We start from the raw sequence: 54,826 nt of genomic DNA on the forward strand, positions 1-54,826 counted from the left end.
TCGCGTTGTGCCTGGCGATGCTGGCCCGCGGTCACGGCTGGTCGTTGCGGTACGGGTACCGGCCGGAACGACGCCGGCCGGGCTGGGCGCTGGCCGGATGGCTCGTCGCCGCCTGGCAGGTCAGCCTGGGCTTCGGTATCGGGCTGCCCCTGGTGTACGTCCTGCTCGCGGCGGCGCTGGTGGCCGCCGGCGGCTACGGCTGGTCCTGGTGGCGGCGGGAGCGACCCCCGTTCGGCCGGCGGTTGCTGATCGCGGACCTGGCCGGCGGTCTGGTCTTCGGCGCGGCGACGCTGCTGCTGGGGCTGGTCTACCTGCGGGTCGTCGAGCTCAACCCGCAGGCCGAGCGGACCCTGGACTGGACGGTGATGTTCTCGCCGCCGTTGCTGGGCTTCGTCACCGCGCCGGCGGACTCGTGGCTGTGGGGCGAGCCGCACGCGGCGGCCCGGGAGCACCTGTCCTGGCCGCCGGAGATGGCGTTGCTGCCCGGGATGACCCTGATGGGGTTGGCCGGGGCGGGGCTGTTCGTCTCGGTCTTCCCGGCCCGGCACCGGGTCGCGCTGGGGCTCGGCGTCCTCGGCACCGTGCTGCTGGGCCTGGGCGCCACCCTCGGCGGCGACGGTGACCCCGGCTACCTGACGCTGTCCAAGCATCTGCCCGGGTGGGACGCGTTGCGCACGCCCGGCCGGATGATGCACTGGACCAGCCTGCTGCTGGCGGTGCTGGCGGCCGGGCTGGTGACCGCGGTCGCCGAGGCGCCGCGCCGAGCGCCGGCCCGGCGTTGGACGCGGATGCTCACGCCGTTGGTCCTGCTGGTGCCGCTGGCCCTGGTCACCCTGGAAGGGGTCAACCGGACGCCGCACCCGGTGGTGCCACGGCCGCCGGCCGCGCTGCGTACGGCCGACGAGCCGATCGTGGTGCTGCCCGCCGGCGGCGTGGGCGACCTGGTCTACATGTTGTGGACCGCCGACGGATTCCCCCGGGTGACGAACGGGTTGGCCGGTTTCGAGCCCGTCACCCAGGCGCGGGCCCGTACCGCGCTGGCGTCCTTCCCCGACCCGAGCAGCGTGGCGTACCTGCGGGGCATCGGGGTGCGCTCGGTGGTGGCCCTGCCCGGCCAGGCCGCCGGTACGCCGTGGGAGGGCATCGCGGCCCGGCCGATCGACGGGCTGGGCATCACCCGGGAGGAACTCGATGGCGTGCTGGTCTACCACCTCTGACCGGGTGGCCGCGGCACGTCGCGGCGCCGGCGGCGGGCCGACGGGCACCGACCGGAGGGGGTGACGACGTGCGGCTGTCGGTGGTGGTGCCCTGCTTCAACGAGGAAGCATCGGTGGAGCGGTTGCACAGGGCGGTGACCGAGGCGCTCGCCGACCTGCCCGACGTCGACGTCGAGGTGGTGTACGTCGACGACGGCAGCGACGACGGCACCCTCGGGGCGCTGCGCCGGCTCGCCACCGGCGACCCGTCCGTGCGGTACACCTCGCTGAGCCGGAACTTCGGCAAGGAGGCGGCGATGCTGGCCGGCCTGGAGCGCGCCACCGGGGACGCGGTCGTCATCATGGACGCCGACCTGCAGCACCCGCCCCGGTTGTTGCCCGACATGGTGGCGCTCTACCGGCAGGGATTCGACCAGGTGATCGCCCGCCGGGACCGGCGCGGTGACCGGTTCCTGCGGATGCTGGCCTCGCGGTCCTTCTACCGTCTGGTCAACTGGTGGATCGACGTACGGCTGCAGGACGGGGCGGGTGACTTCCGGCTGCTGTCCCGGCTCGCGGTGGACGCGGTGCTGGCGATGCCGGAGTACAACCGGTTCTCCAAGGGGCTGTTCTCCTGGATCGGGTTCCGGACCGTCGTGGTCGCGCACCGCAACGAGACCCGCCAGTCGGGACGGAGCAGGTGGACCTTCGGCAAGCTGTTCAACTACGCCTTCGACGGTCTCCTGTCGTTCAACAACCGGCCGCTGCGACTGGCCATCTACGGCGGCCTGTTCCTCACCCTGATCGCGGTGGGCTACATGGCCTGGGTGGTCGCCGACGCCGTCGAGAAGGGCATCGACGTCCCCGGCTACACCACCATCATCGTCAGCGTGATCGGTCTCGGCGGGATCCAGATGATGATCCTCGGCGTGATCGGGGAGTACATCGGCCGGATCTACTACGAGGCCAAACGCCGGCCGCACTACCTGGTCCAGGAGACGGAGCACCTGGTCACGGAGACGGTCAGGAGTTCTCGCACCGGAGCACCTGGACGGGAATGCGCAGGTGACGGATCGCCCGCCGGTGGTAGGTGAACGCGACGTGCAGGTCACCCACGGCGTCCACCGCCACCGACGGATAACTGAGCTCGCGGTTGATCCCGTCGCGGGAGTTGTTCGACAGGGCGTATCCGTCGCCGTCGGCCAGCAGCCGGCGCAGCGGCCAGGTCGATCCGCCGTCCGCCGAGACGGCGAGGACCAGGGGCGCCCGGGGAGCGCCCCAGAAGGCGGTCCGGTCACCGTCGTCGTCCCCGACCGCCCGCACCTGCGGGACGGCATCCGCCAGGATTCCGTGCCCGTCGATCTCGTCGTAGAGGGAGACCCGCCGGGCGACCGCGTCGCGACGGCTGCTGTCGTTGAACGCCAGGGCGATCCGGCCGTCGGGCAACGTGACCGCCTGGATCGAGGAGTTGTTGTTCGGCAGGCCGGTGGGGCGCGGCGGCTCCCAGGTGGTCCCGTCCGGCGAGGCGCTGCGGTACACATGGTCGGCCCAGCGGCTACGGAAGAAAGCGGTCAGGCCCCCGCCGGGCCGGGGCACGATGCTCATGTGCACCCGACCGGTCGACTCCGGCACCGGTACCTCCCGCCAGCTGCCGCCTTCGTCGTCGGAGAACCACACGCTGCTGGTGTCCTGCTCCCCGGACCACGCCCGACCGGGCACCCGCGGGCAGGCGAAGGTCGGCAGCAGCCACCGCCCCGACGGCAGGACGACGGGGGGCTGCCGCACGAAGATGCCGCCGTTGGGGGCGGACAGCAGCTCGCGTACCGGCCCCCAGGTGCGGCCTGAGTCGCCCGACACGCGGGCGCGGACCACGGCGGTGTCCTGCTCCCCCGCGTGCTGTGCGGTGTGCAGCAGCCACAGCTCGCCGTTGGGCGCGGCGAACAGCACCGGATTCTGCTCCGAGCGGGCGGCGTCGTCGCTGAGCCGCACCGGATCGCGCCACCGGTCGCCGCCGGCCGGCAGGCGGGAGAACCAGACGCTGATGTCGGCCACCCCCTCCTGCGTGCCGCCGAACCACACGCAGCCCAGGTCGCCGTCGGGGAGCACCGCCAGGTTCGCGGCGTGCGACTGCACGGTGCGGGTGGGCAGGTAGGCCTCGGCAGGGCCGTCGGGCCGCGCCCGCACCAGCCCGTCGGTGGCCGGGGCGGGCGTGCTCACCCGGCGCCGCCCGCGGCCCGCAGGTGGTCGGCCGCCGCGCGCTCCAGGTGTACGAGATCCGAGGAGACCGTGGCGAACGTGAAGCCCTCGGCCAGCCGGCGGGCGGCGTCCAGACCGGCGGGAGTATGGATGCCGGCGGCCACGCCCGCGTCGGCGGCGGCCCGGCTGATCCGCCGCAGCGCCGCCTCGAAGACCTCCGCCACGGCCGGGTCGCCCGGGTAGGTACCGCCGACCGCCAGGCAGAGGTCGGACGGGCCGACGTACACGCCGGTGAGGCCCGGCACGGCGCAGATCTTCTCGACGTTCTCCAACCCCTCCGGGGTCTCGATCATGGCGAGGCACGCGACCGACGCGTCAGCCTCCGCCGGCACCGGGCCGACCCGCAGCGCCGAGCGCATCGGCCCGTACGACCGGACGCCGTGTGGCGGGTACGCCGCCGCGGCCACCGCGCGCGCCGCGTCGTCGGCCGAGTTGACCAGCGGCACGATCACCCCGGCGGCACCGGCGTCGAGGGCCTGGCCGATGTGGAACGGGTCGTTCGTCCCGACCCGCACCATCCCCACCGAGGCGCCGCCGGCGTCGATCGCGGTCAGGCCGCGCAGGATCCCGCCGTACTCGACCAGTCCGTGCTGGGCGTCGATGCAGACGTAGTCGTAGCCCAGCCGGGCGATGCGCTCGGTGGACACCGGCGAGTCCATGATCACCCAGTAGCCCAGCGCGCGCTCGCGGCGGCGGAGCCGGTCGGTGAAGGCGCGGGCGGTGGGCCGGGCGGCGGGTGGGTGCTCGATGGTCACGATGGTCCTTCCTGGTCGGGTCACCGGTTGTAGGCGGGCATGGGGCCGGCGAGGACGCGGCCGACCTCGTCGCACGCGTCGAGCACGTCGCGCGGCAGCGGCCCACGGGCGGCGGCCTGGATGTTGTCGCGCAACTGCTGCGGCTTCGAACCGCCGAGCAGGACCGCGGTCACCACGTCCCGCGACAGCAGCCAGCGCAGCGACAGCTCGGGCAGCGGGATCCCGGCGCCGTCGGCGATGCCCGCCAGCGCGCCCACCGCGTCGAAGATCGGCCGGTTCCAGTACCGGTCGCGGTACATCGCCGACAGCGCGGAGCTGCCGAACCGGCCTTCGGCCGGTGCCGTGTCGAACGAGTGCCGGCCGGTCAGCAGGCCGCCGCCCAGCGGGTTGTAGACGACCGTGGCCAGCTGGTGGGTTTGCGCGTACTCGACGTACTCGTCCTCGATGCGGCGGGCCACCAGGTTGTACAGCTGCTGGGCCACGACCGGCCGAGGCGCACCGGCCGCCGCGCAGGCCACCGCGATGTCGCTGATCTGCCAGGCCGCGTAGTTGGACACCCCGATCGCCCTGACCAGGCCGTCGCGGACCAGGTCGGCGAGCGCCTCGGCGGTCTCCGCCAGCGACACCGACCGGTCCGGCTGGTGCAGGTAGAACAGGTCGACCCGGTCGGTGCCGAGCCGGCGCAGGCTGGCCTCGAGGGAGGCCCGGACGCCCTTGCGGGACAGCAGCGGGTGACCGCCGGCGTCCCCCGGGTAGATGCCGGCCTTGGTGGCCACGGTGACCTGGTCCCAGCGGCCCCGCAACAGCTCGCCGAGGATCTGCTCGCTGCGCCCGCCGGCGTACCCGTTGGCGGTGTCGAAGGAGGTCAGGCCATGCTCCAGCGCCACGTCCACCATCGCCCGGGCGGTGTCCAGGTCGGCGGTGTCGCCGAAGGTCATGGTGCCCAGCACGAGTTCGGGCAGCGGGCGGCGCAGCCCGGTCAGCGGGGTGTGCCTCATGACGCCACCGCGCTCTCCGCCGCCCGGGCCGCCGCGACCTGCCGGACCAGCTCGCGGGGCTTACGGCCGGTGATCAGCGCCGGCTCCAGGACGCTGCGGCGCAGCCGCCGGGTGTACTCGTCCCGGGGCCGTTGCAGGACCTCCTCCGTCGCGCCCTGCTCGACGACCCGGCCGGTACGCAGCACCAGCACCTCGTCGCTGACCGCCCGCACCACCCCCAGGTTGTGCGAGATGAACAGGAACGTCAGGCCCTGCTCCCGGCGCAGCGTGCCAAGGATGTCGAGGACCTGCGCCTGCACGGAGACGTCGAGGGCGCTGGTCGCCTCGTCGCAGACCAGCAGGTCGGGCTCGGACGCCAGGGCGCGGGCGATGCCGATGCGCTGCCGCTGGCCGCCGGAGAACTCGTGCGGCTTGCGGTGCAGCGCCGAGCGGGGCAGGCCGACCCGGTCGAGCAGCTCGGCCGCCCGGCGCTGCCGGACGCCACGGGACCGCTCGCCGCGTACGGCGATCGGCTCGGCCACGATGTCCTGCGCGTCCAGGTGCGGGTCGAGCGAACCGTACGGGTCCTGGAAGACCATCTGGATGCGGTGCCGCAGCGGGCGCAGCTGCCGTTCGGTGAGACCCGCCAGGTCGACGCCGTCGAAGGTGATCGACCCGGCAGCCGGCTTGACCAGCCGGACCAGGGCCCGGGCGATGGTCGACTTGCCGGAGCCGGACTCGCCCACCACGGCCAGTGAGCCGCCCCGAAGGATCCGGAAGGAGACATCGTCGACCGCCCGGTGCAGTCCGGGGCCGTGGCCGTACTCCACCACGAGTCCGCGGACGTCGAGCAGGGGCTGGGTCATGACGCTGCCTCCTTCATCAGCCGCGGCTGCGGCGCCGCCGGCAGTCCCGGGTCGTCCCACGGTCCCAGCTTCGGCAGTGCCTCCAGCAGCTTCCTGGTGTACGGGTGCTGGGGCCGGCCGATCACGTCCTCCACCGGGCCGCTCTCCACGAACCGGCCGGACTGCATGACGTGCACGCGGTCGCTCATCAGCCGGGCGACGCCGAGGTCGTGGGTGATGAGCAGCATCGCGGCGCCGGTGCGCTCCTGGATCTCGAGCAGCAGGTCCAGGATGCCGGCCTGCACCGTCACGTCCAGGGCCGAGGTGGGCTCGTCGGCGACGATGAGGTCGGCCTCGGCCGACAGCGCCATGGCGATCAGGACCCGCTGGAGCATCCCGCCGGAGAGCTGGTGCGGGTAGGACTTCAGCCGCCGTTCGGGCTGACTGAGGTGGACCGCCCGCAGCAGGTCGAGGGCCCGCACACGGGCCTGCGCGCGGGAGACGCCGCGGTGCGCCAGCCGGATCGCCTCGGTCATCTGCCGGCCGATGGTGGCGATCGGGTTGAGCGCCGTCATCGGGTCCTGCGGGATCAGGGCCACCGTCCGGCCGCGCAGGGCGCCGATGTGCCGGCGGGTGCCGAGCACGTCCCGCCCGGCGATCTCCGCCTGGCCGCCGAGCACGGCGAAGTCGTCCGGCAGCAGCCGGAGCAGGGCCATCGCGGTGGTCGACTTGCCGGAGCCGGACTCGCCGATGATCGTCACCGTCTCGCCCGGGTCGATGCTGAAGCTGACCCCGTCGACGGCGCGCAGGGCGCCGAGCCCGGTCATCAGGTCGACGGTCAGGTCCCGCACGGTGAGCACGGCCATCAGGAGGTCACCGCCTTCGCGCGCCGCGCCCGGTCACGCAGTCCGTCCCCGAGCAGGTTGACCCCGAGTACGAGCAGGGCGATCGCGACACCGGGAATGGTCACCAGCCACCACGCGCCGGTGACGAACAGTTCCCGGCCGTCGGAGATGATGCCGCCCCAGGTCGGGTAGGGGCGCTGCACCCCGGCGCCGAGGAAGCTCAGCGCGCTCTCCAGCAGCACCGCCTGGGCGAGCAGCAGGAGCACCACGACCAGGGTCTGGGACAGGATGTTCGGGATGATGTGCCGGGCGATGACGCGTAGCCGGCCGAGCCCGAGGACCCGGGCGGCGGCCACGTACGGTTTCTCCCGTTCGACCAGCACCAGCGCCCGGGTCAGCCGGGCCGGTTCCGGCCACTGCGCGACGGCGATCACCAGGGTGATGACGAGGATCGACGGGCCGAACAGGGCCACGACGAGCAGCAGCATCAGCAGCAGCGGCAGGGACATCTGCGCCTCGAGCAGGCGCGAGATGACGGTGTCCACCCAGCCGCCGAAGTAGCCGGCCGCGGCGCCGGCCACGATGCCGATCAGGCCGGAGAGCAGGATCGCCAGCAGCCCGATGAGCAGCGAGGTCTGCCCGCCGTGCAGGATGCGGGACAGCAGGTCCCGGCCGTTGGGGTCGGTGCCGAGCAGGTGGCCGGGGCTCAGCGGCGGCAGCGAGGTCTCCCGCAGCACGCCGTGCACCGGGTCGGGCAACGGCAGGACGCGGGCGAGGGCCACCGGGACGACGACGATCCCCGTGCAGACCGCGCCCACCCACATCTTGATCGTGGCGTACCGGGCCTTGCGCGCCGCCGCCGACCGGCGCAGCACCTTGCGTGGGACGGCGGTACGGGCGGGGGTGACGGCGAGATCGCTCATCGGCGGGCCTCCTGAAGCCGGACGCGGGGGTCCATGAGGGGGTAGAGCATGTCCACCATGAGTTGGACCAGCAGGGCGAGCACCACCGTCACCAGCACGGTGGCCTGGATCAGCGGGAAGTCCCGCCGTTCCAGGGCGTCCACGACCAGTTCGCCGACGCCGGGCCACTTGAAGACGACCTCGACGATCACCACGCCGTTGAGCATGGCCGCGAAGCGCGTGCCCAGTGCCGTGACCACCGGGATGGCCGAGTTGGCGAAGGCGTACCGCCAGGTCAGGCGGCGCTCGGAGATGCCGCGGGACCGGGCGATGGTGACGTACGGGGCGTTGAGGTTGGTCACCATCTCCCGCCGTACCAGCCGGGAGATGAGGGCCACCTGCAGGATCACGATGGTCAGGCAGGGCAGCACGATCGAACTCATCGAGGTGAAGCCGGACGGCGAGAACCACCGCAGGTTCACCGCGAAGACGATCAGCAGCACGAAGCCGATCCAGAAGTCAGGCATCGACTGCCCGGCGATGGTGGCGATGTTGGCGCCGAGTTCCCCCGCGGTGTTGCCCCGGCGGGCCATCCACACCCCGAGCGGGATGGCCAGCAGGGCGGTCACGACGATGGCCGCGACCGCGAGCGTGACGGTGTACGGCAGGCGATCCAGCACCACCTGCAACGCGGACTGGCGGAACTGGAACGACTCGCCGATGTCCCCGCGTACCAGGTGCTGCAGGTAGGTCAGGTACTGCCCGAGGACGGGCTGGTCGAGCCCGAACTCGTGCCGTACCGCCGCCAGTTGCTCGCTGGACGGGTTGGGTGGCGCGTAGTTCACCGCCGGATCGCCGGGCGCCATGCGCAGCAGGACGAAGACGACGGTGACGGTGAACCACGCGGTGAGCACCGTCTGGAGGAGGCGCTTGAGGAGGTAGCGGGGCATGGTTCTGCTCAGCCCGACACCCGGACCTTGGACAGGTCGTAGGAGTTGGCGGGAGAGAGGTCGAGGGTGGTGACCCGCTTGCGCTTGGCCAGGACGTTGTCCGGGGTCCACGCCCACATGGCCGGCCAGAGCGCCCAGATCTTCTCCTGGGCCTGCTTGAGCAGCGCGTCCCGCTTGGCCGCGTCGGGCTCCGAGCCGGCCTGGTCGATCAGGCCGCTGATCTCGGGGAAGACGAAGCCCTGGTACGTGTCGCGGGTCTTCTCCTTCGCCGCGGTGCCGCCGTACTGGCCCTGCAGGTTGGTGATGGCCAGGCCGGTCTGGTTGCCGTAGCCGTTGCCGAGGACGTCCCAGTCGCCGGCCTCGCCACGGCGCCACGCGTTGATCTCGCCGCCCTTGGGGATCTCCTTCAGCGTCACCTTCACGCCGACGTCGCCGAGCATGCTGACCAGCGCCTCCATCACCCGGGCGGCGCCGGCGAACTCGGACTCCTCCCAGATGAAGGTGAGGTTGAGGTTCGACCCGCCCGCGGCGGCCAGCATCTGCTTGGCCTTGGCCGGGTCGAACGTGTACTCGCCGGTGCGGACGAAGCCGGCGAGGGTCTTGGGCACCACCCCTTCGGCGGAGGTGACCACCCCGTTCATCAGGCTGGAGATCAGCGAGTCGTGGTCGACGGCGTAGCTGAGCGCCTCCCGGACCTTCGGGTTGGCCAGCGGGTGACCGGCCGGCTTGCGGAAGTTGTAGAAGAGGTGGATCAGGCGGGTGCCCGGCTCCTGGATGAGCTGGATGTCGCCGTTCTTCTTCAGCGCCGCCGCCGACTCGGGGGTGATGGTGTCGATGACGTCGGCCTGGCCGGAGGTGATCGCGATGACCCGCGCGCCCTCCTCCTCCTGGTAGGAGATGTTCACCTCCTCGAGGAGGGCCTTCTCGCCCCAGTAGTTCTCGTTGCGCACGAGGCGGTACGTGCCGGTGCCGGAGTCGGCGGAGGCGACCTTGAAGGGACCGGTGCCGATGCCGTCGCGCAACTCCTCCGGCTTGTTGGCCTTGGCCGGGGTGATGAGGATGTTCGACATCAGCGAGTCGAGCGTCACCAGCGGCTTGCTGGTGGTGAGCGTGAAGGTCCGGTCGTCGACCTTCGTGAGGACGGGCTGCTCGGAGAACTGGGCGGCGACAAAGCTCGCCTTGACCTGGAAGTAGTACTTCAGCGCGGTCTCGACGTCCTCGACCGTGACCGGCGACTTGTCGGAGTAGTGGATGTCGTTGCGGAGCTTGACGGTCCACGTGGTGGGTGCGGTGAGCTCGAACGACTCGGCCAGCACCAGCTCGGGCTTGAGGTCCTGACCGATCCGGGTCAGGGCCTGCCGGACGGCGCGCTGGACGGTGACCGCGGCGTCGTACTGGTTGAGCTTGTTGTCGAGGCTGACCAGGTTGCGGTTGAGCACGATGCTGAGCTTGCCGCCGGCTCCGGATCCGGCGGCGCCGCCGGCGCCCTGCGGCCCCGCGCAGGCGCTCAGCGCCGAGCCGACGACGGTACCCGCGCCCACGAGGCCGACGAACTGCAGGAGCGCCCGGCGGGAGATCCCCCGAGCGGGGCCGGCGCCGGTGGCGCCGCTCATCCCGACGATGTCGGACATGAATTCCTCCTTGTGGTGGTTGGCAAGGAATGTCCGTTGTGACGGACGCCACTGGTGGTGGGGTCACGATGGCACAGTTGCGCGTTCTGCGCAATGCCGCTAGCGTCTTTCGCGTCGTTGAATGCATCCGAGCCGGGGGTCCGCCCCCGGCCGAGCACCCTCGCGCGATTCCGCGACCACAGGTCGAAGATGCTGTTCACAGGGACATTCGAAGGAGGTGTCGGGGTGCCAGAGCTGACCGTAGTGGCGGACGACCTGAGCGGGGCGGCCGAAGCCGCCGCGACCTTCCTATTGCGCACAACGCGCATCTCGGTGCTCCTCGGCCCCGAACTTCCGCCAGTCGGCCGACCGGACGCGGCCATCCCGCCGCGGGTCGTGGCGATCGACACCGGCACTCGCGCCCTCCACCCGGCCGACGCCGCGGACCGGGTGAAATCGCTGCTGGCCGCGTACGCGGGCGGCGCGATCCTCAAGAAGGTCGATTCCCTGCTGCGCGGCAACCTCGCCGCCGAGGTGGCGGCTCTGCGGGGCGTCCTCGGCGCGGCCCCGGTCGTCGCCACCGCGCTGCCCACCGCCGGGCGGATCGTGGTCGACGGCGTGCTGCACGTCCACGGCGTTCCGCTGCACGAGACCGGTCTCTGGCACGCCGAGGAACGCCCCGCCCCGCGCAGCCTCGCCGAGGCGCTCGCGCCCCTGCCGACCCGGCCGGTGCCGTTGCGCGTGGTTCGGGGCGGCACCCAGGACCTCGCCCGGTCCCTCGCGGCGGCGGTCGCGGCCGGGCTCGTGCCGGTCTGCGACGCCGCGACCGACGCCGACCTCGACGCGGTCTGCGCCGCGGCGCGCCTGGCCACCGACCGTCCGCTGCTGGTCGGCTCCGCCGCGCTCGCCGCCGCGGCGGCGCGTGCCACGGCGCCCGATCCCGGCGAGCCTGCCACAGCCGCGCCGGCCGCCGCCGCCGTGCTGGTCGTCGCCGGGACGGCCGCCCCCACCATCCGGGATCAGCTCGCCGCGCTCGCTCCCCGGGCCGACGCGCTGCTCCGCCTCGACCCCGAGGCGCTGCTGAGCGACCCGGCCGCCGCGGCCGACCAGGTGGCCGCCCGCCTGGCCGGCGCGCGCTGCGCGGTGGTCAGCATCGACGGCAGCGCCGCGGTCCGCCCCGACCTCGCCACGCGCCTGGCGTCCGCCCTCGCCGAGGCCGTGGCCCCGTCGACCATGGACGGACGTGCGCTCGTGCTGACCGGTGGCGAGACCGCCCGCGCGGTCCTCGACCGGCTCGGCGTCGCACGCCTGCGACCCGTGGCCGAGCAGGACGGCGCGGTGCTCTCGCATACCGACACCGGGCGTGTCGTGGTGACCCGCCCCGGCAGCTTCGGCGGCCCCGCCTCCCTCACCGACCTCGTTCGCATCGTGCTGTCCGAGCCCGCGCCTTAACCAAAGGAGCCGAGATGACCAGTCCCTACCTCGCCGTCACCATGGGCGACGGTGCCGGAATCGGCCCCGAGATCATCGTGCGGGCGCTGCTCGACCCGCAGGTCTCGGCGACGGCCCGGTGCGTCGTCATCGGCGACGCGGCCCGCCTGCGGCAGGCCGCCGGCATCGTCGGGCTCGAGCCCGAGATCGTTCCCGTGGCCGGAGTCGCCGACGCCGACTTCACCCCCGGCCGGATCAACGTCATCGACCTCGGGCTGCTGCCGGCGGACCTGCCGTTCGGTCGGATGTCTCCAGTCGCCGGCGACGCGGCGTACCACTACGTGCGGGTGGCCAGCGAGCTGGCGATGGCGGGCGAGGTGCAGGCCATCTGCACGGCGCCCTTGAACAAGGAGGCGCTGCACGCGGGCGGGCACGTCTTCCCCGGCCACACCGAACTGCTCGCCCAGCTCACCGGGACCACCGAGGTGTCGATGATGCTGTCGACGCCGAAGGTCAAGGTCATCCACGTGACCACCCATATCGGTCTCATCGACGCGGTGGAGCGCATTGAGCCGGGGCTGGTGGAGCGGACCATCCGGCGCGGGCACCAGGCCATGGTGGACGCGGGCGTGCCGGCACCGCGTATCGGGGTGTGCGGCATCAACCCGCACGCCGGCGAGAACGGCCTCTTCGGCCGGGGCGAGGAGGAGTCGAAGATCGTCCCCGCGGTCACGGTGTGCCAGGCCGACGGGATCGACGTGCAGGGCCCGCTGCCGGCGGACACGCTCTTCTTCCTCGCCGGGCGCGGTGATCACGACCTGGTCGTGGCGATGTACCACGACCAGGGCCACGGCCCGGTGAAGGTGCTGGGCCTGGAGGCCGGCGTGAACATCACCGTCGGCCTGCCCGTCATCCGGACCTCGGTCGACCACGGCACCGCTTTCGACATCGCCGGCAAGGGGATCGCCGACCACCGATCGATGATCGAGGCGCTGCGGCTCGCCGTGGAGATGGCGCCGCAGCCGGTCGCGGGCTGACTTCTCCGCTAAGGTGCGCTTGACATGAGCAGGCAGAGATCGTCGCAGCGACGCGACCAGATCGTGCAGATGGCCGCCTCCAACGGACTGACCAGTGTGGAGGAACTCTCGGCCCGGCTGGGGGTGACCCCGTCCACGATCCGGCGCGACCTCGCGCTGCTCACCGCCCAGGGCAAACTCGCCCGCACCTACGGCGGCGCACTCAGCCTGGAGCCGCACCCGGAGGCCTCGCTGCGCCAGCGCCTCGGCGAGGCGTACGCCGCCAAGCGGGCGATCGCGGCCTGGGCGGCCGAGCAGATCGTGCCGGGCGAGAGTGTCCTGCTCGATGCCGGGTCGACGATGGCCGCCCTGGCCCAGATCCTCACCGGGTTCACCAACCTGTCCGTCTCCACCATCGGCCTGACCGCGCTCGAGGTGCTGGCCGAGGCGGAGGACATCGAGGTCGTCCTCCTCGGCGGCCGGCTGCGAACGCTGAGCCAGAGCTTCGTCGGGCCGGTCACCGAATCGGCGCTGGAGCGGATGTCGTTCGATCGCGCGTTCGTGGGCGCCGACGGGGTCCGCGCCGATCGGGGCATCAACGAAAAGGACCTCGAGCAGACGCGGCTCAAGGAACTCATGATGAGCCGCGCCGATCACGTCTACGTCCTGGCACACGGCGCCAAACTGGGCCAGGCGCCCTTCCACGCGTGGGCGGTCATGCCATCCCGGTGGACCCTCGTCACGGACGACTCGGCGCCCGCCGACGAGGTGGCCAAATTCCGCGAGCAGGGGATCCGGGTGGTCGTCGTCGATCCGCCCGCGTCCGAGGCCGGCTGAGCTCGTGCGACGGCCGCCGCGGCCGGCAGCGGCCCGCAGCGGGCGGGTGCTGCCTCACCCCGGCCGGAGCCGGATGAGGCAGCACCGTCACACACCTGTCGCTGGTACCGCGTCGGTCATGGGCCGGCAACCTCCTTGGCGGCGCGCTCGCCGGACTCGACCGCCCCGTTGAGGTAGCCGAAGTACTCGACCGAGGTGTGCTCACCCGCGAAGTGGACGTTGCCCTCACGGACGGGCTCGATGCCGAAGAAGCGGGTGTACTGGCCCGGCTTCTGGGCCGAGTACGCGCCCTTCGACCAGGGATTGAGCGGCCAGGCGTCCCGGTAGGCCTTGCCGTTGTAGGCGGCGGTGACGCCGGGGAAGATGGGTTCCATCTGGTTGAGGAACGACGTGACCTGGGCGGCCGGCGCCGCGCCGAACGCCGCGCCGGTCCAGGCCTTGGTCTGGCTGCCGCCCGGAAACTCGCAGAGCACTCCGGTGGTGGTCGGCTGGTTGACCGCGTCGTCCCAGGCGCACTGGAAGCCGGTGACGTTGGTGTAGGCGACGCCGCCGTAACCCTGCGCCACCCACGGCCGGCTCTTGAACTGGACGTGGATCTTGGCGTTGCTGCCCAGGTCGAACTCGTTGATGGAGCGCATCTTCACCGTGGAGAACCCGGCCCGGGACAGGTCGCAGTCACGCAGCATGGTGAAGGGCAGGGCGAGGATCACCTTGTCGGAGGTCACGTCGACGTACGCGGCGCCGGCCTGGAACGTGCACGTCACCGAGCCGTTGGCGTTGGCCTTGACCGCCACCAGCTTGCGGTCCAGCGTCACCGTGCCGGCCGGCAACTGGGCGACCATGGCGCTCAGCAACTGATCGTTGCCGCCGATGATCGTGTACTTCTCGTCGCCCCCGGTGATCGGGTTGAGCGAGTTCTGCGAGTTCCAGGCGAGCAGGTAGATGAGGTTGAGCGCGGACTGCTGGTCCGGGTCCATGCCGTACTCGGCGACGACGTTGCTCTGCATCAGCTTGGCGAAGCGACTGGAGAGACCGCCCGGGATGTTGGCGTCCAGCCACTGGTTCACGGTCTGGTTGTCCAGCGCCAGCCCCGCCGCGGTGTAGTTGTTGTAGGTCTGCGGCCACGGCGCCGCCTGCTGGGCCGCCTTGAACGCCTGGTACACCTGCCCCCAGTCGGCGTTCGCCGCGCTGTAGGGGTAGTCCGCGCCGTCGATCCAGTACTTGTCCCCGCCCGGTGGCTGGTTGCCGCCGCCCACCTCGCGCAACGAGAGCCCGAGGCTGTTGGCGAGATTGCGGATCGTGTTGTGCTCGGTGTTGATGAACGCGCCGCCGTGCTCGACGACCACGCCGTCGTCGAAGAAGCCGCGCAGGCTGTAACAGCGGCCCCCGATGCGGGAGCTGCCCTCGTACACCGCGGCCCGGATGCCCTTGACCTTGTAGAGCCAGTGGGCGGCGCGGATGCCGGCGAGCCCGGCCCCCACGATGGTGACCGACGGCGGCGCGGCGGCAGCGGCGGGACGGGACAGGCCGGTCGCCGAGGCGACCGCCGCGGCGCCGACGACGGCGGCACCACCGAGCAGCTTGCGGCGGGACAGGCCCGCGGCGGCCATCCCGATGACCTCGTCGACCGGGATGCCGGTCCGTTCGGATTCGGCGTGCGCGGCGAGCGTGGCACGCAGGCGGCTGGTGAGTGGTGTTCGACCTCTGGAACCCATGACTGACCTCCGGTCGCGAGCGCCTGAGCTGGCGTGCCCGCAATTTAAAGCCGGATTCAGTAAGACAGTCAAGAACTTCACTGGCCTGTAACATAGCGGCCAGTGGAAGCTGATCTCTGTTTCAGGAGCGGGCCCACCACCGGGCGGCCACGAGCTCGGCGACCAGCGTCTCGGTGAGCAGGCGTACGGCCCGGTCGTCGTCGCCGTGATAGCGGATCACCGCCGCCGCGCCGGCCACGTCCGCACCGACGGCCAGCACGGTGGACCTCCGCTGTCGCAGCCAGTCCAGCGCCGGCGCGTCGTACTTGGACCCGGGGAAGAGCAGCGCCCGGTAGTCGAGGGTCTTGGTGAGATAGACGTCGACGTGCGACCAGTCACCGGTCTCGCAGCCGTCGGCGGGACGGCGGGGCCCCTCACGGACCATCAACGCCGACTGCAGCGCGGAGGAGAGCCGTTCGGCCGGCGCGAGGGTGTAGAACCCGTGCGGGCCGTCCAGGAGTTCGGCGGCTCTCGGCAGCCATCCGTCGCGCCGGTTGAGCAGGTCCTCGGTGGCGTCGGCGGCGCGCGCGGCGAGGCCGGCGACGTCCCGACGTTCGGTCAGTCGGGCGACCAGGGCCAGCAGCAGCACCAGGGTGTGCTGGAAGGTCCGACACGCCACGCCGCCGGTCTCGGCCCCGGCGTGCATCGGGACGACGAGGTCGGCGACCTTCGCCAGCGGGGAGTCCGGTGCGTTGGTGAGCGCGACGAGCCGGCCCGAACCCTGGTAGCGGCGGGTGGCGTCGAGGGTCTCCTGGCTGGTCCCGGTGGCCGAGATGGCGACCACCAGTGTCCGTGGCCCCGGCGGATAGGCGGTGTCGGTCGAGGCGTACTCGGCGACGGCGTCGATGCCGGCGGCGCGCAGCCGCCGCGCGGCCATCTCGGCCGCGTAGCGCGAGCTGCCCATCCCCAGCAGGAGCACCCGCTCGACCGGATCGGGCAGCCCGTGCCAGACGTCGCCGGCGGCGAGGATCGCGGCCAGGCGGCGGAGCGACTCCGGCTTGGCTTCCAGGTCGGCCAGGAACAGGTGCGGGTCCACGGATCTCCTCGGTCTAGTCGTACCAAGAGCGCAGTACGCCCATCGGGGCGTACCGCCAGCGGGGCAGGAACCGGGCGGCGTAGCACAACTCGCGGCACTCCTGCTCGACCTCGAACGGCCGCAGCAGCCGCTCGTCGAACAGGTGCGCCATGCCGCGTTCGTCCAGGGTGCGGAGGTAGGCGGCGAGAAGATCGTCGACCACACGTCGGCACCAGTCGGCCACAGCCGAACGGTGTCGGCCCTCCGTCCGCCGGTCGGCGATCTGCCCGACGTGCAGCAGGCTGGTCCGCAGCTGCGCCACGTCCCGCGCGGCCGGCTCGGTGGGAGCGCCGCCGGGCGCCGCGACGGTCGGGTTCCCGTCGAAGTCCGTCACCGCGAGCCCGTCGCGCCACCGCAGGATCTGTCCCACGTGCAGGTCACCGTGGGGCGGGATCACGTACGCCCGGTCCACCTCGCGGGACCGCCGGATGTCGGCGGCGAGTCGGGGCACCCGGGCGGTGAACCAGCGGGCCTCCTCGTCGCCGGCGGCGCCGACGAACCGGTGCGCCTGGTCGAGGACGGCCAGGCCGTCGGTCACCCAGTCCCGGCGGCGCACCTCGACCGGCGCCGGGATGATGCCGGACGGCGTGGCCAGGGCGCAGTGCAGCTCCCCGGCCAGCACCCCGAGGTCGCCGGCCAGGTCGGCCGGTGGCCCGCCGTCGAGCTGGTCGAGCAGGGCGTCCACGCACCAGTCCCACCCGTCGGCGGCATCCGGCAGGAAGCGGGTCACGAGTGCCGCCAGCCCGGCGTCCGGCCCGTCGCGGTAGACGGCCGCGTACGGTGTCGGCGTACGGGTGAAGCCCCCGGCGACGAGATGCGCCAGCAGGTCGGGGGCCCGGTCGAGGAACACCGCGCCGGCCGCCGGTCGCATCCACTTCACCACCACGCGCTCCCCCACCACGACCGAGGTGTTCGTCTGGTCGACCGTGATCGGCCGCTCCCCGAGGGGGCCCCGGGCGAGCGGAACGAAGTGGCGCACCCGCAGGCCGGTCATGGCGCGGCTGGTGGCAAGGGCCTCGACGAGCGCGGCGGAGGCACCCGTCGGCACTCGGTCATCTGTTGAATCCAAGTTCAGTTTCCGACGTAAAAACTCAGCTACAAAAGGCAGCATGAGTCTTGCGCACGTTGACGTGCGTTGCAACACTCCGGTTCACTGTCTCGACTCTCGACAGGAGTGCCGCGTGTTGCCGTTCAGACCTGCCCGGCGTACCGCCGTCCCGGCGGCCCTCGCTGCCGGCCTCGTGCTCGCCCTGACGGCGTGCGGCGGCGCGGACGACGCCGGCGCCGCGGGTGCGGACACCCTCGATCCCAACGCCGACCTGAGCAAGCAGAAGATCACGGTCTCCAACTGGGACGGCTACATGCCGGAGGATCTTCCCGCCAAGTTCAAGGCGGCGAAGGGCCCGGCGGTCACCGTCACCAAGCACGCCACCAACGAAGAGATCATGGCGAAGCTGACCGCCGGCGCGGACAGCGGTATCGACGTCGCGTTCGTCTCCGGGCAGTTCGCCCAGGCGCTCGCCGAGCAGGGCCTGGTCGAGCCGATCCACGCCGACCTCGTGCCCAACCTCAAGAACCTCTACCCGGAGGCCGGGCAACTGGCCTACGACAAGGGCAACAAGTTCTCCGTGCCGTACACGTGGGGCACGACCGGCCTGTGCTACCGCACGGACCTGACCGGCTACACCCCCGACAGTTGGCAGGATCTGCTCTCGCCGAAGCCGCAGCTGGCCAAGAAGGTGACCATGATGGCCACCGAGCGTTGGCTCATGCTCCCGGCGCAGAAGGCGCTCGGGTTCTCGGCGAACACCACCGACGCCGACCAGTTGGCGGAGGTGAAGCAGAAGCTGCTCGAGGCGAAGAAGACGCTGCTGGCCTACGACGACACCACGTTCGGCGACCGGCTCAAGTCCGGCGAGGCCGCGCTGGTCGAGGCATGGGACGGCTGGTGCCCCACCGACGACCCGAAGATCAAGTTCGTGGTGCCCAAGGAGGGCAGCGACCTCTGGGTGGACACCATGGTCATCTTGAAGACGTCGAAGAACAAGGAGGCGGCACACGCCTTCATCAACTACATCCTCGACCCGGACAACCACTCCTGGGCCGCCGAGAACATCCTCTACAAGGTGCCGAACGCCGCCGCCATGGCCAAGGTCGACGCCAAGCTGCTGGGGACGCACCCGCAGCTGAAGACGGCCCCGGCCGAGCTGCTCAAGGGCGAGGTCCCGGTCGACCTGGGTGAGGCCGCCACGGCGTACACCCGGATCGCGACCGAGGTGTCGGCCGGCTAGATGAGCTCCACTCTCGCCCCTCGGCGCGCCGCCCGTACGGACCCCGGTCCGCACGGGCGGCGCGCCCCCCGCCGCGAGCGGCTCGTCGGACGACTGGCCACCCTCGGGCCCGGGATCGGCTACCTGACCGTGTTCATGCTCGTACCGCTCGCCCTCGTGCTCAGCTACACGCTGTTCCACCGGGGTCGCTTCGGCGGGGTCGTCCACGAAGCCTCGACGGAGAACTTCACCCGGGTCGCCGACGGGCTCTATCTCGGCGTCATCTGGACCTCGGTGAAGCTGGCCGGGCTCACCACGCTGCTGGCGTTGCTGCTCGGTTATCCGACCGCGTACCTCATCGCCCGACTCCCCCGCAGTTGGCGCACGGTCGCGCTCGTGCTCGTGGTCCTGCCGTTCTGGACCAACTTCCTCATCCGGACCTACGCGTGGATCATCCTGCTCAACAGCGAGGGCGTGCTCAACCGGGCGCTGACCGGGGTCGGGGTGATCGACCGGCCGTTGGAGCTGCTCTACACCCCTGGCGCGGTCGTCGGCGGTCTGCTCTACGCCTATCTTCCGCTGATGGTCCTGCCGCTGTACTCGGCGATCGAACGCCTCGACCCACAACTTCGCGAGGCGTCGGCGAACCTGGGCGCCCGGCCGGCCCGGACCTTCTGGTCGGTGACCCTGCCACTCACCCTGCCCGGAGTGCTGACCGGCTGCGTCTTCGTGTTCGTGCCCAGCCTCGGCAACTTCGTCATCCCCGAACTGCTCGGCGGCGGCCGGACGGTGATGGTCGGCAACCTCATCCGCGACCAGTTCCTGAAGGCACGGGACTGGCCGTTCGGATCCACCCTCGCGCTCACCGTGATCGCCCTGCTGGTGCTGCTGCTCATGGTGCAGGCGTGGGCGGCCCGACGACTGGCCGGTGGGAACCGTGCGTAGATTCAACTGGCTCTACATCCCGGCGGGCCTGACGTACCTCTTCCTCTACCTGCCGATCGTGGTCCTGGTGATCATGTCGTTCAACGCCGCCGACACGCCGTACCGGTGGGACGGGTTCGACACCGCCTGGTACGGGCGCCTGTTCGCCGACCGGGCGGTGCGCGAAGGGCTGATCAACACGCTGGTCGTCGCGACCGGCGCCACCGCGCTGTCCGCGGTGCTCGGCACCCTGCTCGCCGTCGGCCTCGCCCGGCACACCCGGTCGAAGCTGCTCGACGCGATCGCGGTGGCGCCGGCCGTGCTGCCCGACATCGTGCTCGCCATCGGGCTGCTCGCCTTCTACACCGCCGTTCAGTTCACGTTGGGCCTGCACTCGATCCTGCTGGCGCACGCGGTCTTCGGCACGGCCTTCGTCGCAGCCGTGGTACGCACCCGGCTCGCCCACGTCGACGGGTCCCTGGAGGAGGCCTCCCGCGACCTGGGCGCCACGGCGCCGCAGACCTTCGTCCGGATCACCCTCCCGTCGCTGGCCCCGGGCATCGTCGCCGGCGCGCTGCTGGCCTTCTCCCTGTCCATCGACGAGTTCGTCATCGCCTTCTTCACCGCCGGCCCGCAGGACCCGACGCTGCCCATCGTGATCTATTCGATGGTGCGTTTCGGCGTCACCCCCGAGATCAACGCCCTAGCCACGCTGCTGCTGGCGGTCAGCTTCACGTTCGTGATCGCGGCCCAGCGCCTGTCCCGTCTCACGGAGTCCTTTTGAGCGACCACCACGCCGGCGAACCCCTGGTCAGCATCCGGTCCATCAGCCGACGCTTCGGCGACGTCCGCGCGCTGGAGCAGGTCAGTCTCGAGATCCGCCAGGGCGAGTTCTTCGCCCTGCTGGGCCCGAGCGGCTGCGGCAAGACCACCCTGCTGCGGATCCTCGCCGGCTTCGAGCACCCGGACAGCGGGTCGGTGACCCTCGACGGCGCCGATCTGCTCGCCGTCGCGCCGCACCGGCGACCGGTCAACCTGATGTTCCAGTCCTACGCGCTGTTCCCGCACATGAGCGTGGCCAGGAACATCGCGTACGGGCTGGAACGCGAGCGGCTGCCGAGGAGCGAGATCCGCGAGCGGGTGGACGAGGTCCTCACCACCGTCGGCCTCACCGGCCTGGCCCGCCGCCGACCGCACCAGCTCTCCGGCGGCCAGCGGCAGCGCGTCGCGCTGGCCCGGGCCATCGTGAAGCGGCCCCGGCTGCTGCTGCTCGACGAGCCGCTGTCCGCGCTGGACAAGAAGGTGCGCGCCGAGATGCAGCTGGAACTCAAGCGGTTGCAGCACGAGGTGGGCATCACCTTCGTGGTCGTCACGCACGACCAGGAGGAGGCGATGTCGCTGGCCGACCGGATCGCGGTGATGAGCGAGGGCCGGGTGCGTCAGGTCGACGCTCCGGTGCCCCTGTACGAGCGGCCGGCCGACCTGTTCGTGGCGGACTTCATCGGGGCCAACAACCTGATCAGCGGGGTGGTCACGGCCGACGGCCTGCGGGTGCCCGACGTCGGCCTGCTGCCGTGCCCCGCCGTCCCGGACACCGTAGGCGTCGCGGCGACCCTGGCGGTGCGCCCCGAGCGGGTCCGGCTGGGCGCCGACGGCGGGCTGGCCGGGGTCGTCCGCGACGTGACCTTCTTCGGCGGGACCACGCGGGTGGCGGTGGACGTGGCCGGGCTCGACCGGCCGCTGCTGGTCACGGTCGCCGGCGCGGCCGCCGTCGGGCTCGGTGACAAGACCCGGGTGGACTGGTCGGACACCGACGCGGTGCTGCTCGACCAGACGTGACGCGCCGCCGGGCCGGACGACCCGGGGCGCCCGGCCCGGTGGCGGGTCAGGCCGTGGGCTTGCGGGCGCGCGGCGACCTCGCCGGTTCCTCGGGCGCCTCCAACGGGTTGCCGGTGACCAGCCGGGCGTACGACAGGATCAGCTCGACCGCCTCGGCGGCGTGCAGGGTCGGGTGCCGGGCGACGATCCGGTAGCCGTACGCGTCCTCGAGCGCCACCAGGTTGCGGGCGATGGTCTGCGAGTCCGCCGCGAGCGTGAACACGCCCTGGGCCGCGCCGACTTCGAGGATCATCTGGTACATGGAGACCTGCCGGTCGTAGAGCGTGGTCAGCAGGGCGGCGTAGACCCGGTTGCGACCGGCCGCCCCGCCGAGTTCGCAGAGCAGGCGCACGTCGGCGTCCTCGGCGTCGGTGGGCAGTCCGGAGCGGATGGTCAGCACCAGCTTCCGGACCGGGTCGGAGATGTCGGCGATCTTCTTCACCCGCAGCTCGTAGAAGCGCTCCATGCCGGCGTGGTGCGCTTCGAGCAGCAGGTCCCGCAGGTCCGGATAGTGGTAGAGCACCGCGCCGGAGGTGAGGCCCGCCTGTTCGGCCACCTGGTTGAGCAGCACCGTGTCGGTCCCGTGCTGGACCATGGCCCGGCGCGCGGCCTCGATCAGGTCCTGGCGGCGCTCGGCGCGGGACTTGCGGGATTTCATACGGGCACCGATCCGAAGTACGACGTCAACACTCTCCCCAACACCATAGTCCCTGCGTATTGACTGCCGAGCGGGGACCTTGTTGAATTTCGATTCAACAGCCACCCCCCTGGAGATGCGATGTCTCAGCTGACGGTCCTGTTCATGCCCGAGAGCGCGTACGGCCCCACGAACAACTGCATCGGCATCGGCGACGTGCTACGCCGACGCGGGCACCGGGTGGTGTTCGCGGCCGAAGCGTCGTGGCGGGGCAAGCTGACCGCGCTCGGCTTCGAGGAGGACCTCATCGACCTCGCCCCACCGGCGGAGGACGCCGAGGAGCAGGACGCCGGCCAGTTCTGGAAGGACTTCATCCGCGACACCGCGCCCGAGTTCCGCAAGCCGACGATCGAGCAGCTCGACACCTGGGTCAAGCCAGTGTGGATCGAGCTCATCAACGGCGCCAAGTACTGCCAGCCCCGGCTGCTGGAGATCATCGACCGGGTACGGCCGGACGTCATCGTCGAGGACAACGTGGTCGCCTTCCCCGCGCTCAACACCGCCGGGGTCCCCTTCGTACGGATCGTCTCCTGCAACCCGCTGGAAATGAAGGGGCCGGACGTCGCCCCGGTCTTCTCCGGATACCCGGCCGCCGACCGCTCCGGGTGGGCGGCGTTCCGGGCCGAGTACGACCGCGTTCATCGCCCGGTGTGGGAGGAGTTCGACGCCTGGGTACGGGAGCAGGGCGCACCGGGCCTGCCCGACCTCGAGTTCATCCACGAAGGCGACCTCAACCTCTACGTCTACCCGCACATCGCCGACTACACCGACGGCCGGCCGCTCGGGCCGACCTGGCAGCGGCTCGAGTCGTCGGTGCGCGAGACCGACGGCGAGTTCACCATGCCGCCGGAGCTCGCCGACCGGGACGGAGCCTTGATCTACTTCAGCCTCGGCTCGCTCGGCTCCGCCGACGTCGACCTGATGCGCCGGGTGATCGACTCGCTGGCCAAGACGCCGCACCGCTACGTCGTCTCCAAGGGGCCGCTGCACGCCGAGATCGAGCTCGCGGACAACATGTGGGGCGCGGAGTTCCTGCCCCAGACGAAGATCATCCCCCAGGCCGACCTGGTCATCACCCACGGCGGCAACAACACCACGACCGAGGCGTTCCACTTCGGAAAGCCGATGATCGTGCTGCCGCTGTTCTGGGACCAGTACGACAACGCGCAGCGGGTCGACGAGCTCGGCTTCGGGGTGCGCCTCGACCCGTACCGGTTCACCGACGAGCAGCTGCACGGGGCGATCGAGCGCCTGCTCGGCGACGAGGACCTGCGCAAGCGGCTCGCCGCGCACGCCACCGCCATCCAGGCCGCTGACGGCCTGCGGCAGGCCGCCGACGCGATCGAGAAGGTGGCCGCCACGGCCGGGGCCCGTCGTTGACGAACTGGTACGTACCGGCCCGCAACGGCTCGGCCACGACGGCACGGGCGCGGGCCCAGCAGGCGATCGCCGACGCGGCACCGTTGGTCTTCTGGACCGACCGTCCGGACCGGCCGCAGCCGCGGCCACGGCTGACCGGCGCACACACCGCCGACCTCGTGGTGATCGGCGGCGGGTTCACCGGACTGTGGGCGGCCATCCTGGCCAAGCAGGACGACCCGGCCGCCAACGTCGTGCTCGTGGAGGCCGAGCGGATCGCCTTCGGCGCCTCCGGACGCAACGGCGGGTTCGTCGCCGACTCGCTCACCCACGGCCTGTCCCACGGCACGTCGCGGTGGCCCGAGGAGATGGCCACGCTCGTCCGCCTCGGCCGGGAGAACCTCGCCGCCATCGCCGAGGCCGTCGAGCGGTTCGGCATCGACGCGGGCCTGCGGCTGTGCGGCAAGACGACGGTGGCGGTCGCCCCGCACCAGGTGGCCGAGCTCGCCGGCCTGGCCGAACTGCACCGGGCGTACGGCGACGACGCCGCCCTGCTCGACGCCGAGGAGGTACGCGCCGACGTGGCGTCACCCACCTACCTCGCGGGCGTGCGACTGCGCGGCGTCGGCGGCCTGGTCGACCCCGCCCGGCTGGCCTGGGGGCTGGCCGCGGTCGCCGAGTCGCTCGGGGTGACCATCCACGAGGACACCAGGGTCACCGGCTTCGACCGATCCCGCACCGGGGTCGTGGTGCGCACGGCCGACGGACGGATCAGCGGTCGCCAGGTGGTCATCGGGACCAACGCCTATCCCCCGCCGCTGCGGCGACTGCGGCACTGGATCCTGCCGGTCCACGACTACGTCCTCGTCACCGAACCGCTCGACGACGCGCAGCGGACGCGGCTGCGGTGGCCCGAGGCGCAGGGCGTCACCGACGCCGGCAACCAGTTCCACTACTACCGCCTCACGGACGACAACCGGATCCTCTTCGGTGGCTACGACGCCATCTACCGGTTCGGCAACCGGGTGGACTCGACCCTCGACCAGCGCGACGCCACCCACCTGCTGCTCGCCCAGCACTTCGCGGAGACCTTTCCCCACCTCGACGGGGTCCGGTTCACCCACCGCTGGGGCGGGGTGATCGACTCCACCACCCGGTTCACCCCGATGTTCGGCACCACGCGCGACCGGCGGATCGCGTACGCCGTCGGCTACACCGGACTCGGCGTGGCCGCGTCCCGCTTCGGCGCGCAGGTGGCACTGGACCTGCTGGCCGGCCGGGACACCGAACGGACCCGGCTGCAGATGGTACGGCGGCGGCCGGTGCCGTTCCCACCGGAGCCGCTGCGCTACCCGGTGGTGGAGATGACCCGCCGCGCACTCGCCGCGGCGGACGCGCACGACGGGCGGCGGGGGCCGTGGCTACGGCTCCTGGACCGGTTCGGTGTCGGTTTCAACAGCTGAGGAGCGACCGTGGCCATCCTGACCAACCCCGCGACCGGTGCCCTCATCGGCGAGGTCGCGGACACCGACACCGCAGACGTCGCCGCGCGGGTGGCCACGGCGCGGACCGCCTTCGAGCAGTGGCGTGACGCCACCCCGGCGGAGCGTTCACGGGTCCTGCTGCGACTGGCTGATCTCGTCGAGCGTGATGCCGAGGAACTGACCCGCCTGGAGGTCGAGGAGACCGGGAAGCCGGCATCGGTGATGCGCGACGGCGAGCTGCCGTTCGGTGTGGACAACCTGCGGTTCTTCGCGGGCGCGGCGCGGTCGCTGGACGGGACGGGCGCGGGCACGCTGTCCGCCGGCTACACGTCGCTGCTGGTGCGCCGGCCCGTCGGGGTCGTCGGCTCGATCGCGCCCTGGAACTTCCCGCTCATCATGGCGATCTGGAAGATCGGTCCGGCCGTGGCGGCCGGCAACGCGGTGGTCATCAAGCCCGCGCCGCAGACGCCCCGCACCACGCTCGCGCTGGCCCGACTGGCCCAGGAGGCGGGCGCGCCCGCGGGTCTGGTGCAGGTCGTCACCGGCGGCGCCGACGTGGGGACGGCCCTGGTCGCCGATCCCGGCGTGGACATGGTCAGCGTCACCGGGTCGACCCGGACCGGCCAGGAGGTGATGCGTGGCGCGGTGGCCGGGCTCAAGCGCGTGCACCTCGAACTCGGTGGCAAGGCCCCCGCGATCGTCTTCGACGACGCCGACCTGTCCGAGATGGCGGCGGGGGTGGCCATGGGCGCGACGTACAACACCGGCCAGGACTGCACCGCCGCCACCCGGGTCTACGTCCAGCGTTCCGTCTACCAGGACGCGGTCGGCGCGCTGGAGGCCGCGCTGGCGAAGGTACGCACCGGCGACCCGTGGTCGACCGAGACCGACATCGGCCCGCTCATCTCGGCAGGCCACCGGGGCCGGGTGGCGGACTTCGTGGCCCGCGCGGCAGCCGGCGGCGCCACCGTCGCCGTCGGCGGTTCGCCCGCGGACGGGCCCGGCTTCTTCTTCCCGCCCACCCTCGTCGTCGGTGCCGAGCAGCGCAGCGAGATCGTGCAGGGCGAGGTGTTCGGACCGGTGGTCGTGGTGCTCGCCGTCGACGACGAGGACGAGGCGGTGCGGCTGGCCAACGACAGCCGGTACGGGCTCGCCTCGTCGGTCTGGACCCGCGACGTGTCGCGGGCCCTGCGCGTCAGCCACCGGCTCGACGTCGGCGTCACCTGGATCAACGACCACCTGCCGATCGCGTCCGAGGCACCGCACGGTGGCGTCAAGGGCTCCGGCTTCGGCAAGGACATGAGCCAGGAGTCGGTCGCGGAGTACTCGGTCACCCGGCACCTGATGATCAAGCATGCCGCGGCCGACGGCCGTGACTCCTTCCGCCCGGCCTGAGGTCAGATCGGATCATCAGCACAATCGTGGCCGGCCGGATCGCCTACTGCGCGGGTACGGACGCCGGCGGGCTGAGCGGGCCCTCGTTCCCGCTGCGATCCAGCCCGGAGACGCAGTAGGACTGCGACTGTCCGTCCGGAGCGGTACGGTCGACCCACCCGGTGCCCCGGGCGGTGCCGACGAGCCGGGCGACGGTGCCGTCGACCCGGTAGACGGCGTAGCTCGTGGCCTCGTTTCCCCGCCAGGTCAGCGCGATGCCGCCGGTGTCGTCCCGGCCTACGTGGGTGAGCGCGGGGGCGGCCGGCGGCGCCGCCGTCAGCTGGGCCATCGGGGGCAGCAGTGCCGGGGCGGCGTAGTGCGCCTCGCTGTAGCGGCTGACCGCGCCGAGCTTGTCGGCGCGCACCTGCCGGGCGCTGAAGTGCACGCTCCCGCTCACCCCGTACCGTCGGTTGAGGGCGAGCTGGCGGTCCAGCTCGGCCGGGTCGCGCCAGGCGCCGCGCTCCCCCACCCGGTAGTCGGCCTGGCCGATGTAGAGCTGCACCCGGGTGCCCTTCACCGTGGCCACCCACCACGGCAGCAGCTTCGCGTAGTCGGCCTTGCCGAACCCGATGTGCCAGTAGAGCTGCGGCACGACGTAGTCCAGCCACTGCTCGCGTACCCAGAGACGGGTGTCGGCGTAGATGTCGTCGTAGCTCTGCAATCCGGCCGTCGCCGAGCCGGCCGGATCGGTGCGCTTGTTGCGCCAGATGCCGAACGGGCTGATCCCGAACTTCACCCATGGCTTGATCGCCTTGATCCGCTCGCTCATCTCCCGGACCAGCGTGTTCACGTTGTCCCGCCGCCAGGCGTGCTTGTCCGCGAACCCCCGGCCGTAGCGGGCGAACGCCGCGCCGTCCGGGAAGTCCTGCCCGGCCTCCGGGTACGGGTAGAAGAAGTCGTCGAAGTGCACGCCGTCGACGTCGTACCGCTGGACCGCCTCCAGCATCGAGTCCTCGACGAACCGGCGCGCCTCCGGGATGCCCGGGTTGAAGTAGAGGCGGCTGCCGGGCCGGTCGGCGCTGGGATAGGTCACCACCCAGTCGGGATGGTGCCGCAGCGGGTGCGTCGGCGCGAGCTGCTCCAGCCGGGGACCCGGACCCCCCACCGTGGCCGGCTGCCCACCCCGGTACGGGTTGAACCAGGCATGGAACTCCAGGCTGCGGGCGTGGGCCTCGGCGACCATGAACTCCATCGGGTCCCAGCCCGGGTCGCGGCCGTCGCGGCGGCCGGTCAGCCACTGCGACCACGGCGCGTACCGGGACGGCCAGAGCGCGTCGCCGCTCGGTCGCACGTGGACGAAGACGGCGTTGTGGTGGCGCCGCACCGCCAGGTCCAGCCAGCTGCGGAACTCCGCCCGCACGGTCTCGGCCGGCAGCCCGGGCCGGCTCGGCCAGTCGATGTTGTTGACCGTCGTGATCCACATGCCGCGCACCTCGTGCGCCGCCCGGGCCGGTCGGCCGGCGCAGCCGGGGACACCGCCCGCCGGGCCGGCGTCGGCCGCGTCGAAAGCGGCCCGGTCGTGCAGCGACCAGGCACCGACCCCGGCCGCCATGGCGAGCGAGGCGAGCACCGCCACGAGCGTCCGGGTACGACGACGGCGGGCGGCGGGAGCAGGCGGCGCGGCGGCGGGCATTGGGCCAGTCTGCACACTGCTTGCCCGCCGGTGTACCGGTTGGGCCGTTAATTAACGGCCCGCTAAGCCCGTCGAGCCGCCCACGCGCCCACGGTGGTCAGCGCCACCAGGGCCGGCCCGCCGCCACGACCGCCCGGTCGACGGGTCCGGCCAGGTCGTCGCCCACCTGGTCGATACCGCGGAGCCACTCGGCCGCGACCGCCAGTGCCATCGCGGACCCGGCGACCGCCTCGTCGCCGCGCCACCGCCGCAGACAGGTCCACACCGGCGCCCCCAGATCCGGCACCGTGGGCCGGAAGGACGGCGTCCGGCCGTCGGTCAACCGGTCGGCCGACCGCGCCAGGCCACCGAGCAGCGCCTGCTGGGCCGATCGAACCGGCTCGACCAGGTCCCGGCACGCGTCCGCTCGGTAGCCCGACAAGCGGACCGCGTCCCGCATCAGGCTGGCCGCCATGACCAGGTAGTTCGCCCCGGTCAGCAGCGCCACGGCGCTGGTGACGTCGAGCGGCCCGGTTGGCCGCTCGGACAGGTAGTCGGCGAGCGCCAACTCGGCCCGGATACGGGGGCCCGCGGGCGGAGCCGACGGCCGGCCGCCCGCGTCGACGGCCAGCACCTGGTCGAAGGCACGCCGGAGTTGGTCGACGGCGGCCCGATGGTAGGCGGCCACGCTGCGGACGAACTGCCGGCGCGCCCCGTACGGCCAGAGCACCAGGCTGAGCACCACGCTGACCGCCACTCCGACACCGACGTCCGCCAGCCGAATGAGGCCCAGCCGCCATCCCACCGGGGCGAGCAGGTTGAAGATGATCATCAGGTCGAGCGTGAAGGCGGCCTGGCTGAGCAGGAAGCGTTGCGAATTGGCGGTGTAGGCGGACAGGAACACCGCGACGGGAAGCACCGCCCACAGCGGCCCCGGACGGCCGCCGGCCGCGATGACCAGGGCGGATCCGCCGAGGACACCCACCACGTTGCCGGCGATGGCCCGCGCTACCGACCGGGCGGTCCCCAGGGCGTTGGTCCGCAGCACCTGCAACGTGCCCAGCACCACCCAGAAGGCGTGCGGGAGGCCCAGCCGCGCGGCGAGCCACACCGACAACGCCAGGCCCACCGCGGCCCGCAGGCTGTCCCGCAGCGCCGTCGAGTTCGGCGCGGCCGACGACGCCAGCCACCGCAGGCGCCGGTGGCGCGCCGGCTGATCATCGAGGGCCGTCGGCGACCTGCCGCTGCCGATGCCGGCCCTCCGGCCGGTGGCCGCCGAGGCGTTGACCGCCACCGACGTCGACAGGTACGCCAGCACCCGCAGCGTGTGGTCGACGGCCAGGGCGGCGAGGACCTGTTCGGCCGGCGCCGACCGGTCGAGCAACTTCCGCACCCACCGCTCCAGCGCGCGCTGGTGCGCCCGCCGCCGCCGGTCGAGACCGGCCACGTCCGGCTCCCCCGCGGCGCCCTCCAGGGTGGCGGCGCCGGCACGCAGCGCGCCCGACACCGCCTCCACCATCTCTCCCTCGGTCCCGGTGCTGCGCCGGGCCAGGTGGTACGGCCGGTACAACGGGTGACGAACGACGCTCACGAGCAGGTGCAGATCGCCGAGGAGTTCCGCGTACGCGTGCAGCCGACGCCGCGAGCCGACCGCGCGGCTGGCCGTGTCGGCGTAGCGCTCGCGAGCGGTGCCGACCGCCGTGGCCGCCACGTCCCGGAACCGGCTCAGCTCCGGATCGCCCGGGTCGCGCGCCACCACGGCGACCAGGTCCGCCACCGCGCGGCACGCCTCGGCGGCGGCACGGGTCAGTGCCACCGGCCCGGCGCGCGGCAGCAGGAGCAGGCCGGCGACGGTCGCCACGACGCCGGCGAACACCCACCCCGCCACCCGGACCGGGATCTGACCGGCCGCCGGAGGCAGCGTGACGGTCAGCACGAACGACAGGAGCAGGCCCAGCCGTGCCGTGCCGACATGGCCGCCCACCACCGCGGCGAGGAAGGTGGTCACGAGCGCCACCGCGAACATCACGAGCGGGACGGCGACCGCCGACCGGGCCACCACCGTACCGACCGCCACCAGGACCGCTCCCGCCGTCGTGGCCAGCAGGTAGGAGCGCGCCCGTTCCCGGCGGGTGCCGCCGAAGTCACTCATGATGAGCAGGGCGAAGCCGCCGAAGACGGTGAACGTGGCGAACGACTGGTTCCCCACCACGTACCGCCCGAACGCGAACAGACCCGGCAGCACGAGCGCGGCGCGCACCGCGTCCCTCGGCGCGCTGCGCTGCGGATCGCCCAGCAGCGACACCACCCGGTGTACGGCTCGACCGAGGCGCGCACCCGGGCTGCCACCGGCCGTCGCCGACCTGCCAGCTTCGGGAGCCGATGTTCCGATCCGCCCGTGTGGTCCGCCCTCGGTGCCGCCTCGTCGTACCCCACCGGGCTCCGCCATGGCATCTCTGTAGCCAGCCGCGCCCGGGCTACACCTCGCACGGCAACCGATACGGGGAGATCGCGCGTGTCCAACGGTGGGAGACGGATGCTGGCCGGCCCGCTACCCTCCACACACCGGGGGGCGACCGCTGTCGCGGCCGCCGCCGGAACAGCGAACCATCTCGGCCGCACAAAACAGTGACAGGGACAGCTACCCGCCGGCGGAGCCGTCAGGCAGGCCGGCGTGCCATCGGGAAGGCATCAGAATGCTCGACTCCGCGACGACCCAGGTGATCCCGCGGGTCCCGCCACCACCGTCGGGCCGACGTCGCGCGGGCGGTCCCCGGCTGCTGATCACCGGCCTGCTGGCCCTGCTCCTGATCGGTACCGCGCTGGTGGCGGTCGAGCCGCTACGCCGGCCGCTGCCCGCGCCGACGGTCACCCGGACGCTGCCCACGTCGGCGATCATTGCGGGCAAGGCCCCGGCGATGCCGTGGCCCAGGATCGGACAGGCCGCCCTCACGGTCGAAGGGTTCGGATCACTCGGTACGTCGGGCAAGCGCAAGCCGGTGCCCATCGCGAGCGTGACGAAGGTGATGACCGCGTACGTCATCCTCACCGAACACCCCCTCGACCCGGGCGAGCAGGGACCGGAACTCACCGTCAGCGCGGCGCAGGCCGCCGCGTACCCGCGGGAGCAGGCGCGGGGTGAGTCCCTCGTGCCGGTCGTGGCGGGCGCGGTCTTCACCGAGCGGCAGGCGCTCCAGGCCGTGCTGCTCCCGTCGGCGAACAACATGGCGCGGATCCTGGCCGCCTGGGACGCGGGCAGCGTCGAGGCATTCGTCGCCAAGATGAACGACACCGCTGCCGCGCTCGGGATGGCCGACACCCACTACACCGACCCGTCCGGGTACGACCCCGGCACGGTGAGCACCGCCGTCGACCAGGTGATCCTGGCCCGTAAGGCGATGGAACTACCGACGTTCGCGGAGATCGTCGCGCAGAAAAAGGCCACCCTGCCGATCGCCGGCACCGTGAAGAACTACAACACCCTGGTCGGCCGGGACGGCGTCGTCGGGATCAAGACCGGGTCCACCGACGAGGCCGGCGGCTGCCTCGTCTTCGCCGCCGTCGCCACGGTGGGCGGCCGCCGGATGACCATCGTGGGCGCCGTCCTGGGGCAGCCCGGCGCCAACACCCCCGTGCAGCTGGACCGGGTGTTCCGGGCGACCCGCCCGCTGGTCCGCGCGGCCACCGCCGCGATCGCGCTGCATCCGATCGTCCGGGCCGGCGAGCAGGTCGCCACCGTGCACGGGCCGCTCGGCACGGGCACGACGCTGCACGCCGCACAGGACGTGAGCGTGCTGGGCTGGCCCGGCATGCGGGTACGGCTGGACGTCGCCATCCCGGCCGTACCCGCACGGCTGCCGGCCGGCACCGAACGCGGTCGGGTCAGTGCCGCCACCGGCGGCGGCCGGCCGGTGGCGACTGTGCTGCGCACCGGCCCAGGGCTGGCGCCGCCGAGCACCTGGGACCGCATCCGGCACCACCGCTGAGCCGGCGGCGGCCTCGGCCCAGGTCCTCGACGTCGGCTGTCAACGACAGCGCCAGACCACCGGGACCGGCAGCTTGCCGCCGGCCGATCCGTCACCCGCGATGAGCCGGCCGTCCTGGCTGATCGCGACGGCGATGTTGGCCAGGCTGCTCTTGTGGTTGTCGAGATCGGGCAGGGTGAGCTCATCCTGGAGGCTGGCCAGCAACGCTCGCCCCTCCTCCTGGTTGCCGACGAGCCAGCCGTCGGCGCTCACGCTACGGCCGCCGATGCTCAGCTCCGGGAAGGCCCTGACCTCGCCGGTGCGCAGATTCCACAGCGTCGGCGTGTCGCCGCGTGGACTGTCCGCCATGCCCGCGACCCAGTCGCCGACGATCGCCATTGCCCGGGACGAGACGGCTCGTTCGCCCGCGATCACCGGCAACGGCAACTGCCGCAACGCGCCGTTGGGCAACCAGGCGTACGCCCGCGGCATGTTGGCACCCTGCTTGTCGAGCATGCCGACGATCGTGCCGTCCGCGGCGATGTCGGTGGCCTCGCCCTCCCAGACACCGCTCGGCGTCGGCAGTGCGACCGGCTGCTCGGACGGCGACCGCCACACCACCGGTCGTCGCCGGGTGTCCCAGCCGACCACGACCCCTTCGTCGTTGATCGCGTTGGCGACGGTGGGCCGCATGCCAGGCAGATTGGTCACTGTGCCGTCCCGGTACATCCAGGCCTGTTGACCGATGTCACCACTGACCCCGACCGCCACGCCGCGGGCGTTGATGTCGGTCGGCAACTGCTGGTCACCGGGCACCCGCACCACCTGGAGGTGGCCGTTGTCCCAGATCAGCATGTCGAGCCGCCCCACCTTCCCGCCGGGGTTGGTCCGGCCCACGATGTAGCGCCCGGTCGGATCCATGTTGATCACCATGTCCATGACGCTGTGCGGCGGTACCGGCAGGCGCTCGACCGGGCAGCTCGTGGGCAAGCTGCGCGGCGGCGTACGGGACGTGGACGTCGCCGGTGCCGGCTCGGCTCGGCGTCGCAGCGCGTCGGTCATGGCGGGCACGGCAACGACCGCCAGCGCCGTGAGGCCCGCGGTCGCGGCCACCGAGATCCGGATCCGCAGGGTACGACGTCGAGCCGCCGACCGCCCGGCGTGCACGATGTCCTCCGCGGAGAACCGGGGTCCCGCCGCCACCGCCCCGGCCCGGCGCTCGAGCGTCCCGCCGAGCCGCTCCTCTACCCGATCGTTCATCTCACCGACCCCACTTCTGCGTCCTGCTGCTCCAGTAGGCGGCGCAGCGCGGCAAGGCCCCGCGACGTGTGGCTCTTCACCGTGCCTCGCGAGATGTCCAACACCTCGGCGATCTCCGCCTCACCCATGCCCTCGTAGTAGCGCAGCACCAGCACGGCGCGCTGCTTCACCGGCAGCGCCAGCAGGTGCTGCCACATCGTGTCCTGCTCCAGACGCACGTCCATCTCGTCCGCCCCGCCGCCCTCCGGCAGCGTGGCGACCGGTCGCTCCCGGTACGGTCGGCCCCGCCACCACGACGTCGCGGTGTTGACCATCACGCGTCGCACGTATCCCTCGACCGCACCGGGATCCCGGATACGCTGCCACTTCACGTAGGTCTTGATGAGCGCGGTCTGCAGCAGGTCCTCGGCTCGATCCCGGTCGCCGACCAGCAGGTACGCGCTGCGCAGCAATGCCGCCGAACGCGCTGCGACAAACCCGCGAAACGCGTCTTCGGCTAACTCGTCCACTGAACCTCCACCCGAACCAGTTCGGCCGTCGGGAGTAAGGACGCCACCGGTCACCGATCGGTTGTCCGGCGGCAGGCACGGTTTTGGCGCCGTCCGGTAGCGTGCGCCAGCCCCGGCCGGCACCGGGTGTCGTGCTCGTCGGCACCGCAGCGGACGGTGACGCCGACGTACGGCCTAGGGTGGGCGGCATGGCAGCCCCCGCTCCCGCCACCGACGGCTCCCCGGCCCAGAATCCGCTCACCCAGCTCACGCTGGACGAACTGCGCCAGCGCACCAGCGTGAAGTGGCGGATGCACCCGTCCGACGTGCTCCCCCTCTGGGTCGCGGAGATGGACGTTCCGCTCGCTCCCCCGGTGGCCGACGCGCTCCGCCGCGCGATCGACCTCGGTGACACCGGTTACGCGTACGGGACGGCGTACGCCGAGGCGCTCGGCGACTTCGCCGCCCGGCGCTGGGGCTGGCACGACTTCCGGGTCGAGCACACCACGGTCGTGCCGGACGTGATGATGGGCATCGTCGAGGTGCTCCGGCTCGTGACCGAACCCGGCGACGCGGTCGTGGTCTGCTCCCCCGTGTACCCGCCCTTCTACGCCTTCGTCAGCCACGCCGGGCGGCAGGTGATCGAGGCTCCACTCGGACCCGACCTGCGGATGGACCCCGCCGCGCTCGACGAGGCCTTCCGTCGCGCCCGGGCCCACGGCCGCCGGCCGGCGTTCCTGCTGTGCAACCCGCACAACCCGACCGGCGTCGTGCACCGCCGCGACGAACTCGAGGCCGTCGCGGACCTGGCCCGTCGGCACGGCCTGCGGGTGGTCTCCGACGAGATCCACGCCCCGCTGGTGCTCCCCGGGGCGCAGTTCACCCCGTACCTCACGGTGGCCGGCGCCGAGAACGCGTTCGCCCTGACCTCCGCCTCGAAGGCGTGGAACCTCGCCGGCCTCAAGGCGGCGCTCGCGGTGGCCGGGCCGCAGGCCGTCGCCGACCTCGACCGAATGCCGGAGGAGGTCGGCCACGGGCCCAGCCACCTGGGCGTCCTCGCGCACACCGCCGCGTTCCGCGCCGGCGGGCCCTGGCTCGACCTCCTCCTCGACGGCCTCGACGCCAACCGCGCGCTGCTGGCGGCGCTGCTGGCGAAGCACCTCCCGTCCGTGCCGTACCACCGCCCCGAGGGCACCTACCTCGCCTGGCTGGACTGCACCGGCCTGAGCATCCCCACTGAGCAGCCGGACGGCGAACCCGGCGTGGCCAGCGACCTCGCCGGACCGGCGAAGATGTTCCTCGACCAGGCGCGGGTCGCGCTCAGCTCCGGGCACGTCTTCGGCACCGGCGGGGCAGGCTTCGTACGCCTCAACTTCGCCACCTCACCCGCGATCCTCACCGAAGCCGTCACCCGGATGGGGCGGACGGTCGACGCGCACCTGGCCTCAGCGGGATGAGTCCACACATAGGAGGCAGGAGCGCTGCCGCGTCCCTTCCGCGGGTCGTGCAGCCGGCGGATCTCGCTGGCTACCCAGCTGTCCAACTGATGGACGTGGCGAAGCTCTTCATGGCGATCCTGGCCGTGCCGCAGTCGGCCGCCGAACACGTCGACGCTCTCGCCGTACCGACCGGCCAGGGTGAGGAGTGGCGTCTCGCCCATGCCATCCGACGCTGGGAGGCCACCCCGACCATCAACCATCTGCTGGTGGCGAACGGGAATCCGGCTGAAGAGACGTACCAGCAGCTCAGCCTCCCCTATCTCCGTAGGCTCGGCCTGCGCCGAGTCGACGGGGTCCAGCTGCAGGCCGAGCCGGCACCCAACACCGGCTTACAGGGCGCGTGGATCGCCCGCCAGGTCGAGGCCCTGGGCATCACGAGCGTCGCGCTCAGCGTCTCCGCATACCACCTGCCCCGCGTCTATCTCACGGTCCTCAAGGCACTCAGTAACCGCGGCATCCGCGTACCCCTCATCCCGGATCCGGTGCCGGTCGCTCCCGGCACCGTCGCCCCGGAGACGCAGGCGACCGCCTACGACCTGCTCCCCGGGGAGGCGGAACGCATCCTCACGTACCTGGACAAGGGATGGGTCGCCACCGTCACGGAACTACAGCGGTACCTCGACTGGCTGTGGAGCGACCACGAGGCCCTCCTCACCAGGGCTCCGAGCTGAAACCGGTCCTTACGCCCTTCCACGACCTACGCCACCGTCGCCCGCCGCGCCCAACGCCCGAGGTCGTATGGATCAGCCAACCAGGCCCCGACCTGGCGCTACCGATGCTTGGGTGCCGCAGCCTCGAGGTCGTCGATGCTGCCGGACATGATCGTGCGGAGCTGCTCGGTGATGTGCTGAGTCGGCCAGTCCCACCAGGCAAGTGCCAGCAGGCGGGCGACGTCTTCCTCGCTGTAGCGGCGGCGGATGAGCCTGGCTGGGTTGCCGCCGACGATGCCGTAGTCGGGGACGTCATCGACGACGACGGACCCGGAAGCGATGATCGCTCCGCTGCCGATGCGGACGCCAGGCATCACCATGGCTCGGTATCCGAACCAGACGTCGTTGCCAACCACGGTGTCACCCCGTCCCGGCAGGTTGGTGATGAGATCGAAGTGTTCGACCCAGGAACCACCCATGATCGGGAACGGGAAGGTCGACGGGCCGTCCATGCGATGGTTGGCGCCGTTCATGATGAACCGCACGCCCTCGCCCAGTGCGCAGAACTTCCCGATGATCAGCTTCTCCGGCCCGTAGTGATACAGCACGTTTGCGGGTCTCGAACGCGGTCGGATCATCCGGGTCGTCGTAGTAGGTGAACTCCCCGACCTCGATCAGCGGCGAGGTGACCAGCGGCTTCAACAGCACCACGCGCGGCTGTTCGGGCATCGGATGCAGCACGCCCGGATCGGCCGGAACACCTGCCATCGTGCATCTCCTCATCGGGCCGCCGAATGACGAAACCAAGATCGCAAAGCCCCGCCGCAGGCTACCACCGCACCCGCCTGCACAGACTGCGGTGCCTCGATGCCCGGACAGTGTCGGATTACCTGAGAGCCATTCAAGCTCTGAGCTCCGATCACCGCCCACAGCGCGGCGGGCAACAGGAACCACCCGCCGAGGTGGGACCGACTTCCCACGCTGCGGCGTGTCGCGGATGGTAGCCGTCCGAGGCATTTCCGGCCGCCCCTCGGCGGTGGACCGCCGCTCAGCCCAGCAGCTCGCCGAGCGCCTCGGCGAAGACCTCGTGGTGCCGGGCGACGTCCGCGGTGGTGGTCTGCGGGCACATCAGCGCCATGTTGTGGAACGGGGTCATGAGGATGCCCCGGTTGATCAGGTAGACGTGCAGGTAGTCCTCCAACTCCGAGTCGGCGCAGGCGGCTGATTCGGTGCCGGTGCGGGGCGCCGGAGCGGCGAAGCGGTACTCCACCCGCGCGCCCAGTTGGCTCACCGACCACGGCAGGGCGTACCCCTCGATGAGGGTGCGGATGCCGTCGGCGAACACGGTCGCCACGTCGATCATGCCGGCGAACGCGTCGTTGGTGAGCACCTCCTGCAGGGTGGCTCGGGTGGCCGCGATCGACACCGGGTTGCCGGCGAGCGTGCCGCCCACGCCGCCCATGTCGACCAGGTCGAGGTCCGCCCGGCCGGTCAGCGCGGCGGCGAGTTCGGCGGACAGGCCGTACGCGCCGACCGGGACGCCGCCGCCGATGGCCTTGCCGATCGTGACCATGTCCGGCGTCAGGCCCCACGCGGCTGTCGCGCCGCCCGGCCCGGCCGAGAACGTGTGCGTCTCGTCGTTGATCAGGTAGGTGCCGTGCTGCCGGGTCAGCGCGCGGACCCCGTCGAGGTAACCGGGTTCCGGCAGCACGATGCCGATGTTGGTCAGCGCCGGCTCCATCAGCACCGCGGCCACGTCGCCGTGGGCGAGTTCGCGGGCCAGGCCGTCGAGGTCGTTGAACTCGGCGACCCGGCTGGTCGTGGTCACGTCGCAGGGCGCGCCGACGTTGCCCTCCCGGCTGCGCGGACGCCCGTCCGGCCCGACCACGATCAGGGACTCGTCCACCGAGCCGTGGTAGCAGTAGCTGTTGACCAGGATGCGCGGACGGCCGGTGACGGCGCGCAGCAGCCGGATCGCCCACCGGTTGGCGTCGGTGGCGGTGAGGGTGAAGCTCCAGGCGGGGAGACCGAAGCGGCGGCTGAGCTCGGCCCCGACGGTCGCCGCCTCCTCGGTGGGCAGCATGGTGCTCGCGCCACCGAGCTCGGCCAGTCGACGGGTGACCGCGGCGACGACCGGAGCCGGGGAATGTCCGGCCATCGCCCCGGTGTCACCGAGGCAGAAGTCGACGTAGTCGAAGCCGTCGATATCGGTGAGCCGGGCACCGCGGGCCCGGTCCACGTACACCGGAAAGCCCGCCGCGTTCTTGTTCATCCAGGTCATCGGCACCTTGCCGAACAGGTGCTCCGCGCGGCCGTACGCTGCCGCCGACCGGGGGTGCCGCTCGACGAACTCGGCCCGCTCGCGTGCCAGCAGTTTGCCGAGGCGAGCGCGGTCCACCCCGGCTTCGATATTCGTAGGCATTGCGCGAAGATACCAACGGATTCGCCATCGAACCAGAGTCCGCGCGACTGATTCCTGGCCCTCCAGGCCGGATCATTGGTCCCGGGCGCCGGGCCTCGGGCGGTCGTCGCGGTCGACCCGCAGGTCCCGCTCCAACTCGGCCACCAGCGCGCGCAGGTCGTCCAATCGCTGGCTGATGATGATCCGGTCAATGTCATCCGGTACGCCGTCGCCGTCCTCGTCCTCCGCCATCCGTTCGGTCATCTCCAGCCGGCGGGCCTCCTCCATCGAGTTGACGATCACCGCGATCAGGATGTTGACCAGCAGGTTGGCGGTGATGAGCACATAACTGACGTAGTAGACGAGGGTCCACGGCGACAGTGCCATGCCCTGCTCGATCAGGTCGGGCAGCGTCTCCAGGGACAGCAGCACGAACAGGGTCAGGACGGCGCGGCCGATGGTGCCGTACTGCTCGGGATCCGAGTCGGCGAAGATGAGCCACCCGGCCATGCCGTACACGTACAGCGTCACCAGGGCGAGCGCGAGGAACCCACCGACGCCGGGCAGGCTGCGCAGCAGGGCCGTCACGATGGTACGCAGTCCCGGTGAGAAGCGCACCAGCCGTAACACCCGGGCGATGCGGATGACCCGCAGGGCGGGCGACTCACCGTGCAGGCCGGGGATGAACGCCGCGGCGATCACGGTGAAGTCGAAGACGTTCCAGCCGTGCCGGAAGAAGTCCTGGGGTCGGCGGCCGTGGGCCAGCACCCGGATGACGATCTCGCTGACGAACATCGCCCGGAAGAACCACTCCAGCGCTCGCAGCGAAGTCCCGAGCGACCCCGGATGCGGATAGGTCTCGACGCCGAGCACCACCGCGTTCAGGCCGATGACGATGACGATCGCCACCTCGAAGCCGCGTGACTGCTCGACCCGGCTGCACCACCGGGACAGCCGCGAGGGGGCCGCGGTCGGGACGGTCCGCTGACGCGGCGCCGGCCGGCGCGGCTGCGGGTGGATCATGGGGCCAGCCTACGGGTGCGCGGCCGCCGGCTGGTGCCGGGCGAGAGCTACGCCCGGGGCACGGTCACGACGTGGAGGTGCCGGGGGCCGTGGACGCCCTCGACCCGGTTGAGTTCGATGTCGCTGGTGGCGGAGGGCCCGCTGATCCAGGTCAGCGGCCGGCGCGGATCGACCCGGGCGAGGGCGCTCGACACGCCGGCGACGACCTGGTCGGTCCGCAGCACGCAGACGTGCACGTCGGGTAGCAGGCTGATCATCCGGCGGCCCTGGTCCGGGCCGGCGTCGAGAATGATGGTGCCGGTCTCGGCGACGGCCACGGCGGCCGCCGTGACGACCCCGTCGACGGCGGCGATCTGGTCGGCGGTGAGGTTCTCGTCGGTCACCGCGGTGACGGTGTCGGGCAGCCAGTGCGGGGGCAGTCCGGGCGGGATCACGACGCGCCGGCCGCCGAGGATCCGGTGGACGACCTGCGCGACCTCGCCCTCCTCGGCGCAGCGATGGACGGTGGCCCGGTAGTCGGCGAGCCGGTGGACCAGCAGGTCGAGGTCGGCGGCGCCGGAGCCGGCGGGCCGGTACCCACGTGGTACCTCGGCCGGTACGGCCGGGGTGTCGCCGAGGGCGGCGCGGATTCGGCCGAGGACGAGATCGCGTGCGGTCACCGCTCGGCCCACCACTGGCGGAAGGTCTGCGACGGCGGCTCCGGCAGGTCGCGGCTGGCGGCCCAGCCGCTCAACGGTGGCGGCAGGCCGCGACCGCGCGGGCCCGAGAGCTTGCTGAGCTTCGCGGCGCGCTGCGCGGCCGCGTACAGCGCCGGGTGGTCCATGGTGTACGCGGCCGCGGCCATCGCCGCCGCCTCACTCTTTGGGTGCGGGGCCTGGGCGCGCAGGTGGACCAGGAGTTCCGGAATGTTGATCATTACCGGGCAGGCGTCGTAGCAGGCCCCGCAGAGGGACGAGGCGTACGGCAGGGATGCGTTGTCCGCCACCCCGGTGAGCTGCGGGGAGAGCACCGCTCCGATCGGTCCCGGATAGACAGAGCCGTAGGCGTGTCCGCCGGTGCGTTCGTAGACGGGGCAGACGTTGAGGCAGGCGGAGCAGCGGATGCAGTGCAGCGCCTGCCGGCCGACCTGGTCGGCGAGCACGGCGCTGCGGCCGTTGTCCAGCAGCACCAGGTGCACCTGCTGCGGGCCGTCGCCGGGAGTGACTCCGGTCCACATGGAGGTGTAGGGGTTCATCCGTTCCCCGGTGGAGGCGCGGGGCAGCAGTTGCAGGAACACCCCGAGGTCGTCCCAGGTGGGGATGACCTTCTCGATGCCCATCACGGTGATCAGGGTGTCGGGGAGGGTCAGGCACATGCGTCCGTTGCCCTCGGACTCGACCACGGCGAGGGTGCCGGTCTCGGCGATGGCGAAGTTCGCCCCGGAGACGGCCACCCGGGTGCTCAGGAACGTCTGGCGCAGGTGCCGGCGGGCAGCCGCGGCCAGGGCCGGTGGGTCGTCGGTGAGGTCGGGGTCCACACCGGGCATCTCGCGCAGGAAGATCTCGCGGATCTCGGCGCGGTTGCGGTGGATGGCGGGGACCAGGATGTGGCTGGGCCGGTCGTGGCCGAGCTGGACGATCAGCTCGGCGAGGTCGGTCTCGACCGGCTCGATCCCGGCCGCCTCCAGGGCCTCGTTGAGGCCGATCTCCTGGGTGGCCATCGACTTGACCTTCATCACCCGGTCCGCGCCGGTGGCCCGGACCAGTTCGGTGACGATCCGGTTCGCCTCGGCCGCGTCGGCCGCCCAGTGCACCGTGCCGCCGGCCGCGGCGACCGCCGCCTCCAGTTGTTCCAGCAGCTCCGGCAGGCGGGCCATGGCATCGGCCTTGATCGCCCGGCCGGCGGCACGCAGCTGCTGCCAGTCCGGCACCTCGCCGATGACGGCCCCGGACTTGGTCCGGATCGTCGTGGTGGCGTGCCGCAGGTTGCGGCGCAGCTGCGCGTCGCCGAGCGCCCGGCGGGCCGCGGCCGGGAACGGCTCCTCGCCCCGCAGATGCCCCACACCGGGCGGCGCGGTCGCCGGCATGCCCAGGAAGGTCCGCACTCCGCTCACCCCCTCGCTGCGATCGTCTCGGTGGACGCCAGGATCTCCGCCAGGTGCACCGTCCGCACCCCGGCCCGCAGCCGGGACAGCCCGCCACCGATGTGCATCAGGCAGGACGCGTCCCCCGCCGTGCACACGTCCGCCCGGGTGTCGAGGACGTGGCGCAGCTTGTCCGCCAGCATCGCGGTGGAGGTGTCCGCGTTCTTCACCGCGAACGTGCCGCCGAACCCGCAGCACTGCTCCGCCTGTGGCAGCTCCACCAGGTCCAGGCCCCGCACCGCCCGCAACAACCGCAACGGCCGGTCGCCCACCCGCAGCATCCGCAGCGAGTGGCACGTCGGGTGGTACGTCACCCGGTGCGGGTAGTACGCCCCGACATCGGTCACCCCCAGCACGTCGACCAGCAGCTCCGACAACTCGTAGGTACGCCGGCCGACCTCCTCCGCCCGGCTGGCCAACCGCTCGTCCCCCGCCCGGCGGGCCCCCATCGCGTGCTGATGCCGCACCGACCCCACGCACGAGCCGGACGGGGCCACCACCACGTCGTACGGGGCGAACACCCGCACGTGCCGCCGGACCAGCCGCAGCGCGTCGTCCGGGTAGCCGGTGTTCACGTGCATCTGCCCGCAGCACGTCTGGTCGGCGGGGAAGTCGACCTCGTGCCCGAGGCGCTCCAACAGCCGTACCGTCGCCTTCGCCGCCTCGGGGTACAGCGTGTCGGCGAGGCAGGTGACGAACAGCGCGATCCGCATCCTCAACCGCCCATCCGGTCCTCGGCGGCCTGCCATGCCGCCTGGTCGCCGCGCGGCTCGTACCGCACGATGTGCTGAGTTTCGCGCAGGACCGCCCGCAGGGCGGCCAGGTCGCCGCCGATGATACCGGTGGCGCGGGCCTGGACCAGCACGTTGCCCAGCGCGGTGGCCTCGACCGGCCCGGCGAGTACCGGCAGTCCGCAGGCGTCGGCGGTGAGCTGGCACAGCAGTTCGTTGCGGGCGCCGCCGCCGACGACGTGTACGGCGTCGACGTGCCGGCCGGAGAGCTGCTGCGCCTGGCGGACGGCCCGCCGGTGCGCCAGCGCGAGGCTGTCCATGATGCAGCGGACCGTGGCGGCCGGGGTGGCCGGTACCGGCTCGCCGGCCCGCCGGCAGGCGTCGGCGATGCGCGCCGGCATGTCACCCGGCGGCAGGAAGGCCGGGTCGTCCGGGTCCACGACGCAGCGGAACGCCGGTTCCCGGGCCGCCCGCCGCAGCAGGTCGGGCAGGTCGGCGGTGTTCCAGGTACGCAGGGATTCCTGCAGCAGCCACAGGCCCATCACGTTACGGAGGTAGCGGATCGTGCCGTCGACGCCGGACTCGTTGGTGAAGTTGGCCCGCCGGCTCGCCTCGGTGAGCACCGGGGCGTCGAGTTCGACCCCGACCAGGGACCAGGTGCCACAGGAGACGTAGGCGAAGTGGTCACCCGCCGCCGGCACCCCCACCACCGCCGACGCGGTGTCGTGCGAGCCCACCGCCACCACCTCCGGCGAGCCGGGCAGGCCCAGGTCGGGCCGGACCGGGCCGATCCGGCTGCCCGGCTCGCGCAGCGGCGGGAACAGCTCGCTACGGATGCCCGCGTCGGCCATCAGGCCGGTGGCCCAGGCCCGCCGCCGCAGGTCGTACAGCTGGGTCGTCGAGGCGTTGGTGAGCTCGGCGCCGAGCTGACCGGTGAGCCAGTACGCGATGAGGTCCGGGATCAGCAGCAGCCGGTGGGCGATGTCCAGCTGCGGCGTGCCGGCCGCGGCGGCGAGCTGGTAGAGCGTGTTGAACGGCAGTTGCTGCAGGCCGGTGGTGGTGTAGAGCCGCTCCTCGCCCAGCTGTTTGGCGACCCGCTCGGCGAGCCCGTCGGTACGGCCGTCGCGGTAGTGCGCCGGGTTGCCGAGCAACGCGCCGGTCGCGTCGAGCAGCCCGTAGTCGACCGCCCAGGAGTCGACGCCGATGCTGGTCACCGGCCCGGCGGCCCGCAGGCCGTCGAGGACGCCCCGCCAGAGGGCGAGGATGTCCCAGTGCAGGGTGTTCCCGGCGCGCACGGGTTCGTTGGGAAACCGGTGCACCTCGGTCAGCTCCAGGTGCCCGGGCCCGACCCGTCCGAGCATGACCCGGCCGCTGGACGCGCCCAGGTCCACGGCGGCGAGGTGGACGCTGCTCACAGCATCCCCCGCCGAGCCGCCCACACGACCGCCTGGATCGGGGCGGTCACGCCGAGCCGGTCGCAGATGGCCCGGATCCGCCGGCGTACGGTCCGCTCGGACATCTCCGACCGCCGGGCCACCGTCTCGAGCGGCAGGCCCGTGGCGAGCAGCCGCAGCAGCCGCAGGTCCTCCTCGTCGAGCACGGGATTCTCCACAGGAGTCGTCGTCCTCACCCGGCACCGCCCCGGATCACCGGAGGAACGCCGCGGCGACGCCGGCATCCACGGGAACGTGCAGGCCCGTCGTGTGGGACAGGTCTCCGCCGGTGAGCACGAAGACCGCGTTGGCGACGTGCTCGGGCAGCACCTCCCGCTTGAGCAGGGTGCGCTGGGCGTAGAACTCGCCCAGTTTCTCCTCCGGCACGCCGTAGACGGCGGCGCGCTGGGCCCCCCAACCACCGGCGAAGATGCCGGAGCCACGGACCACCCCGTCGGGGTTGACCCCGTTGACCCGGATGCCGTGACCGCCGAGTTCGGCGGCGAGCAGGCGGACCTGGTGCGCCTGGTCGGCCTTTGCCGCACCGTAGGCGACGTTGTTTGGGCCGGCGAAGAGGGAGTTCTTGCTGGAGATGTAGACGATGTCGCCGCCCATCCCCTGGTCGATGAGGACCCGGGCGGTCTCCCGCGAGACCAGGAAGGACCCCTTGGCCATCACGTCGTGCTGCACGTCCCAGTCCGCCTCGGTGGTTTCCAGCAGCGACTTGGACAGCGACAGTCCGGCGTTGTTGACCACCAGGTCCAGGCCGCCGTAGGCGAGCACCGCCGCGCGGACCGCGGCGGCCACCGCCTCGGCGTCGGTGACGTCCAACGGTACGGCCACCGCGACGTCGGGTCCGCCCAGTTCACCGGCGACGGTCTCGGCGGCGGCGGTGTCCCGGTCGGTGACGACGACGCAGGCGCCCTCGGCGGCGAGGCGGTGGGCGACGGCCCGGCCGATTCCGGAGCCGGCGCCGGTGACCAGGGCGATCCGGGTGGCCAGCGGCTTCGGCTTGGGCATCCGGACCAGCTTGGCCTCTTCGAGGGCCCAGTACTCGATGCGGAACTTCTCCGCCTCGTCGATCGGAGCGTAGCGGGACACGGCCTCGGCGCCGCGCATGACGTTGATGGCGTTGACGTAGAACTCGCCGGCGACCCGGGCGGTCTGCTTGTTGGCCCCGAAGCTAAACATGCCCACGCCCGGCACGAGCACGACGGCCGGGTCGGCGCCGCGCATCGGCGGGCTGTCCGGGGTGGCGTGCCGCTCGTAGTAGGCGCGGTAGTCGTCCCGGTAGCCGGCGTGCAGTTCCTTGAGCCGGGTGACCGTGTCGTCCAGCGGGGCGGTCGGTGGCAGGTCGAGCACCATCGGACGCACCTTGGTCCGCAGGAAGTGGTCCGGGCAGGAGGTGCCGAGCGCCGCGAGCGCGGGGTGCCGTTCCCGGGCCACGAAGTCGAGCACCACGTCGCTGTCGGTGTAGTGCCCGACCTGGGCGCGGTCGGTCGACGCCAGGCCCCGGATCACCGGCGCCAGCGCCGCCGCGCGGGCCCGCCGCTCGTCCGGCGGCAGCGGCTCGTAGCCGGGGATCACCGGGCCGAACGGCTCGGGCCGGCCCCGCTCGTCGAGGTACGCCTGCGCGGTGCGGATGATCTCCCGCGAGTTGCGCTCGCACTCGTCGCTGGTCGCGCCCCAGGCAGTGATCCCGTGCCCACCGAGGACGACCCCGATCGCCTGCGGGTTGGCCTGCGCGACGGCGGCGATGTCGAGGCCGAGCTGGAAACCGGGACGCCGCCACGGCACCCACAGCACCCGGTCGCCGAAGATCTCCTTGGTCAGCTCCGGCCCGTCGGCGGCGGTGGCGATCGCGATGCCGGCGTCCGGGTGCAGGTGGTCGACGTGTGCGGCGTCGACCAGACCGTGCATCGCGGTGTCGATCGACGGCGCCGCGCCGCCCCGCCCGTGCAGGCAGTAGTCGAACGCGGCCACCATCTCGTCCTCCCGTTCGACGCCGGGGTAGACGTCGACGAGGGCGCGCAGCCGGTCGAGCCGGAGCACGGCCAGTCCGGCCTCGGTGAGCGTGCCGAGGTCGCCGCCGGAGCCCTTGACCCACAGCAGCTCGACGGGGCCGCCGGTCACCGGGTCCGTGGCCGCGCCCTTGGCCGAGGTGTTGCCGCCGGCGTAGTTCGTCGTGGTCGGGTCGGCGCCGAGCCGGTTGCTGCGGCCGATGAGTGCCTGAACCTCGGAATGCATCGTCCTCACGTCTCCTGTGTGCGTTCTCGGTGGTGGTCAGGCGCCCCAGCCGGCCTGCTGACCGCCGGCCCGCTCGGCGCGGATCCGGTCGAAGTAGCCGGAGCGGGCGTACGCGGCCATCGGATCGGGATCCAGGCCCAGCTCGACGCGCAGCTCGGCGAGCAGCGGCCGCACGTCGGTGTGGTACGCGTCCATCAGCACCGCGTTCGCGCCGAGCACGTCACCGGCCTGCTGGGCGGCGGCGAGCGCGTCGGCGTCCACGAGCAGCGCCTTGGCGGTGGCCTCCTGCACGTTCAGCACCGAGCGGATGATCGCGGGGATCTTCGGCTCGATGTTGTGGCACTGGTCGAGCATGAACGCGATCCCGGCCTCCGGCCGCAGGGCGTCACCGCGGACAATCTCGTACATGATCCGGAACAGTTGGAACGGGTCCGCGGCACCGACCATCAGGTCGTCGTCGGCGTAGAAGCGGGAGTTGAAGTCGAACCCGCCCAGCTTCCCGGCGCGCAGCAGGAACGCCACGATGAACTCGATGTTGGTGCCGGGGGCGTGGTGGCCGGTGTCGATGACGACCTGCGCCTTCGGGCCCAGCTCGAGGCAGTGCGCGTAGGCGGTGCCCCAGTCCGGCACGTCCGTGGTGTAGAAGGCCGGCTCGAACAGCTTGTACTCCAGCAGCAGCCGCTGGCCGTCGCCGAGCCGGTCGTACGTCTCGCGCAGCGCGGCGGCGAGCCGGTCCTGCCGGGCCCGGATGTCGTCCTGGCCAGGGTAGTTGGTGCCGTCGGAGAACCAGAGCTTGAGGTCGCGGGAGTCGGTGCGGTCCATGATGTCCACGCACTCCAGCAGGTGGTCGATCGCCTTGCGGCGTACTCCCGGGTCGGGGTTGGTGACGCTGCCGAGCTTGTAGTCGCTGTCCTGGAAGACGTTGGAGTTGATCGCGCCCAGGGCGACGCCCTGGTCGGCGGCGTACGTCGCCAGGTCGGCGTAGTCGTCCACCCGGTCCCACGGGATGTGCAGGGCGACGGTCGGCGCCACGCCGGTCAGCCGGTGCACCATCGCGGCGTCGGCGATCTTCTCGTACGGGTTGCGCGGCACGCCCTCCTGCGGGAACACCTTGAACCGGGTGCCCGAGTTCGCGTACGCCCAGGACGGGGTTTCGATGCGTTGGGTGCGCAGGGCCTGCTTGACCCGGTCGCGGGTCGACGCGTCGGACTGGCTCATGCTTTTTCTCCCGTCTGGGCGGCGATCTGCGCCTCGAGGTTGAAGACCTCCCGCAGCGGCCGCATCGCGCGGTCCGCCGTGCCCTGGTCGAGGTGGAGGAAGAACGACGCCATCTCCGCCTGCCAGCGGGTGTTGACGTCACGGGTCTGCATGGCGGCCTGGGCCGCCGCGAAGTCGTCGGTCACCAGGAACCCCACGAGCAGGCCGTCCTCGCGCAGGAACAGCGAATAGTCGCGCCATCCGCACTCGGCCAGGGCGGCGAGCATCTCCGGCCAGACCCGCTCGTGCCGGGCGCGGTACTCGTCGAGGCGGGCCGGGTCGACCTGGAGGGTGAAGCAGATGCGGGGCATGGTTCTCCCGTCGGTGCCCCCGGGCGGTGCCGGCGCGGCCGGCGCCGGCACCGCCGAGAGCCGTCAGAACTGGAACTGGTCGATGTTGCTCTTGTCGAAGACGGTGGGCGGGCCGAGGACGACGACGCCGTCCTTGCCGACGGTGAACTCGCCGAGCTTGCCGGCGGTGAACTTGTCGCCCTCGGCGCCGGTGATCTGGCCCGAGGCGAGCGCCGCGCCGGCGTACGCGGCGAGGTAGCCGAGGTCGGCCGGGTTCCACAGGGCGAACGCGTCGACGCTGCCGTCCTTGACGAACTCGCGCATCTGGTTCGGGGTGCCCAGGCCGGTCAGCTTGACCTTGCCCTTGTACTGGGAGCCGCTGAGGTAGCGGGCGGCCGCGGCGACGCCGACGGTGGTCGGCGAGATGATGCCCTTCAGGTTCGGGTACGACTGCAGCAGGCCCTGGGTCTCCTGGAAGGACTTCTGGTCGTCGTCGTTGCCGTACGCCACCGTGACCAGCTTGATCTTGCTGTACTCGGGCTTCTTCAGCTCCTCCTTCATCAACGCGATCCAGGCGTTCTGGTTGGTCGCGTTGGCGGTGGCGGACAGGATGGCGATCTCGCCCGCGCCGCCGATCTGCTCGGAGATGAGCTTGACCTGGTTCTCCGCGATGCCTTCGGCCGTCACCTGGTTGACGAAGATCTGGCGGCACTCCGGCTTGGTGTCGCTGTCGAAGGTGACGATCTTGGCGCCGGCCGCCTTCGCCTGGTTGAGCGCGCCGCAGATCGCGTTGGGGTCGTTGGCCGAGGTCACGATGACGTCCATGCCCTGCTGCGACAGGGTGTTGATGTAGCTGACCTGGGACGAGGCGCTGGCCTCGGACGGGCCGACCTCCTTGAACTCACCCTTGATCTCGGTCACCGCCGCCTTGCCGCCGTTGTCGGAGGTGGTGAAGTAGGGGTTGTTCACCTGCTTCGGCAGGAAGGCGATCTTGAGGCCCTCCTTGAGCTTGGCATCCGGGTTGGCGGCGCCGCTGGCCTGCGCGCCGCCGCCGGTGTCGTTGCCCGAGTTCTCGCGGGTGGTGCCGCCGCAGGCGGCGGAGCCGAGCAGCAGCGCGGCGACGGTGAGGGCGGTGGCCCCGGCGCGGAGGCGTCTGTACGTGGACATCGATATCCTTTCCAGGGTGTTGGGGGAAGCGGAGCCGGTCACGACGCGCTGAGGTGCGCGCGTCGCCGTCGGCGGTGCAGCCGGGCGCGGAGGTCCGCGGCGGCGTTGGGCAGTACCACGGAGACGATCAGCAGGGATCCGGTGACGATGGTCAGCGCGTTGGCGTCGACGTCGGCGAGCTGCAGCGCGTTGCGCAGCACCCCGAGGAGCAGGACGCCGGCCACCACGCCGAGCAGCCCGCCGCGACCACCGAAAATCGACACGCCACCGAGCAGCACGGCGGTCACCACGGTCAACTCCAGGCCGGTGGCGTTGTCGCCGCGGGCGCTGGCGTAACGCAGGGTCCAGAAGATCCCGACCAGCCCGCCGACGGCCCCGGAGACCACGAACAGCCAGAACTTGGTCCGGGCCACCGACACCCCGGCGAAGGTGGCGGCCTCGTCGTTGTTGCCCATGGCGTACAGCGCCCGCCCGACCGGCGTGGCGTGCAGCACGACGCCGAACACCAGCGCCAGCAGCAGCACCGGAACGACCGCGACGGGGATCGACGTGCCGGGAATGGTCCGCACCACGGCGGCGGTCCAGCTGGCCGGGAAGTCGGCCACCGCCTGGTCGCCGAGTACGACGAACGACAGCCCCCGGTACAGGGCGAGGGTGCCGATGGTCACGGCCAGCGACGGCAGGCCGAACCCGGTGATGAAGACGCCGTTGACCGCGCCGAGCACGGCGCCGATCAGCACCACCAGCACGCAGATCAGTTCCAGCGACAGCCCGCTGGACAGCCACAGCTGCCCCATCAGGGTGCTGGTGAGGCCGACCACGCTGGCCACCGACAGGTCGATCTCGCCGGTGACGACGATCAGCGTCATGGGCAACGCGAGCAGGGCCAGCGGCACCAGGTCGAGCAGCAGGAACTGGGCGTTGCGGCCGGTGGCGAAGTTCTGCACCGACAGGCCGGCCAGCAGCACGGCGACCACCAGGGCGGCCACGATCGCCGTGTCCCAGGTGCCGAGCGCGCCGCGCAGCCCGGCCAGGCGGCCCGCCGGGCGCTCGGTGTCCGCGCCGGACGGCGGCGCGGCGTACAGGCTGTCATGCGCCATGTGCGCTTCTCCCTCGGAGCCGGGCCGCCACCCGGAGGGCCAGGAGCCGGTCCAGGCCGATGGCGGCGAGGATGAGCGCGCCGACCACGGCCTGCTGCCAGAACGGGTCGATGCGCAGGACGGCCAGCGAGCTGCCGATCGTGGTGAGCAGTACGGCGCCGAGCGCCGCGCCGTACGCGCTGCCGCTGCCGCCGAAGATCGCCACCCCGCCGACCACCGCAGCGGCGACGACCTGGAGTTCCAGGCCGGAGCCGGCAGCCGCGTCGAGGGTGCCGAACCGGGCGGCGTAGAGCACGCCGGCGAGTCCGGCGAGCGCGCCGTTGGCGACGAAGACGGCGAAGACCCGCCGGCCGACCGGGATGCCGGACAGCCGGGCGGCGGCCGGCTCGGAGCCGATCGCGTAGAGCTCCCGGCCGCTGCGGTAGGAGCGGAGGTAGTAGCCGGCGACGGCGACCACGACCAGCGCGACCAGGAAGAGCACGGGTACGCCGAGCACCGTCTGGTTGCCCAGGCGCAGGAACGACCGGGGCATGTCGGCGGCGTTGATCTGCCGGCCCGCGGCCCAGTAGTAGTCGACGCCGCGGAAGGCGTAGAGGGTGCCCAGGGTGATGACCAGAGCGGGCACCCTGGCCACCGCGATCAGGCCACCGTTGACCACCCCGCACAGCGCGCCGAGCGCGACGCCCACCAGGAGCGCGACCGGCCACGGGGTGCCGGGCGCGGCGAGGAAGAGCTCGCCGGTGGCGAAGGCGACCAGGCCGAGGATCGACCCGACGGACAGGTCGACGTTGCGGGTGACAATGACCAGGGTCTGGCCGACCGCGAGGATCACCAGGATGGCGCAGCCGAGCAGCAGGTCCTTGATGCTCTGGCCGCTGAGGAAGCGGTCGTTGCGCAGGGTGGTGACCAGGACCAGCGCGGCGAGCGCGATCAGCAGGCTCAACTCGCGTACGGCGAGCAGCCGCTCGGTGAGGCCTCGGCGGGGCCGGCCGGCGTCGGGTGGGGGGTTGTCGGCGACCCGCTCGGCCGCTCCCGTGTCGGTGAGGCTCATGCCGTTGCTCCTTGGCCGGTGGCGGCGAACATCACGGAGGTCTCGTCGGCCTCGGCCCGGGGCAGCTCGCGGACCAGGCGTCCCTCGTGCATGACCAGGACCCGGTCGGCCATCCCGAGCACCTCGGGCAGCTCGCTGCTGATCATCAGGATGGCCAGGCCCTCGCCGGCCAGTTCGGACAGCAGCCGGTGGACCTCGGCCTTGGTGCCGACGTCGATGCCGCGGGTCGGTTCGTCGATGATCAGGATCCGCGGTGCGGTGGCCAGCCACTTGGCGAGGACCACCTTCTGCTGGTTGCCGCCGGACAGGGTCGCCACCGGGGCGGCGAGGCGGGAGGTCTTGACCTGCAGCCGTCGGGTCCACTGCCGGGCCTCGGCCCGCTCGGTGCCGCCGAGGAGCAGGCCGAGCCGGCTCAGCGCCCGGCGGCGGGCCAGGGTGGCGTTGCGCTCCACCGACAGCTCCATGACCAGGCCCTGCTGGCGGCGGTCCTCGGGCACCAGGGCCACGCCGGCGGCGATGGCCTTGCGCGGGCTGCCCGGCGGCAGGATCCGGCCGGCGACGCGTACCTGGCCGGCGTCGTAGCGGTCGACGCCGAAGACGGCGCGGGCGACCTCGCTGCGCCCGGCCCCGACCAGCCCGGCCAGGGCGACGATCTCCCCGCCCCGGACCGAGAAGGACACGTCGGAGAAGACGCCGGCGCGGCTGAGCCCGCGTACCTCCAGCAGGGTGTCGCGCAGCGCGGCGTCCTGCTTGGGGTAGAGCGAGGCCACGTCGCGGCCGACCATGCGCCGCACCACCTCGTCGACGGTGAGGTCGGTGGTCGGATCGCTGGAGACCCAGGCCCCGTCGCGCAGCACGGTGATCCGCTGGCACAGGTCGAAGACCTCGTCGAAGCGGTGCGAGATGAACAGCACGGCCGCGCCGCGCTCGCACAGCGACCGGGCGACCCCGAACAACCGGTCCACCTCGACGCCGGAGAGCGCGGCGGTGGGCTCGTCCATGATCAGGACGCGGGCGTCGAAGGAGATCGCCTTGGCGATCTCGACGAGTTGCTGGTCGGCGATGGACAGCCCGCGCGCGGGGCGGGCGGGGTCGATCCGGACGCCGAGGCGGTCGAACAGCCGCTCGGCGTCGCGGTTCATCGCGCGGGTGTCGATGCGGCGCAGGCCGCGCAGCGGTTGCCGGCCCATGAAGATGTTCTCCGCGACCGACAGGTCCGGGAACAGGGTCGGCTCCTGGTAGATGACCGCGATGCCGGCGTCCCGGGCGTCGGCGGGACCGCGCAGCTGCAGCGGGCGCCCGTCGAGGGTCATCCGGCCGGTGTCCGGGGCGTGTGCCCCGGCCAGGATCTTCACCAGGGTGGACTTGCCCGCCCCGTTCTCCCCCACCAGGGCGTGGGCTTCGCCGGGGTGCAACGCCAGGTGCACCCCTCGCAGCGCGGCGACCGCCCCGAAGGACTTCGTCACGCCGTCCAGTACCAGCAGCGGAGCGCTGTCCGCGCCCGGTGCGCCGGGGCTCATCCGATCCCCTCCTGAATCGTTTCATGCGTTGTGCATGGACCGTAGGGTCAGGCATTCGCGAGCGTCAAGAGTTTCCCGGCGATTTCTTACCTGTTGCTGGAGCGAACCTGCTCGCGCCCGCTGACGGCGCCGTCCAGCCCTCGTGACCGGGGCACGCCGGCAGGCGGGACCGGCTGGATGAAACGTTTTAGGCGCTATAGACTGCCCGTCACCAGCCAGTCGGGCCGTTCCGACCGGCGCGCCCGTACGGCCGCGGACGCTGCGCCCCGGACCAGACAGCGGGCCGCGACCCCACCACCCCACCGCACGAGGGAGCCATGGCAGCGGCGAACATCAAGGAGGTGGCCCGGCACGCCGGCGTTTCGCTCGGCACGGTGAGCAACGTGCTCAACCGACCCGACACGGTCGCCCCCGCCACCCGGCAGCGGGTGCTCGACGCCATCAGCGAGCTCGGCTACGTCCGTAACGACTCCGCCCGCCAGCTGCGCGCGGGGCACAGCCGCACCGTCGCCATCGTCGTGCTGGACGTGGCCAACCCCTTCTTCACCGACGTGGTGCGCGGCGCCGAGCAAGTGGTCGAGGAGGCCGGGGCGATGCTCGTCGTCTGCAACAGCGGCGAGGACAGTGCCCGGGAACGCCGGCACCTGGACCTGCTGGAGGAGCAGCGGGTGCGCGGGGTGCTCATCACCCCGGTCGGCCACGGCCCGCAGCCCAACCTGGACAAGCTCATCGACCGTGGCATCCCGGTGGTGCTCGTCGACCGGGGCTCGGGGCGGGCCAGCCGCTGCTCGGTGGCCGTCGACGACGTGCTCGGCGGCCGGCTGGCCATGGACCACCTGCTGGACCAGGGCCACCACCGCATCGCGTACCTCGGTGGCCCGTTCTCCATCGCCCAGGTCGCCGACCGGCACGCCGGGGCCGCGGCCGCGCTCGACGACCGCGGCGGCGCGGACCTGCGGGTGGCGACGACCAGCAGCCTGACCGTCGCCGCCGGGCGGCGCGGCGCGGAGGACCTGCTGGCCCTGCCCGCCCGGCAGCGACCCACCGCCGTCTTCTGCGCCAACGACCTGATCGCGCTCGGCGTGCTGCAGGAGGTGACCGCGCGCGGCCTGCGGGTGCCCGCCGACCTGGCCATCGTCGGCTACGACGACATCGAGTTCGCCGGCGCGGCGGCGGTGCCGCTGTCCTCGGTGCGCCAGCCCCGCGAGCAGCTCGGCCGCACCGCGGCCCAACTGCTGCTGGAGGAGGCGTCCGCCGGTGAGAAGCACCGGCACCGGCACGTGGTGTTCCAGCCGGAGCTGGTCGTACGCCGCTCCAGCGACCAGCCCCGGCGTACCCGGCGCTGACCGGGTAGGGCGCGCACGACGGCGCCGGCACGCGCTGCTCGCGCGGCCGGCGCCGTCGCTCCGCTCAGGCGGTCGGCGCGGAACTGCTCACGAACCGCCAGGTGCCGGCGGCCACCGTGTGCACCAGATAGCCGTCCGCCATCCGCCGGGCGGTCACCAGCCCACCGGGCGACGCCTCGACGTCCTCGGCCCGCGCCGCGGGCACGTGCACCTCGGCGGTGGCGCCCACCGGCACCTGCACGGTCAGCTCGAACCGGCCGTCCTGGAGTCGCCAGGCCGACGACGCCCGGCCGCGGACCGTGTCCACCGCCGCCGACGCGGCGGTCACCTCGGCGCGGGCGTCCGGCCGTACCACGATGCGGCCCCAGCCGTCGGCGACCGGGCGCAGGCCGGCCACGTGCTCGTAGAGCCACTGCACGACGGTGCCGTGGAAGTAGTGCTGCCGGGAGCGCGTCGACGTGGGCCACATCTCCCACATGGTGTCGGCGCCGTTGTCCACCCAGTAGCCCCAGCTCGGGTACGTCCGCTGCCGCGCCACCCGGGCCGCCACGTCGGCGTGGCCGTGCGCGGTCAGCACCGGCAGCAGAACGCTGGTGCCGAGGCAGCCGGTGTTGAGGTGCCCGCCGCGCTCGCGGATGTCGGCGACCAGGTTGTCCATCACGGCGCCGACCAGGTCGTCGGGCACCAGCCCGAAGGCCAGCGGCACCGCGTTGGAGGTCTGCCGGTAGCCGGGGTCGCGGGCGGTGCGGTAGAGCCCGCGCGTCCGGTCCAGGAACGTCTCGTTGAGCCGGTCCCGCAGCCCCGCCGCCGCGGTACGGAACCGGGCGGCCTGCGCGTCCTGGCCGGTCAGCTCGCCGACCTCGGCGGTGGCCACCAGCGCCCGGTGCAGGTACGCGGTGGCGGTGAGCCGGGTGTCCTCCGGCGGGTTGCCGCCGGTGCCCGGGGACAGGTAGTCGCCGAGGGCGGTCACGGCCAGCCCGTCGCGCAGCCGGCCCAGCTCCCACTCCAGGTAGTCGACCACCGGCTGCCAGTGCTGCCGCAGCAGCCGGTCGTCGCCGTACCACCGGTGCATCTCGCGCAGCACGAACGGGTAGACGGTCGTCCACTCCGGCGCCGGGGCGAGCTCCTGGTAGCCCCAGCCGCCGCTGGGCACGATCACCGGCACCACG

The 54,826-nt window shown here is 72.2% G+C and carries 47 protein-coding genes and 1 pseudogene; 16 read left to right on the plus strand and 32 right to left on the minus strand.

What is annotated here, in order from left to right; translation table 11 throughout:
- The coding region (locus tag ONA70_RS07160) for a hypothetical protein (RefSeq protein WP_265005540.1) at positions 1-1,217 on the plus strand (1,217 nt) is incomplete at its 5' end.
- A 68-nt stretch (positions 1,218-1,285) separates the two neighbouring features.
- A complete protein-coding gene (locus tag ONA70_RS07165; RefSeq protein WP_319956323.1) occupies positions 1,286-2,290 on the plus strand; it encodes a glycosyltransferase family 2 protein in 1,005 nt (334 codons plus the stop codon).
- Here ONA70_RS07165 and ONA70_RS07170 read toward each other — a convergent pair.
- From ONA70_RS07170 to ONA70_RS07205, 8 genes are read right to left on the minus strand one after another with little or no spacing between them, the layout of a single operon-like run.
- Positions 2,220-3,413, minus strand: a complete 1,194-nt coding sequence (locus ONA70_RS07170) for a sialidase family protein (protein ID WP_265005541.1) — start codon at positions 3,411-3,413, stop codon at positions 2,220-2,222. The genes ONA70_RS07165 and ONA70_RS07170 overlap by 71 nt on opposite strands.
- Positions 3,410-4,207, minus strand: a complete 798-nt coding sequence (locus ONA70_RS07175) for an HpcH/HpaI aldolase family protein (RefSeq protein ID WP_265005542.1) — start codon at positions 4,205-4,207, stop codon at positions 3,410-3,412. The genes ONA70_RS07170 and ONA70_RS07175 overlap by 4 nt, the downstream gene beginning before the upstream one ends.
- Before the next feature lie 20 nt (positions 4,208-4,227).
- Positions 4,228-5,205, minus strand: a complete 978-nt coding sequence (locus ONA70_RS07180; protein ID WP_265005543.1) for an aldo/keto reductase — start codon at positions 5,203-5,205, stop codon at positions 4,228-4,230.
- Entirely contained in the window at positions 5,202-6,050 is an 849-nt protein-coding gene (locus ONA70_RS07185) for an ATP-binding cassette domain-containing protein (RefSeq protein ID WP_265005544.1), read from the minus strand. Before ONA70_RS07185 ends, ONA70_RS07180 begins: the two co-directional genes overlap by 4 nt.
- Positions 6,047-6,895 (minus strand): ABC transporter ATP-binding protein, encoded by an 849-nt coding sequence (locus ONA70_RS07190; RefSeq protein WP_265005545.1) that lies wholly within the window; start codon positions 6,893-6,895, stop codon positions 6,047-6,049. Before ONA70_RS07190 ends, ONA70_RS07185 begins: the two co-directional genes overlap by 4 nt.
- On the minus strand, positions 6,895-7,797 hold the full coding sequence (locus tag ONA70_RS07195) for an ABC transporter permease (RefSeq protein ID WP_265005546.1): 903 nt from the start codon (positions 7,795-7,797) through the stop codon (positions 6,895-6,897). The genes ONA70_RS07190 and ONA70_RS07195 overlap by 1 nt, the downstream gene beginning before the upstream one ends.
- On the minus strand, positions 7,794-8,726 hold the full coding sequence (locus ONA70_RS07200) for an ABC transporter permease (protein WP_265005547.1): 933 nt from the start codon (positions 8,724-8,726) through the stop codon (positions 7,794-7,796). Before ONA70_RS07200 ends, ONA70_RS07195 begins: the two co-directional genes overlap by 4 nt.
- An 8-nt stretch (positions 8,727-8,734) precedes the next feature.
- Positions 8,735-10,357, minus strand: coding sequence for an ABC transporter substrate-binding protein (locus tag ONA70_RS07205; RefSeq protein ID WP_265005548.1), 1,623 nt, complete (start codon positions 10,355-10,357; stop codon positions 8,735-8,737).
- A gap of 225 nt (positions 10,358-10,582) precedes the next feature.
- On the opposite strand from ONA70_RS07205, the gene ONA70_RS07210 reads away from it, so the two are divergent.
- The 3 genes from ONA70_RS07210 to ONA70_RS07220 are packed head-to-tail and all read left to right on the plus strand — an operon-like array spanning position 10,583 to position 13,620.
- Complete coding sequence (locus tag ONA70_RS07210; protein ID WP_265005549.1) at positions 10,583-11,788, plus strand: four-carbon acid sugar kinase family protein; 1,206 nt, start codon at positions 10,583-10,585, stop codon at positions 11,786-11,788.
- A 14-nt stretch (positions 11,789-11,802) separates the two neighbouring features.
- On the plus strand, positions 11,803-12,804 hold the full coding sequence (pdxA, locus tag ONA70_RS07215) for a 4-hydroxythreonine-4-phosphate dehydrogenase PdxA (RefSeq protein WP_265005550.1): 1,002 nt from the start codon (positions 11,803-11,805) through the stop codon (positions 12,802-12,804).
- 24 nt (positions 12,805-12,828) lie between these two features.
- Positions 12,829-13,620, plus strand: coding sequence for a DeoR/GlpR family DNA-binding transcription regulator (locus tag ONA70_RS07220; RefSeq protein WP_265005551.1), 792 nt, complete (start codon positions 12,829-12,831; stop codon positions 13,618-13,620).
- A gap of 116 nt (positions 13,621-13,736) precedes the next feature.
- Here the strand turns inward: ONA70_RS07220 and ONA70_RS07225 are convergent, their stop codons facing one another.
- The 3 genes from ONA70_RS07225 to ONA70_RS07235 form a co-directional block, all read right to left on the minus strand.
- Positions 13,737-15,335 (minus strand): flavin monoamine oxidase family protein, encoded by a 1,599-nt coding sequence (locus ONA70_RS07225; protein WP_265005552.1) that lies wholly within the window; start codon positions 15,333-15,335, stop codon positions 13,737-13,739.
- A gap of 121 nt (positions 15,336-15,456) precedes the next feature.
- The gene (locus ONA70_RS07230) at positions 15,457-16,410 is read right to left on the minus strand and encodes an SIS domain-containing protein (RefSeq protein ID WP_265005553.1); all 954 of its coding nucleotides are present in this window, start codon (positions 16,408-16,410) and stop codon (positions 15,457-15,459) included.
- Between the two features lie 13 nt (positions 16,411-16,423).
- Positions 16,424-17,497 carry a hypothetical protein gene (locus tag ONA70_RS07235; protein WP_265005554.1) on the minus strand — a complete coding sequence of 358 codons (1,074 nt, stop codon included), beginning with the start codon at positions 17,495-17,497 and terminating at the stop codon, positions 16,424-16,426.
- A gap of 133 nt (positions 17,498-17,630) precedes the next feature.
- On the opposite strand from ONA70_RS07235, the gene ONA70_RS07240 reads away from it, so the two are divergent.
- Genes ONA70_RS07240 through ONA70_RS07255 form a run of 4 tightly spaced genes read left to right on the plus strand, consistent with a single transcriptional unit; the run spans position 17,631 to position 21,482 of the window.
- Entirely contained in the window at positions 17,631-18,740 is a 1,110-nt protein-coding gene (locus ONA70_RS07240) for a polyamine ABC transporter substrate-binding protein (RefSeq protein ID WP_265005555.1), read from the plus strand.
- Positions 18,741-19,664, plus strand: coding sequence for an ABC transporter permease (locus ONA70_RS07245; RefSeq protein ID WP_265005556.1), 924 nt, complete (start codon positions 18,741-18,743; stop codon positions 19,662-19,664).
- Positions 19,657-20,427 (plus strand): ABC transporter permease, encoded by a 771-nt coding sequence (locus ONA70_RS07250; protein ID WP_265005557.1) that lies wholly within the window; start codon positions 19,657-19,659, stop codon positions 20,425-20,427. The genes ONA70_RS07245 and ONA70_RS07250 overlap by 8 nt, the downstream gene beginning before the upstream one ends.
- Positions 20,424-21,482, plus strand: coding sequence for an ABC transporter ATP-binding protein (locus ONA70_RS07255; protein ID WP_265005558.1), 1,059 nt, complete (start codon positions 20,424-20,426; stop codon positions 21,480-21,482). Before ONA70_RS07250 ends, ONA70_RS07255 begins: the two co-directional genes overlap by 4 nt.
- 46 nt (positions 21,483-21,528) lie before the next feature.
- Here ONA70_RS07255 and ONA70_RS07260 read toward each other — a convergent pair whose 3' ends face one another.
- Entirely contained in the window at positions 21,529-22,179 is a 651-nt protein-coding gene (locus tag ONA70_RS07260) for a TetR/AcrR family transcriptional regulator (RefSeq protein ID WP_265005559.1), read from the minus strand.
- A gap of 120 nt (positions 22,180-22,299) precedes the next feature.
- Between ONA70_RS07260 and ONA70_RS07265 the strand changes: the two genes are divergently transcribed.
- Genes ONA70_RS07265 through ONA70_RS07275 form a run of 3 tightly spaced genes read left to right on the plus strand, consistent with a single transcriptional unit; the run spans position 22,300 to position 26,456 of the window.
- A complete protein-coding gene (locus ONA70_RS07265; protein ID WP_265005560.1) occupies positions 22,300-23,598 on the plus strand; it encodes a glycosyltransferase in 1,299 nt (432 codons plus the stop codon).
- Positions 23,595-25,040, plus strand: coding sequence for an NAD(P)/FAD-dependent oxidoreductase (locus ONA70_RS07270; protein WP_265005561.1), 1,446 nt, complete (start codon positions 23,595-23,597; stop codon positions 25,038-25,040). The genes ONA70_RS07265 and ONA70_RS07270 overlap by 4 nt, the downstream gene beginning before the upstream one ends.
- A 9-nt stretch (positions 25,041-25,049) precedes the next feature.
- Entirely contained in the window at positions 25,050-26,456 is a 1,407-nt protein-coding gene (locus ONA70_RS07275) for an aminobutyraldehyde dehydrogenase (RefSeq protein ID WP_265005562.1), read from the plus strand.
- Between the two features lie 43 nt (positions 26,457-26,499).
- Here ONA70_RS07275 and ONA70_RS07280 read toward each other — a convergent pair whose 3' ends face one another.
- Positions 26,500-28,128, minus strand: a complete 1,629-nt coding sequence (locus ONA70_RS07280) for a glycoside hydrolase family 10 protein (protein WP_265005563.1) — start codon at positions 28,126-28,128, stop codon at positions 26,500-26,502.
- Between the two features lie 97 nt (positions 28,129-28,225).
- Positions 28,226-30,415, minus strand: a complete 2,190-nt coding sequence (locus ONA70_RS07285) for an FUSC family protein (protein WP_265005564.1) — start codon at positions 30,413-30,415, stop codon at positions 28,226-28,228.
- A gap of 388 nt (positions 30,416-30,803) precedes the next feature.
- Here ONA70_RS07285 and ONA70_RS07290 point away from each other — a divergent pair, with 388 nt between their 5' ends.
- Entirely contained in the window at positions 30,804-32,093 is a 1,290-nt protein-coding gene (locus tag ONA70_RS07290) for a D-alanyl-D-alanine carboxypeptidase family protein (RefSeq protein WP_265005565.1), read from the plus strand.
- A 39-nt stretch (positions 32,094-32,132) separates the two neighbouring features.
- Here ONA70_RS07290 and ONA70_RS07295 read toward each other — a convergent pair whose 3' ends face one another.
- Positions 32,133-33,332 carry a hypothetical protein gene (locus tag ONA70_RS07295; RefSeq protein ID WP_265005566.1) on the minus strand — a complete coding sequence of 400 codons (1,200 nt, stop codon included), beginning with the start codon at positions 33,330-33,332 and terminating at the stop codon, positions 32,133-32,135.
- Positions 33,329-33,841 carry a SigE family RNA polymerase sigma factor gene (locus ONA70_RS07300; protein ID WP_265005567.1) on the minus strand — a complete coding sequence of 171 codons (513 nt, stop codon included), beginning with the start codon at positions 33,839-33,841 and terminating at the stop codon, positions 33,329-33,331. Before ONA70_RS07300 ends, ONA70_RS07295 begins: the two co-directional genes overlap by 4 nt.
- Positions 33,842-34,029: 188 nt before the next feature.
- Between ONA70_RS07300 and ONA70_RS07305 the strand changes: the two genes are divergently transcribed.
- A complete protein-coding gene (locus ONA70_RS07305; protein WP_265005568.1) occupies positions 34,030-35,277 on the plus strand; it encodes a MalY/PatB family protein in 1,248 nt (415 codons plus the stop codon).
- On the plus strand, positions 35,274-35,990 hold the full coding sequence (locus tag ONA70_RS07310) for a hypothetical protein (RefSeq protein WP_406601160.1): 717 nt from the start codon (positions 35,274-35,276) through the stop codon (positions 35,988-35,990). The genes ONA70_RS07305 and ONA70_RS07310 overlap by 4 nt, the downstream gene beginning before the upstream one ends.
- 98 nt (positions 35,991-36,088) lie before the next feature.
- Here the strand turns inward: ONA70_RS07310 and ONA70_RS07315 are convergent.
- From ONA70_RS07315 to ONA70_RS07385, 15 genes and pseudogenes are all read right to left on the minus strand, one after another.
- Positions 36,089-36,737: pseudogene (locus ONA70_RS07315) on the minus strand (CatB-related O-acetyltransferase).
- Between the two features lie 280 nt (positions 36,738-37,017).
- Complete coding sequence (locus ONA70_RS07320; RefSeq protein ID WP_265005570.1) at positions 37,018-38,391, minus strand: transaminase; 1,374 nt, start codon at positions 38,389-38,391, stop codon at positions 37,018-37,020.
- A 72-nt stretch (positions 38,392-38,463) separates the two neighbouring features.
- A complete protein-coding gene (locus ONA70_RS07325; protein WP_265005571.1) occupies positions 38,464-39,393 on the minus strand; it encodes an ion transporter in 930 nt (309 codons plus the stop codon).
- 47 nt (positions 39,394-39,440) lie between these two features.
- Positions 39,441-40,052 (minus strand): LutC/YkgG family protein, encoded by a 612-nt coding sequence (locus ONA70_RS07330; protein ID WP_265005572.1) that lies wholly within the window; start codon positions 40,050-40,052, stop codon positions 39,441-39,443.
- Positions 40,049-41,476, minus strand: coding sequence for a lactate utilization protein B (locus ONA70_RS07335; RefSeq protein ID WP_265005573.1), 1,428 nt, complete (start codon positions 41,474-41,476; stop codon positions 40,049-40,051). The genes ONA70_RS07330 and ONA70_RS07335 overlap by 4 nt, the downstream gene beginning before the upstream one ends.
- A gap of 5 nt (positions 41,477-41,481) precedes the next feature.
- Entirely contained in the window at positions 41,482-42,228 is a 747-nt protein-coding gene (locus tag ONA70_RS07340) for a (Fe-S)-binding protein (protein WP_265005574.1), read from the minus strand.
- A gap of 2 nt (positions 42,229-42,230) precedes the next feature.
- Positions 42,231-43,661 (minus strand): rhamnulokinase, encoded by a 1,431-nt coding sequence (locus ONA70_RS07345; protein ID WP_265005575.1) that lies wholly within the window; start codon positions 43,659-43,661, stop codon positions 42,231-42,233.
- On the minus strand, positions 43,658-43,846 hold the full coding sequence (locus tag ONA70_RS07350; RefSeq protein WP_265005576.1) for a LuxR C-terminal-related transcriptional regulator: 189 nt from the start codon (positions 43,844-43,846) through the stop codon (positions 43,658-43,660). The genes ONA70_RS07345 and ONA70_RS07350 overlap by 4 nt, the downstream gene beginning before the upstream one ends.
- Before the next feature lie 46 nt (positions 43,847-43,892).
- A complete protein-coding gene (locus ONA70_RS07355; RefSeq protein ID WP_265005577.1) occupies positions 43,893-45,926 on the minus strand; it encodes a bifunctional aldolase/short-chain dehydrogenase in 2,034 nt (677 codons plus the stop codon).
- A 36-nt stretch (positions 45,927-45,962) separates the two neighbouring features.
- A complete protein-coding gene (gene rhaI / locus ONA70_RS07360; protein WP_265005578.1) occupies positions 45,963-47,144 on the minus strand; it encodes an L-rhamnose isomerase in 1,182 nt (393 codons plus the stop codon).
- A complete protein-coding gene (locus ONA70_RS07365; protein WP_265005579.1) occupies positions 47,141-47,494 on the minus strand; it encodes an L-rhamnose mutarotase in 354 nt (117 codons plus the stop codon). The genes rhaI and ONA70_RS07365 overlap by 4 nt, the downstream gene beginning before the upstream one ends.
- 63 nt (positions 47,495-47,557) lie before the next feature.
- Positions 47,558-48,640: a rhamnose ABC transporter substrate-binding protein gene (gene rhaS / locus ONA70_RS07370; RefSeq protein ID WP_265005580.1), complete on the minus strand. Its 1,083-nt coding sequence runs from the start codon at positions 48,638-48,640 to the stop codon at positions 47,558-47,560.
- Between the two features lie 38 nt (positions 48,641-48,678).
- On the minus strand, positions 48,679-49,740 hold the full coding sequence (locus ONA70_RS07375) for an ABC transporter permease (RefSeq protein ID WP_265005581.1): 1,062 nt from the start codon (positions 49,738-49,740) through the stop codon (positions 48,679-48,681).
- Positions 49,730-50,791: an ABC transporter permease gene (locus ONA70_RS07380; protein WP_265005582.1), complete on the minus strand. Its 1,062-nt coding sequence runs from the start codon at positions 50,789-50,791 to the stop codon at positions 49,730-49,732. The genes ONA70_RS07375 and ONA70_RS07380 overlap by 11 nt, the downstream gene beginning before the upstream one ends.
- Positions 50,788-52,311, minus strand: coding sequence for a sugar ABC transporter ATP-binding protein (locus ONA70_RS07385; RefSeq protein ID WP_265005583.1), 1,524 nt, complete (start codon positions 52,309-52,311; stop codon positions 50,788-50,790). Before ONA70_RS07385 ends, ONA70_RS07380 begins: the two co-directional genes overlap by 4 nt.
- A gap of 317 nt (positions 52,312-52,628) precedes the next feature.
- Here ONA70_RS07385 and ONA70_RS07390 point away from each other — a divergent pair, with 317 nt between their 5' ends.
- A complete protein-coding gene (locus ONA70_RS07390; protein WP_265005584.1) occupies positions 52,629-53,657 on the plus strand; it encodes a LacI family DNA-binding transcriptional regulator in 1,029 nt (342 codons plus the stop codon).
- A 64-nt stretch (positions 53,658-53,721) separates the two neighbouring features.
- On the opposite strand, the gene ONA70_RS07395 is transcribed toward ONA70_RS07390, so the two are convergent.
- A partial coding sequence (locus tag ONA70_RS07395) for an alpha-L-rhamnosidase-related protein (RefSeq protein WP_319956352.1) occupies positions 53,722-54,826 on the minus strand: 1,105 nt, incomplete at its 5' end.

Source organism: Micromonospora yasonensis (assembly GCF_026013475.1).
Taxonomy (GTDB): Bacteria; Actinomycetota; Actinomycetes; order Mycobacteriales; family Micromonosporaceae; genus Micromonospora; species Micromonospora yasonensis.

Coding starts and splice junctions, on each gene's coding strand:
- ONA70_RS07220 (WP_265005551.1), top strand. CDS start 12,829: ATGAGCAGGCAGAGATCGTCGCAGCGACGCGACCAGATCGTGCAGATG.
- ONA70_RS07305 (WP_265005568.1), top strand. CDS start 34,030: ATGGCAGCCCCCGCTCCCGCCACCGACGGCTCCCCGGCCCAGAATCCG.
- ONA70_RS07295 (WP_265005566.1), bottom strand. CDS start 33,332: ATGAACGATCGGGTAGAGGAGCGGCTCGGCGGGACGCTCGAGCGCCGG.
- ONA70_RS07355 (WP_265005577.1), bottom strand. CDS start 45,926: ATGCATTCCGAGGTTCAGGCACTCATCGGCCGCAGCAACCGGCTCGGC.
- rhaS (WP_265005580.1), bottom strand. CDS start 48,640: ATGTCCACGTACAGACGCCTCCGCGCCGGGGCCACCGCCCTCACCGTC.
- ONA70_RS07365 (WP_265005579.1), bottom strand. CDS start 47,494: ATGCCCCGCATCTGCTTCACCCTCCAGGTCGACCCGGCCCGCCTCGAC.
- ONA70_RS07225 (WP_265005552.1), bottom strand. CDS start 15,335: ATGGGTTCCAGAGGTCGAACACCACTCACCAGCCGCCTGCGTGCCACG.
- ONA70_RS07385 (WP_265005583.1), bottom strand. CDS start 52,311: ATGAGCCCCGGCGCACCGGGCGCGGACAGCGCTCCGCTGCTGGTACTG.
- pdxA (WP_265005550.1), top strand. CDS start 11,803: ATGACCAGTCCCTACCTCGCCGTCACCATGGGCGACGGTGCCGGAATC.
- ONA70_RS07340 (WP_265005574.1), bottom strand. CDS start 42,228: ATGCGGATCGCGCTGTTCGTCACCTGCCTCGCCGACACGCTGTACCCC.
- ONA70_RS07290 (WP_265005565.1), top strand. CDS start 30,804: ATGCTCGACTCCGCGACGACCCAGGTGATCCCGCGGGTCCCGCCACCA.
- ONA70_RS07245 (WP_265005556.1), top strand. CDS start 18,741: ATGAGCTCCACTCTCGCCCCTCGGCGCGCCGCCCGTACGGACCCCGGT.
- ONA70_RS07185 (WP_265005544.1), bottom strand. CDS start 6,050: ATGACCCAGCCCCTGCTCGACGTCCGCGGACTCGTGGTGGAGTACGGC.
- ONA70_RS07310 (WP_406601160.1), top strand. CDS start 35,274: ATGAGTCCACACATAGGAGGCAGGAGCGCTGCCGCGTCCCTTCCGCGG.
- ONA70_RS07260 (WP_265005559.1), bottom strand. CDS start 22,179: ATGAAATCCCGCAAGTCCCGCGCCGAGCGCCGCCAGGACCTGATCGAG.
- ONA70_RS07180 (WP_265005543.1), bottom strand. CDS start 5,205: ATGAGGCACACCCCGCTGACCGGGCTGCGCCGCCCGCTGCCCGAACTC.
- ONA70_RS07190 (WP_265005545.1), bottom strand. CDS start 6,895: ATGGCCGTGCTCACCGTGCGGGACCTGACCGTCGACCTGATGACCGGG.
- ONA70_RS07205 (WP_265005548.1), bottom strand. CDS start 10,357: ATGTCCGACATCGTCGGGATGAGCGGCGCCACCGGCGCCGGCCCCGCT.
- ONA70_RS07390 (WP_265005584.1), top strand. CDS start 52,629: ATGGCAGCGGCGAACATCAAGGAGGTGGCCCGGCACGCCGGCGTTTCG.
- ONA70_RS07200 (WP_265005547.1), bottom strand. CDS start 8,726: ATGCCCCGCTACCTCCTCAAGCGCCTCCTCCAGACGGTGCTCACCGCG.
- ONA70_RS07195 (WP_265005546.1), bottom strand. CDS start 7,797: ATGAGCGATCTCGCCGTCACCCCCGCCCGTACCGCCGTCCCACGCAAG.
- ONA70_RS07380 (WP_265005582.1), bottom strand. CDS start 50,791: ATGAGCCTCACCGACACGGGAGCGGCCGAGCGGGTCGCCGACAACCCC.
- ONA70_RS07320 (WP_265005570.1), bottom strand. CDS start 38,391: ATGCCTACGAATATCGAAGCCGGGGTGGACCGCGCTCGCCTCGGCAAA.
- rhaI (WP_265005578.1), bottom strand. CDS start 47,144: ATGAGCCAGTCCGACGCGTCGACCCGCGACCGGGTCAAGCAGGCCCTG.
- ONA70_RS07265 (WP_265005560.1), top strand. CDS start 22,300: ATGTCTCAGCTGACGGTCCTGTTCATGCCCGAGAGCGCGTACGGCCCC.
- ONA70_RS07280 (WP_265005563.1), bottom strand. CDS start 28,128: ATGCCCGCCGCCGCGCCGCCTGCTCCCGCCGCCCGCCGTCGTCGTACC.
- ONA70_RS07375 (WP_265005581.1), bottom strand. CDS start 49,740: ATGGCGCATGACAGCCTGTACGCCGCGCCGCCGTCCGGCGCGGACACC.
- ONA70_RS07325 (WP_265005571.1), bottom strand. CDS start 39,393: ATGATCCACCCGCAGCCGCGCCGGCCGGCGCCGCGTCAGCGGACCGTC.